Annotated in this window: 54 protein-coding genes and 1 tRNA gene (1 of these 55 only partly in view); 32 read left to right on the top strand and 23 right to left on the bottom strand. The window is 69.3% G+C overall.

Annotated features, from left to right (window positions below; all coding sequences use genetic code 11):
• From N1028_RS15090 to N1028_RS15060, 6 genes are all read left to right on the top strand, one after another.
• Nucleotides 1-998, top strand: the 3' portion of a protein-coding gene (locus tag N1028_RS15090; RefSeq protein WP_259530199.1) for a molybdopterin molybdotransferase MoeA. It extends 226 nt beyond the left edge of the window; only the last 998 of its 1,224 coding nucleotides appear in the window; its start codon lies beyond the left edge, outside the window; the stop codon is at nucleotides 996-998.
• Between the two features lie 135 nt (nucleotides 999-1,133).
• Nucleotides 1,134-2,483, top strand: a complete 1,350-nt coding sequence (locus N1028_RS15085; RefSeq protein ID WP_259530198.1) for a GAF domain-containing protein — start codon at nucleotides 1,134-1,136, stop codon at nucleotides 2,481-2,483.
• 102 nt (nucleotides 2,484-2,585) lie between these two features.
• Nucleotides 2,586-4,160: an acetaldehyde dehydrogenase ExaC gene (exaC, locus tag N1028_RS15080; RefSeq protein ID WP_259530197.1), complete on the top strand. Its 1,575-nt coding sequence runs from the start codon at nucleotides 2,586-2,588 to the stop codon at nucleotides 4,158-4,160.
• Nucleotides 4,160-4,582, top strand: a complete 423-nt coding sequence (locus N1028_RS15075) for a DUF779 domain-containing protein (protein WP_259530196.1) — start codon at nucleotides 4,160-4,162, stop codon at nucleotides 4,580-4,582. Before exaC ends, N1028_RS15075 begins: the two co-directional genes overlap by 1 nt.
• A 28-nt stretch (nucleotides 4,583-4,610) precedes the next feature.
• A complete protein-coding gene (locus N1028_RS19765; RefSeq protein ID WP_310795601.1) occupies nucleotides 4,611-5,309 on the top strand; it encodes a hypothetical protein in 699 nt (232 codons plus the stop codon).
• Between the two features lie 56 nt (nucleotides 5,310-5,365).
• Nucleotides 5,366-6,913, top strand: a complete 1,548-nt coding sequence (locus N1028_RS15060; RefSeq protein WP_259530194.1) for a carboxylesterase/lipase family protein — start codon at nucleotides 5,366-5,368, stop codon at nucleotides 6,911-6,913.
• 147 nt (nucleotides 6,914-7,060) lie between these two features.
• Here the strand turns inward: N1028_RS15060 and radA are convergent, their stop codons facing one another.
• Both radA and N1028_RS15050 read right to left on the bottom strand, forming a co-directional pair.
• Nucleotides 7,061-8,383 (bottom strand): DNA repair protein RadA, encoded by a 1,323-nt coding sequence (gene radA / locus N1028_RS15055; protein ID WP_259530193.1) that lies wholly within the window; start codon nucleotides 8,381-8,383, stop codon nucleotides 7,061-7,063.
• A gap of 55 nt (nucleotides 8,384-8,438) precedes the next feature.
• A complete protein-coding gene (locus tag N1028_RS15050; RefSeq protein WP_259530192.1) occupies nucleotides 8,439-9,221 on the bottom strand; it encodes a hypothetical protein in 783 nt (260 codons plus the stop codon).
• A 223-nt stretch (nucleotides 9,222-9,444) separates the two neighbouring features.
• Here N1028_RS15050 and N1028_RS15045 point away from each other — a divergent pair, with 223 nt between their 5' ends.
• Nucleotides 9,445-11,019 carry a stealth family protein gene (locus N1028_RS15045; RefSeq protein WP_259530303.1) on the top strand — a complete coding sequence of 525 codons (1,575 nt, stop codon included), beginning with the start codon at nucleotides 9,445-9,447 and terminating at the stop codon, nucleotides 11,017-11,019.
• On the opposite strand, the gene N1028_RS15040 is transcribed toward N1028_RS15045, so the two are convergent.
• On the bottom strand, nucleotides 10,976-11,992 hold the full coding sequence (locus N1028_RS15040) for a phosphodiesterase (protein ID WP_259530191.1): 1,017 nt from the start codon (nucleotides 11,990-11,992) through the stop codon (nucleotides 10,976-10,978). The two genes, N1028_RS15045 and N1028_RS15040, sit on opposite strands and share 44 nt — an antisense overlap.
• A 131-nt stretch (nucleotides 11,993-12,123) precedes the next feature.
• Nucleotides 12,124-12,768: a potassium channel family protein gene (locus N1028_RS15035; protein ID WP_259530190.1), complete on the bottom strand. Its 645-nt coding sequence runs from the start codon at nucleotides 12,766-12,768 to the stop codon at nucleotides 12,124-12,126.
• Nucleotides 12,769-12,858: 90 nt separating this feature from the next.
• Between N1028_RS15035 and N1028_RS15030 the strand changes: the two genes are divergently transcribed.
• Nucleotides 12,859-12,948: transfer RNA gene (locus N1028_RS15030), tRNA-Ser, on the top strand.
• Nucleotides 12,949-13,014: 66 nt separating this feature from the next.
• Here the strand turns inward: N1028_RS15030 and N1028_RS15025 are convergent.
• On the bottom strand, nucleotides 13,015-13,365 hold the full coding sequence (locus N1028_RS15025; RefSeq protein ID WP_259530189.1) for an ArsR/SmtB family transcription factor: 351 nt from the start codon (nucleotides 13,363-13,365) through the stop codon (nucleotides 13,015-13,017).
• A gap of 121 nt (nucleotides 13,366-13,486) precedes the next feature.
• Between N1028_RS15025 and N1028_RS15020 the strand changes: the two genes are divergently transcribed.
• Nucleotides 13,487-14,443 carry an NmrA/HSCARG family protein gene (locus N1028_RS15020; protein ID WP_259530187.1) on the top strand — a complete coding sequence of 319 codons (957 nt, stop codon included), beginning with the start codon at nucleotides 13,487-13,489 and terminating at the stop codon, nucleotides 14,441-14,443.
• Nucleotides 14,444-14,454: 11 nt separating this feature from the next.
• Here the strand turns inward: N1028_RS15020 and N1028_RS15015 are convergent, their stop codons facing one another.
• Nucleotides 14,455-14,868 (bottom strand): winged helix-turn-helix transcriptional regulator, encoded by a 414-nt coding sequence (locus N1028_RS15015; protein ID WP_259530184.1) that lies wholly within the window; start codon nucleotides 14,866-14,868, stop codon nucleotides 14,455-14,457.
• Between the two features lie 80 nt (nucleotides 14,869-14,948).
• Between N1028_RS15015 and N1028_RS15010 the strand changes: the two genes are divergently transcribed.
• The 3 genes from N1028_RS15010 to N1028_RS15000 all read left to right on the top strand — a co-directional run bounded on the left by N1028_RS15010 (nucleotide 14,949) and on the right by N1028_RS15000 (nucleotide 16,685).
• Complete coding sequence (locus N1028_RS15010; protein WP_259530183.1) at nucleotides 14,949-15,779, top strand: NAD(P)H-binding protein; 831 nt, start codon at nucleotides 14,949-14,951, stop codon at nucleotides 15,777-15,779.
• 74 nt (nucleotides 15,780-15,853) lie between these two features.
• Nucleotides 15,854-16,096, top strand: coding sequence for a hypothetical protein (locus N1028_RS15005; RefSeq protein ID WP_259530182.1), 243 nt, complete (start codon nucleotides 15,854-15,856; stop codon nucleotides 16,094-16,096).
• A 46-nt stretch (nucleotides 16,097-16,142) separates the two neighbouring features.
• Complete coding sequence (locus N1028_RS15000; protein ID WP_259530180.1) at nucleotides 16,143-16,685, top strand: YbhB/YbcL family Raf kinase inhibitor-like protein; 543 nt, start codon at nucleotides 16,143-16,145, stop codon at nucleotides 16,683-16,685.
• Between the two features lies 1 nt (nucleotide 16,686).
• On the opposite strand, the gene N1028_RS14995 is transcribed toward N1028_RS15000, so the two are convergent.
• The 3 genes from N1028_RS14995 to N1028_RS14985 all read right to left on the bottom strand — a co-directional run bounded on the left by N1028_RS14995 (nucleotide 16,687) and on the right by N1028_RS14985 (nucleotide 18,423).
• Entirely contained in the window at nucleotides 16,687-17,025 is a 339-nt protein-coding gene (locus tag N1028_RS14995) for a protein-L-isoaspartate carboxylmethyltransferase (protein ID WP_259530179.1), read from the bottom strand.
• A 17-nt stretch (nucleotides 17,026-17,042) separates the two neighbouring features.
• Nucleotides 17,043-17,951, bottom strand: coding sequence for an HpcH/HpaI aldolase/citrate lyase family protein (locus N1028_RS14990; RefSeq protein ID WP_259530178.1), 909 nt, complete (start codon nucleotides 17,949-17,951; stop codon nucleotides 17,043-17,045).
• 121 nt (nucleotides 17,952-18,072) lie between these two features.
• Nucleotides 18,073-18,423: a nuclear transport factor 2 family protein gene (locus N1028_RS14985; RefSeq protein WP_259530177.1), complete on the bottom strand. Its 351-nt coding sequence runs from the start codon at nucleotides 18,421-18,423 to the stop codon at nucleotides 18,073-18,075.
• A 113-nt stretch (nucleotides 18,424-18,536) separates the two neighbouring features.
• Between N1028_RS14985 and msrB the strand changes: the two genes are divergently transcribed.
• From msrB to N1028_RS14970, 3 genes are all read left to right on the top strand, one after another.
• Nucleotides 18,537-19,028, top strand: a complete 492-nt coding sequence (gene msrB, locus N1028_RS14980; protein WP_259530176.1) for a peptide-methionine (R)-S-oxide reductase MsrB — start codon at nucleotides 18,537-18,539, stop codon at nucleotides 19,026-19,028.
• Entirely contained in the window at nucleotides 19,025-19,540 is a 516-nt protein-coding gene (msrA, locus tag N1028_RS14975; protein ID WP_259530175.1) for a peptide-methionine (S)-S-oxide reductase MsrA, read from the top strand. The genes msrB and msrA overlap by 4 nt, the downstream gene beginning before the upstream one ends.
• Before the next feature lie 114 nt (nucleotides 19,541-19,654).
• A complete protein-coding gene (locus N1028_RS14970; RefSeq protein ID WP_259530174.1) occupies nucleotides 19,655-19,948 on the top strand; it encodes a hypothetical protein in 294 nt (97 codons plus the stop codon).
• Here the strand turns inward: N1028_RS14970 and N1028_RS14965 are convergent.
• Nucleotides 19,939-20,493 (bottom strand): dihydrofolate reductase, encoded by a 555-nt coding sequence (locus tag N1028_RS14965; RefSeq protein ID WP_259530173.1) that lies wholly within the window; start codon nucleotides 20,491-20,493, stop codon nucleotides 19,939-19,941. The genes N1028_RS14970 and N1028_RS14965 overlap by 10 nt on opposite strands.
• Before the next feature lie 46 nt (nucleotides 20,494-20,539).
• Nucleotides 20,540-21,343 carry a thymidylate synthase gene (locus N1028_RS14960; RefSeq protein WP_259530172.1) on the bottom strand — a complete coding sequence of 268 codons (804 nt, stop codon included), beginning with the start codon at nucleotides 21,341-21,343 and terminating at the stop codon, nucleotides 20,540-20,542.
• Nucleotides 21,344-21,429: 86 nt separating this feature from the next.
• On the opposite strand from N1028_RS14960, the gene N1028_RS14955 reads away from it, so the two are divergent.
• The 3 genes from N1028_RS14955 (at nucleotide 21,430) to N1028_RS14945 (ending at nucleotide 23,427) form a co-directional block, all read left to right on the top strand.
• On the top strand, nucleotides 21,430-21,642 hold the full coding sequence (locus tag N1028_RS14955; protein WP_259530171.1) for a hypothetical protein: 213 nt from the start codon (nucleotides 21,430-21,432) through the stop codon (nucleotides 21,640-21,642).
• A gap of 32 nt (nucleotides 21,643-21,674) precedes the next feature.
• Nucleotides 21,675-22,442, top strand: coding sequence for a YqjF family protein (locus tag N1028_RS14950; protein ID WP_259530170.1), 768 nt, complete (start codon nucleotides 21,675-21,677; stop codon nucleotides 22,440-22,442).
• A gap of 88 nt (nucleotides 22,443-22,530) precedes the next feature.
• A complete protein-coding gene (locus tag N1028_RS14945) occupies nucleotides 22,531-23,427 on the top strand; it encodes a hypothetical protein (RefSeq protein ID WP_259530169.1) in 897 nt (298 codons plus the stop codon).
• Here N1028_RS14945 and ybaK read toward each other — a convergent pair.
• From ybaK to N1028_RS14925, 4 genes are all read right to left on the bottom strand, one after another.
• Entirely contained in the window at nucleotides 23,413-23,922 is a 510-nt protein-coding gene (gene ybaK / locus N1028_RS14940; protein WP_259530168.1) for a Cys-tRNA(Pro) deacylase, read from the bottom strand. The two genes, N1028_RS14945 and ybaK, sit on opposite strands and share 15 nt — an antisense overlap.
• Nucleotides 23,922-24,635 (bottom strand): alpha/beta hydrolase, encoded by a 714-nt coding sequence (locus tag N1028_RS14935; protein ID WP_259530167.1) that lies wholly within the window; start codon nucleotides 24,633-24,635, stop codon nucleotides 23,922-23,924. The genes ybaK and N1028_RS14935 overlap by 1 nt, the downstream gene beginning before the upstream one ends.
• 77 nt (nucleotides 24,636-24,712) lie before the next feature.
• On the bottom strand, nucleotides 24,713-25,492 hold the full coding sequence (locus N1028_RS14930) for a DNA-formamidopyrimidine glycosylase family protein (RefSeq protein WP_259530166.1): 780 nt from the start codon (nucleotides 25,490-25,492) through the stop codon (nucleotides 24,713-24,715).
• Nucleotides 25,485-30,263: an ATP-dependent helicase gene (locus N1028_RS14925; protein WP_259530165.1), complete on the bottom strand. Its 4,779-nt coding sequence runs from the start codon at nucleotides 30,261-30,263 to the stop codon at nucleotides 25,485-25,487. The genes N1028_RS14930 and N1028_RS14925 overlap by 8 nt, the downstream gene beginning before the upstream one ends.
• A 137-nt stretch (nucleotides 30,264-30,400) precedes the next feature.
• Between N1028_RS14925 and N1028_RS14920 the strand changes: the two genes are divergently transcribed.
• Together N1028_RS14920 and N1028_RS14915 are read left to right on the top strand one after the other, a co-directional pair.
• Nucleotides 30,401-30,940: an NUDIX hydrolase family protein gene (locus N1028_RS14920; protein ID WP_259530164.1), complete on the top strand. Its 540-nt coding sequence runs from the start codon at nucleotides 30,401-30,403 to the stop codon at nucleotides 30,938-30,940.
• A gap of 7 nt (nucleotides 30,941-30,947) precedes the next feature.
• Nucleotides 30,948-31,520 (top strand): YdeI/OmpD-associated family protein, encoded by a 573-nt coding sequence (locus N1028_RS14915; RefSeq protein WP_259530163.1) that lies wholly within the window; start codon nucleotides 30,948-30,950, stop codon nucleotides 31,518-31,520.
• A 164-nt stretch (nucleotides 31,521-31,684) separates the two neighbouring features.
• On the opposite strand, the gene N1028_RS14910 is transcribed toward N1028_RS14915, so the two are convergent.
• The 3 genes from N1028_RS14910 to N1028_RS14900 form a co-directional block, all read right to left on the bottom strand.
• Complete coding sequence (locus N1028_RS14910; RefSeq protein ID WP_259530162.1) at nucleotides 31,685-33,331, bottom strand: DEAD/DEAH box helicase; 1,647 nt, start codon at nucleotides 33,329-33,331, stop codon at nucleotides 31,685-31,687.
• A 201-nt stretch (nucleotides 33,332-33,532) separates the two neighbouring features.
• Nucleotides 33,533-34,210 carry a DUF1684 domain-containing protein gene (locus tag N1028_RS14905; RefSeq protein ID WP_259530161.1) on the bottom strand — a complete coding sequence of 226 codons (678 nt, stop codon included), beginning with the start codon at nucleotides 34,208-34,210 and terminating at the stop codon, nucleotides 33,533-33,535.
• Nucleotides 34,207-34,734 carry a hypothetical protein gene (locus tag N1028_RS14900; protein ID WP_259530160.1) on the bottom strand — a complete coding sequence of 176 codons (528 nt, stop codon included), beginning with the start codon at nucleotides 34,732-34,734 and terminating at the stop codon, nucleotides 34,207-34,209. The genes N1028_RS14905 and N1028_RS14900 overlap by 4 nt, the downstream gene beginning before the upstream one ends.
• 28 nt (nucleotides 34,735-34,762) lie before the next feature.
• Between N1028_RS14900 and N1028_RS14895 the strand changes: the two genes are divergently transcribed.
• Genes N1028_RS14895 through N1028_RS14885 form a run of 3 tightly spaced genes read left to right on the top strand, consistent with a single transcriptional unit; the run spans nucleotide 34,763 to nucleotide 36,664 of the window.
• Nucleotides 34,763-35,281, top strand: coding sequence for a 2-phosphosulfolactate phosphatase (locus tag N1028_RS14895; protein ID WP_259530159.1), 519 nt, complete (start codon nucleotides 34,763-34,765; stop codon nucleotides 35,279-35,281).
• 50 nt (nucleotides 35,282-35,331) lie between these two features.
• The gene (locus N1028_RS14890; RefSeq protein ID WP_259530158.1) at nucleotides 35,332-36,327 is read left to right on the top strand and encodes a Vgb family protein; all 996 of its coding nucleotides are present in this window, start codon (nucleotides 35,332-35,334) and stop codon (nucleotides 36,325-36,327) included.
• 34 nt (nucleotides 36,328-36,361) lie between these two features.
• Nucleotides 36,362-36,664 (top strand): DUF427 domain-containing protein, encoded by a 303-nt coding sequence (locus N1028_RS14885; protein WP_259530157.1) that lies wholly within the window; start codon nucleotides 36,362-36,364, stop codon nucleotides 36,662-36,664.
• Between the two features lie 117 nt (nucleotides 36,665-36,781).
• Here the strand turns inward: N1028_RS14885 and N1028_RS14880 are convergent, their stop codons facing one another.
• The 5 genes from N1028_RS14880 to N1028_RS14860 all read right to left on the bottom strand — a co-directional run bounded on the left by N1028_RS14880 (nucleotide 36,782) and on the right by N1028_RS14860 (nucleotide 40,897).
• Entirely contained in the window at nucleotides 36,782-37,273 is a 492-nt protein-coding gene (locus N1028_RS14880) for a SprT-like domain-containing protein (protein ID WP_259530156.1), read from the bottom strand.
• Nucleotides 37,274-37,286: 13 nt separating this feature from the next.
• Nucleotides 37,287-37,775 (bottom strand): hypothetical protein, encoded by a 489-nt coding sequence (locus N1028_RS14875; protein WP_259530155.1) that lies wholly within the window; start codon nucleotides 37,773-37,775, stop codon nucleotides 37,287-37,289.
• A 148-nt stretch (nucleotides 37,776-37,923) separates the two neighbouring features.
• A complete protein-coding gene (locus N1028_RS14870; protein WP_259530154.1) occupies nucleotides 37,924-39,114 on the bottom strand; it encodes a PQQ-dependent sugar dehydrogenase in 1,191 nt (396 codons plus the stop codon).
• A gap of 19 nt (nucleotides 39,115-39,133) precedes the next feature.
• On the bottom strand, nucleotides 39,134-40,030 hold the full coding sequence (locus N1028_RS14865; protein WP_259530153.1) for a spermidine synthase: 897 nt from the start codon (nucleotides 40,028-40,030) through the stop codon (nucleotides 39,134-39,136).
• 9 nt (nucleotides 40,031-40,039) lie between these two features.
• On the bottom strand, nucleotides 40,040-40,897 hold the full coding sequence (locus N1028_RS14860; RefSeq protein ID WP_259530152.1) for a DUF817 domain-containing protein: 858 nt from the start codon (nucleotides 40,895-40,897) through the stop codon (nucleotides 40,040-40,042).
• Between the two features lie 248 nt (nucleotides 40,898-41,145).
• On the opposite strand from N1028_RS14860, the gene rpoB reads away from it, so the two are divergent.
• From rpoB to tyrS, 9 genes are all read left to right on the top strand, one after another.
• Entirely contained in the window at nucleotides 41,146-44,634 is a 3,489-nt protein-coding gene (rpoB, locus tag N1028_RS14855; protein ID WP_259530151.1) for a DNA-directed RNA polymerase subunit beta, read from the top strand.
• Nucleotides 44,635-44,676: 42 nt separating this feature from the next.
• Complete coding sequence (locus N1028_RS14850; protein ID WP_259530150.1) at nucleotides 44,677-48,555, top strand: DNA-directed RNA polymerase subunit beta'; 3,879 nt, start codon at nucleotides 44,677-44,679, stop codon at nucleotides 48,553-48,555.
• Between the two features lie 107 nt (nucleotides 48,556-48,662).
• Nucleotides 48,663-49,775, top strand: a complete 1,113-nt coding sequence (locus N1028_RS14845; protein ID WP_259530149.1) for a Na+/H+ antiporter NhaC family protein — start codon at nucleotides 48,663-48,665, stop codon at nucleotides 49,773-49,775.
• A gap of 340 nt (nucleotides 49,776-50,115) precedes the next feature.
• A complete protein-coding gene (rpsL, locus tag N1028_RS14840) occupies nucleotides 50,116-50,490 on the top strand; it encodes a 30S ribosomal protein S12 (protein WP_022882694.1) in 375 nt (124 codons plus the stop codon).
• Complete coding sequence (gene rpsG / locus N1028_RS14835; RefSeq protein WP_259530148.1) at nucleotides 50,490-50,960, top strand: 30S ribosomal protein S7; 471 nt, start codon at nucleotides 50,490-50,492, stop codon at nucleotides 50,958-50,960. Before rpsL ends, rpsG begins: the two co-directional genes overlap by 1 nt.
• A gap of 45 nt (nucleotides 50,961-51,005) precedes the next feature.
• Complete coding sequence (gene fusA, locus N1028_RS14830) at nucleotides 51,006-53,120, top strand: elongation factor G (RefSeq protein WP_291044901.1); 2,115 nt, start codon at nucleotides 51,006-51,008, stop codon at nucleotides 53,118-53,120.
• 115 nt (nucleotides 53,121-53,235) lie between these two features.
• On the top strand, nucleotides 53,236-54,429 hold the full coding sequence (tuf, locus tag N1028_RS14825; protein ID WP_259530147.1) for an elongation factor Tu: 1,194 nt from the start codon (nucleotides 53,236-53,238) through the stop codon (nucleotides 54,427-54,429).
• A gap of 77 nt (nucleotides 54,430-54,506) precedes the next feature.
• Nucleotides 54,507-54,716 carry an Rv0909 family putative TA system antitoxin gene (locus tag N1028_RS14820; protein ID WP_259530146.1) on the top strand — a complete coding sequence of 70 codons (210 nt, stop codon included), beginning with the start codon at nucleotides 54,507-54,509 and terminating at the stop codon, nucleotides 54,714-54,716.
• 51 nt (nucleotides 54,717-54,767) lie between these two features.
• Nucleotides 54,768-56,078: a tyrosine--tRNA ligase gene (gene tyrS / locus N1028_RS14815; protein WP_310795600.1), complete on the top strand. Its 1,311-nt coding sequence runs from the start codon at nucleotides 54,768-54,770 to the stop codon at nucleotides 56,076-56,078.
• Nucleotides 56,079-56,364: the final 286 nt, after the last annotated feature.

Here is a 56,364-nt window from a genome sequence, read left to right as displayed (position 1 = left end):
GCGAGCTCCGCGCGGTGCGCGGATCGACCGAGACCCCCGCGCTCCGGCACGGCGAGGCCTCGCCCATCCTCACCGGCGGTGTGCCGCCCGCCGGCGCCGACGCCGTGCTCCGCAGCGAACTGGGCGTGCTGTCCCTCGGTGCCGACGGGCGTACGAAGCTCGACACCGCGCCCCACGCCCCGGCGGGCGAGCCCGCACCCGGCCGTCACCTCCGCCCGGCGGCCACCGAGGCCGCCCGCGGCGAGACCGTGCTGCCCGCGGGCTGCACCCTCGGCCCCCTCCACCTCGCACTCGCGGCGGCCTGCGGTCTCGACACCGTCGACGTCGTCGTGCGGCCCACCGCGGCCCTCGTGCGCACGGGAGACGAGGTCGTCGACAGCGGCATCCCGCGCCCGGGCCAGGTGCGCGACAGCTTCACCCTCACCCTCCCGCCCCTCCTCGCCGCCCTCGGAGCCCGGGTCGGGAACAACGAGAAGGCTCCCGACGACCTCGCCGCCACCCTCGCAGCCCTCCGCGCCGCCGCGGGCCGGGCCTCGCTGGTGGTCACCACGGGCGGCACCGGGCGTTCGGGTGCCGACCACGTGCGGGCGGCGCTCACCGCGCTGCGAGCAGAGGTCCTCGTCGACGGTGTGGCCGTGCGGCCCGGCGCGCCCACCCTGCTCGCCCGGCTGCCGGGTGGCGCGCTCGTTGTCGCCCTCCCCGGCAACCCGCTCGCCGCGCTGCTGAGCCTGCACACCCTTGCGCATCCGCTGCTCGCCGGCATGCAGGGCCTGCCGCTGCCCACCCTCGGCCGCGTCACGGTGGCCGAGCCCATCGCTCCGCCCGGGGCGCCGCTCTCCCTCCGCCCCTACCGCCTCGGCCCCTTGGGAGCCCTGCCCACCGCCTGGCACGGCTCCGCAATGCTCCGCGGTCTCGCCGAGGCCGACGGCGTGCTGCTCGTGCCCGCCGATGGCGCCGCATCCGGAACCCAGCTGGACACGCTCCCGGCCTTCCGCTGACGCTCGAGGCGCCCGAGACCTGCGACTCACCGAGCGGAGCCGCCCGGCCCGCCCTGGCGTCCGGCAGGCCGGAGAGCGATACTGGGGGCACCGCGCGCCTCGCGCACCCCTCGATCGACGACGATTGGCGGACCCATGAGCAGCCCCTGGCTCGCCCTCCCCGATGCCGTGACGCGCGCAGCGCCCCGCCGTGTCGTCAGCGAGTCCTGGGAGCGCGCCAAGCGCCACGAGCTCGACCCGGAGCACCTGCTGCCGGATCTCGAGGTGGGGGAGGACGTGCTCGCCGAGTTCCGTCGCGCGCATCCGCTCGCTCCCGTGCTCCCGGTCATCCGCAAGCTGCTGGTGCGCGACGCGGAGGGCTCGGGCCTGCTCGTGGCGGTCGGCGACGAGATGGGCCGGCTGCTCTGGGTGGAGGGCGACCGCGCCTCGAAGAGAGCTGCCGAGCAGATGCGGTTCGTCGAGGGGGCGGGCTGGGCCGAGCGTCAGGTCGGCACCTCGGCGCCCGGCACCGCCCTGGAGCTCGACCACGGCATCCAGATCCACGACTCCGAGCACTTCAACCGGCTCGTGCACGGCTGGAGCTGCACCGCCGTGCCCGTGCACGACCCCGAGACCCGGCGCATCCTCGGCGTCATCGACATCACGGGCGACGCCCGAGCCGTCGACCCGCACACCCTCCCGCTCATCGAGGCCACCGCGGCCGCCGCCGAGGCGGAGCTCATGGTGCTCCGGCTGCGCGCCCTCCGCGACCGCCCCGCGCACGACGAGCGGATCGCGGTGGCCGGCTTCGCCCCGGCCCGTCGCGCCGCCGCCGGCCTCAGCCCCGCCCCGGCCCGTCGCCCCGCCCCGCATCGCCCCACTCCGGGTGAGCGGATGCGCCCGCGCGCGTTCTCGATGCACGTGCTCGGCCGAGATGCGGGCGAGCTGGCACCCCCGACGGCCGAGGCCGGTCCGCCCCTCGCGCTCAGCCTCCGCCACTCCGAGATCGTCACCCTGCTGGCCTGGCACCGCGAGGGACTCTCGGCCGCCCGCCTCGCCGACCTCGTCTACGGCGACGCCGCCGCGACGGTGACCCTCCGCGCCGAGATCGTGCGCCTGCGCCGCATCCTCGACCGGGTCGACGACGGTGTCGGCGTCGACTCCCGCCCCTATCGCCTCACCGCCCCGGTGGAGCTCGACGCCCACCACGTGACCTCGCTGCTGGATCGCGGCGCCCACCGGGTGGCGCTCGCCGCCTACCGCGGGCCCCTGCTCCCGGGGTCGGATGCGCCCGGCATCGAGCAGATCCGCGTCGAGCTGCGGGCCCGCCTCCGCGAGGCGATGCTCGGCGACGCGGCCCTCGACGTGCTGCTCGACTACGCGGCCACCGAAGACGGCCGGGGCGACGCCGAGGTGTGGATCGCGGCCCTCCGTCTCCTCCCGCAGCGCTCGCCGAAGCGCGCCGGCATCGTGCTGCACCTCGAACGCCTGACCGCAGAAGCCTGACGCCCGACGGCAGCGGCTCACGCGACGCCCCGCAACCCCATGCAACCTCACTGCGCGTAGCGTTCTGCGCATCCGACACCGTCGTCGCAGAAGGAGCAGTCCATGACCATCACCGATCGTCCCGACGCCGAGGCCGCCCCGGCCGCGGAATCCCCCAACGTCTACGCCAACCCGGGCACCCCCGGCAGCGTCGTCACCTTCAAGCCGCGCTACGACAATTACATCGGCGGCCGCTACACGCCGCCGGCGAGCGGCCAGTACTTCCAGAACCCGACGCCCATCACGGGCCAGATCTTCACCGAGGTCGCCCGCGGCACGGCAGCCGACGTCGATGCCGCCGTCGAGGCGGGCTGGAAGGCCTTTCCCGAGTGGAGCACCACGAGCGTCGCCGAGCGCGCCGTCATCCTCAACCGGATCGCCGACCGCATGGAGCAGAACCTCGAGCTGCTCGCCGTGGCCGAGACCTGGGAGAACGGCAAGCCCGTGCGCGAGACGCTCGCCGCCGACATCCCGCTCGCCATCGATCATTTCCGCTACTTCGCCGGCTGCATCCGCGCCCAGGAGGGCGGCATCTCGGAGATCGATCACGACACGATCGCGTACCACTTCCACGAGCCGCTCGGCGTGGTCGGCCAGATCATCCCGTGGAACTTCCCGATCCTGATGGCGGTCTGGAAGCTCGCCCCCGCGCTCGCCGCCGGCAACTGCGTCGTGCTGAAGCCCGCCGAGCAGACGCCCGCGTCGATCCACGTGCTGCTCGAGCTGATCGAGGATCTGCTGCCGGCGGGCGTGCTCAACATCGTCAACGGCTTCGGCATCGAGGCCGGGGCTCCCCTGGCGAGCCACAGCAACATCCGCAAGATCGCGTTCACGGGTGAGACCACCACGGGCCGGCTCATCATGCAGTACGCGAGCGAGAACCTCATCCCGGTCACCCTCGAGCTCGGCGGCAAGAGCCCCAACGTGTTCTTCGCCGACGTCGCCGACCAGAAGGACTCCTTCTACGACAAGGCGCTCGAGGGCTTCACCTTCTTCGCGCTCAACCAGGGCGAGGTCTGCACCTGCCCGAGCCGCGCGCTCGTGCAGCGCTCCATCTACGACGGCTTCGTGGCCGACGGCCTCGACCGCGTCGCGAAGGTCAAGCAGGGCAACCCGCTCGACGTGTCGACCATGATCGGTGCGCAGGCCTCGAACGACCAGCTCGAGAAGATCCTCAGCTACATGGACATCGGCAAGCAGGGCGGCGCGAAGCTGCTCACCGGTGGTGAGCGGGCCGACCTCGGCGGCGAGCTCTCGGGCGGCTTCTACGTGCAGCCCACGATCTTCGAGGGCACGAACGACATGCGCATCTTCCAGGAGGAGATCTTCGGGCCGGTGCTCGCGCTCACGAGCTTCGACGACTACGACGACGCCATCTCGATCGCCAACGACACCCTCTACGGCCTCGGCGCGGGCGTCTGGTCGCGCTCCGGATCACAGCTCTACCGTGCCGGCCGGGCGATTCAGGCCGGTCGTGTCTGGTCGAACACCTATCACCAGTACCCGGCTCACGCTGCCTTCGGCGGCTACAAGCAGTCCGGTATCGGGCGGGAGAACCACCGCATGATGCTCGACCACTACCAGCAGACCAAGAACCTCCTGGTCTCGTACGCCGACGGGCCCATGGGATTCTTCTGATGCCCGACACCCCCGAGGCCACGGGCACGGCGTCGCGGGTCGATGTGACGGATGCCGCAGCAGACATGCTGCGGCATCTCGCCACGACCCACGGGCAGCTGATGTTCCACCAGTCAGGTGGCTGCTGCGACGGCTCGTCGCCGATGTGCTACCCGGTCGGCATGTTCCGGGTGGGCGCGAGCGACATCCGGATCGGCACGCTGCAGGTCGAAGGGATCTACCCCGTCGACGTCTACATGTCGCGCTCGCAGTTCGAGTACTGGAAGTACACGCACCTCACGATCGACCTCGTCGACGGCCGCGGCAGCGGATTCTCGATCGAGGCCCCCGAGGGCAAGCGCTTCCTGATCCGCTCCCGGATGCTCGACGAGGCCGAACTCGAGGCGTTCGGCCTCGCGACTCACGGCGGTGCGGCGGGGTAGAGGCGCGCGGGCTGGTTACCCTGTGTTCATGTCGACTCTGAGGCATCCGGTGGGGCCGCATTCGAAGAAGGTCTACTGGCGCCGACGCGCCCTCGTGCTCGCGGTGCTGGCAGCGCTCGTGGCAATCGTCGTGCTGATCGTCGTGCGGCCAGGAGCCGGTGCCGAGGCCGAGGGCGGGGGCGGTCTGCCCGCCGCCTCGACGGGTGCCACCACCGCGCCGGCCGACGGCACTGCGCCCGCCGACGGCACCGGAGTCGCCGGCGCGACCGACGGCTCGGCTCCGGGTGCCGTCGACGCCCCTGCCGACGCGAGCGGTGCCGCGCCCGCCTGCGCCGCCGGCAACATCGCCCTCGCCGCCGTGACCGACGCCGACACCTACGCGGCCGGGGCGAACCCGCAGCTCTCCTTCACCATCCAGAACACGGGCGCCGAGGCCTGCACCATCAACGCCGGCACCTCGCAGCAGCTCTACACGATCACGAGCGGCGACGAGACCTACTGGGTCTCCGCCGACTGCCAGACCGATCCGAGCGACACCCCCGCTCTGCTCGAGCCGGGCGTCGTGGTCTCCTCCACGCCCTTCGGCTGGGACCGCACGCGCTCCTCGCCCGAGACCTGCGCGGCCACCGACCGGCCGCAGGTCCCTGCCGCCGGAGCCTCGTACCACCTCAATGTGCAGGTGGCCGGCATCACGGCTCCCGACTCGAAGCAGTTCATCCTGCAGTAGCCGATCGTGCAGCCGTGGCCCGCTCCGGCCCCGGCCGTTCAGCCGGCGGGGCTACGATGCCGAGCGTGAGCGGCGACGGACTCGAGGTGGGGGTGACCGGAGGCGTCGTCCGTGGGGCGGCCCGTCGCGGCTTCCGCTGGTGGCGCGGGATCCCGTTCGCAGCCCCTCCGGTGGGTTCGCTGCGGTTCCGCGCTCCGGCTCCGGTGCAGCCGTGGCGAGGAGTCCGCGAGGCGACAGCGTTCGGCCCGGTCGCCATGCAGTCGCGCAACGGCAACTTCATCGGCACCTCGCGCTCCACCCCGATGTCCGAGGACTGCCTCACCGTCAACGTGCTGCGGGCCGACGCGCCGGGGGAGAAGCTCCCGGTCATGGTCTTCATCCACGGCGGCGCCTACAGTGTCGGCTCCTCGGCCGAGCATCCGCGGAACGGCGAGGCGCTCGTGCGCGAAGGCGGGGTGGTGTTCGTGAGCTTCAACTACCGGCTCGGCGCCCTCGGCTACCTCGACCTCACGCGCTACTCCACGCCGGAGCGCCCGATCGAGTCGAACCTGGGGCTCCGCGACCAGGTGGCCGCGCTCGAGTGGGTGCACGACAACATCGCGTCGTTCGGAGGGGATCCCGGCAACGTGACCCTCTTCGGCGAGTCGGCCGGGGGCAACGCCGTCACGACGCTCATGGCGACCCCGAGCGCGCACGGCCTCTTCGCCCGCGCGATCGCCCAGAGCTCACCGGCGAACGCCATCTACCTGCCCGAGATGGCGGCGGTCTGGGCCGAGGAGTTCGCCGAGCTGCTGATGGAGTCGATCGACACCGACGGCGTCGAGTCGACCTCGGACGACTCCGCCGGCCGTCTCCTCGTCGACGCCTCGGCGGGCGAGCTCGTCGATGCGGCGGTCACGCTCACCCTCGCGACCCCGGATGCGCATCCCGGCACGATCGTGCTCTCCCCGGTCATCGACGGCGACGTGCTGCCCGAACGCCCTCTCGACGCGTTCAAGGAGGGCCGGGCTGCGCGGGTGCCTCTCATCATCGGCACCAACGACCGCGAGGGCTCGCTCTTCACCGGCAGGCTCGACATCCTCGCCACCACGCCCAAACGCATCCGGGCCATCTTCGCGCGCACGAAGAAGAAGTCCCGCAAGGCCATCAAGGCCGAGTACCCTGGCCTCCCCGCCCAGCGGGCCGCCGCTGACTTCGGCGGCGACTACGCATTCTGGTACCCGACCGTGAAGGTGGCCGAGCGGCACTCGCGGTTCGCGCCAGTGCACTTCTACCGCTTCGACATCGCTCCGCGGCTGGTGCGCCTCGCGGGCTTCGACGCCACGCACGGCCTCGACCTGTTCGCGATCTTCGACCGCCTCGACGGGCCCTTCGGCCGCCTCATGACGATCCTCGGCGGCCGGCGGGCCTTCAAGGGGGCGGCCAGGCGGATGCGGGCCCACTGGCTCTCGTTCGCCCGCGACGGCCGCGTCGACGCCACCGCGTGGCCGGCCTACGACGAGACCGAGCGCCTCACCCTCATCATCGCGCCCATCGACCGCGTCGAGGCCGACCCCCGAGGCTCCCGCCGCCTCGCCTGGCAGGCCTTCGTCCCCCACGTCTGAGCCGGGCGTCCCACCCGCCAGGCGCGGACTTCGCCACGGCTCGCCGCCAGCGCGCCGATCTGCGCGTCGGTCACCGTCAGGCTTGGCGAAGTCCGCCGGCATCCGACCCGAGGGCCTGACAGCCCGACAGCCCGGCCGCCACCCCCGCTAGCGGAACGCGCGTCCCAGCGCGCGGACGAGCTGGCCCGCCTCGTCGTCGATGATCGTGGTGAAGCCGAGCCGCCGTGCCTCCGCCGCGCGGATGCGGCTCGACGACACCGGCCGCACCTCGCCCGCGAGACTGATCTCGCCGAAGGCCGCGAGGTCGTGGGCGAGCGGCTTGTCGTTCGAGGCCGAGGCGAGGGCGAGGGCGATCGCGAGGTCGGCGCCCGGCTCGGTGAGCTTCACGCCGCCCACCGTCGACACGTACACGTCTTTGTCGCTCAGCGGGATCCGCGCCCGACGCTCGAGCACCGCGAGGATCATGGCCACGCGCGACGAGTCGACCCCGTTCGTGACCCGTCGCGGGTTGGGCGAGGGCGTCGACACCACGAGCGCCTGCACCTCGACCGGCAGGGCGCGCCGGCCCTCGAGCGCCACGGTCACGCAGGTGCCCGACACCGCGTCCGACCCGCGCGAGAGGAACAACCCGCTCGGGTCGGGCACCTCGGCGATGCCGTCGGACGTCATCTCGAAGCAGCCCACCTCATCCGTCGGCCCGAACCGGTTCTTCAGCGCCCGCACGAACCGCAGCGCCGTCTGCCGGTCGCCCTCGAACTGGCACACCACATCCACCAGGTGCTCGAGCACGCGCGGCCCCGCGATGGAACCGTCTTTCGTGACGTGCCCCACGAGCAGCACGGGCAGCGAGCGGTCCTTGGCCACGCGGATGAGCGCAGACGCCACCTCCCGCACCTGGGTGGGGCTGCCCGCGGCGCTCTCGAGCGACGACGACGACACGGTCTGCACCGAGTCGACGATGAGCAGGTGCGGCTCGACGGCGTCGATCTGGCCGAGGATCGTGGCGAGATCGGTCTCGGCCGCGAGCATGAGAGTGGGGGAGAGGGAGTGGGTGCGCTCGGCCCGCAGCTTCACCTGCGACACCGACTCCTCGGCCGAGACGTAGAGCACGCGCAGATGCTCCTCGGCGGCCTTTGCCGCCACCTCGAGCAGCAGCGTCGACTTGCCGACGCCGGGCTCGCCCGAGAGCAGGATGGCCGCGCCGGGCACGAGGCCGCCGCCGAGCACCCGGTCGAACTCGCCGATGCCGGTGGCCCAGTGCGCCGCCACGTCGGAGCTGATCTCGGTGATCGGGCGGGCGATCCGGGCCGCGTCGAGCACCGTGGCCCGCACGGCGCGCGCGATCCCCTCGTTCTCGGCGGCCGACACCACGGTGCCCCACGACTGGCACTCGCCGCAACGCCCCACCCACTTCGCAGTCTGCCACCCGCACTCGGTGCAGCGGTACGCGGTCGTGGATCTCGTGGCCATGCCCACACCCTAGACGCGCCCACCGACACCGGGCGAGAGCCCGTCGGAGAAGGGCTCAGTCGTCGCTGTCGTCGGGCTCGATCGCGGCGCCCGGACGGCTTCTGGCCGAGATGGTGGCGGCGCGCTCGGCGAGCCGTCGGCGCACGTCGGCCTGGGCGCTCTCGACGAAGGCGGGGTCCAGCGGCGCGCTCGGGGAGTGCGGGTCGCCGTGGTGGCGCTCGATGTAGGCGTCGAGCTCGGGGCCCGACTCCCACGAGGTGATGAGGCAGTAGCGGGGCTCGGGGCCCTTCTGCCACACCGCGTGCCAGAACCGCTGCGTGTCGACGATCACCTGGGCGCCCGCGGGCAGCGGGATGCGCACCTCGGTCTCGGGGTCGAAGCGGTCCTCGCGGAGGATCAGGTAGGACTCCGGGTCGTCGGAGAGGTTGAAGAAGCCGCGTACGATCCAGCCCGTGCCGTCCGGGTTGAGCCGGTTGTTGTCGTCCTGGTGCAGGTTGTAGAGCGCGTTGGCGTAGTCGTTGGGCTGCAGCTCGATCACGCGGCAACGGCCGATGTTCGCGCCGGGCTCCTCAGCGCGCGCCTTCAGCACGGGGGCCTTCTCCACATTCGCCGCAACCCACACGCCGTCCTTGTCGGTGCGGGCGGGCGAGTGGTTCCAGAATCCGTCGCACTCCATCTCGCCGAACGCGCTCGCGAGCGGGGCGAAGCGGGTCTGCCCCGAGGACTTCCAGTCGACGTACTCCAGGTCGAGCCACTCCTTCGGGTCTGCGGCCTGGTCGTGACGGTCGAGGACGACGTAGCCGGTCTCCTCGAAGGCGGTGGAGCGGATGTAGCTCATCGCGAAATGAACCTTTCAGTCGGAGGGCGTGCACGTGTCGACCCGCCCTACTTAGGCAAGGCTAACACGCAGCATGCCCGCCGTTCCGGTGATCTCGAAGCCCTGGCGGAGGCGTAGAATGAAGGGTCTGGCACCAATGACAGGAGACCCGACGAAACCTGGATTCCGACCTGAGGAGGCGACTGTGATCGATGGCGTGTCTGCGACTCCGCATCTCGAATCCGTGCTCCGGGCTGCGACCACGCACCCCATCTCGCTCGACCGGGACGACATCGTCCTCCGCAAGGGGCAGCTCACGTTGCTGAACGGTCACTCGACCCCGCGCGAGTCGATGATCGAAGACCTCTTCTTCATCGCCGACACCCTCGAGGGTTCACGCGTGCCGTTCCTCCTCGTGCGCGGCAACGACGAGCGGCCCGTGCTGGCGGTCGACTGGAAGCACCGCAAGCGCGCCAAGACGGCACTCATCGACGCCATGGCCGGGGAGCCCTTCTACGCGAAGGCGCCGCGATCGCCCGCCGTGCTCGTAGCCGATGGCAAGCTCGCGCGCGACCCGAAGGCGCGCGTCGTGCGCCTCTACCGCCCCCGCATCGAACCCATCGGCCGTCTCCGCTACGGCGTCGAGTCGGCCGTGCAGCTGGAGTTCTGGCAGCGCGACGGCGAGTTCATCGAGGCCCCCGCCGAGAACTCGCTGACCCGGCGCACGATCCCCGCCCAGGAACTCGTCGAGACCACGGTCGACCTCTACGGCCGCACCTGGGCGACCATCGAGGGCATGTTCAGCGCGCTCGCGAGCGACGTCCCGTTCGAGATCGACATGGTCTTCTCCTGGGTCGACGGCACCGCGATCGAGTTCCAGCGAGCACGGGCCAAGCGCATGGCGGCGTATGTCGTGGGGGAGGGTGACGACTCCGAGGCGCGCTACCGCCAGATCGACGAGCTCAAGTACGCCCTGCGGAGCGTCTACATGTTCGCCCCGTGGGTGCGCCGCATCTTCATCGCGACGGATTCGCCGAAGCCCGCCTGGCTCGCCGACGACCCCCGGGTCACCATCATGCCGAGCGAGCAGTTCTTCAGGAACCCGTCGGACCTGCCCACGCACAACTCGCACGCCGTCGAGGCGCAGCTGCACCGCATCCCCGGCATCGCCGAGCACTTCCTCTACTCCAACGACGACATGTTCTTCGGTCGCCCGGTCACGCCCGATCTCTTCTTCTCACCCGGCGGCATCACGAAGTTCGTCGAGGCCGACACCCGCATCGGCCTCGGCCAGAACGCTCTGCACCGCAGCGGATTCGAGAACGCCGCGCGCGTCAACCGCGAGCTGCTGCAGAACCGCTTCGGCCGGGTCACCACCCGCCACCTCGAGCACTGCGCGGCGCCGCTCCGCAAGAGCGTGCTGTTCGAGATGGAGAACGAGTTCGAGGCGGAGTTCGCGCGCACGGCGGCGAGCCCCTTCCGCTCGGCCACCGACATCTCGGTGACCAACTCGTTCTACCACTACTACGCGCTCATGACGGGCCGGGCCGTGGTGCAGACCGAGGCGAAGGTGCGCTACATCGAGACCACCCTCAAGGTCGCGCTCAAGGAGATGGACACGCTGCTGAAGAAGCGGTCGATGGACATGTTCTGCCTCAACGACGGCTCCAAGCCCGAGATCGGTGTCGAGGAGCGCACGACCGCGGTCATCTCGTTCCTCGAGCGCTACTTCCCGTTCCCCGCCCCGTGGGAGGTGCCCACGAGCGAGGCCCCCGTCACGCGTCCGTCGGAACCAGCTCAGGTTCAGGCGCCGGCGTAGCGGCCAGGGCCGCCGCAGTGGCGGTCGCGGCCAGCGAGAGCGGCAGCGGCATCGAGAGCGTGAGCGGCGGCTCGGGCGAGACCTGCGGGCTCACCGCATCCGCGATCATCACGCCCTTGGCCTCGAGCCGTCGGCGGGTCTCCTCGGCCGAGATGTGGTCGAGGGCCGGGTGGCTCCCGAGCGGCACCACGGAGTGCAGCACGGTGTGCTCGTAGACGTGCACGAGGTTGAACGCCTGCGCGCCCGCACGGCCCTTCGTGCCGCCGACTTCGACGTTGAGGTCCTGCGTGTAGCAGGTGGCGGATGCGACGGAGACGGGGATGCCCGCGAAGGTCGCGGTGGTGGAGTAGTGCAGGTGGCCGGCGATGATGGAGCGCACGTCGGAGCCCTCGAGCACCTCGGCGAGGCCCCGCTGGTCGCGCAGTTCCACGGCCACGGCGAGGTCGAGCACGCTCGGCACGGGCGGGTGGTGCAGGGCGAGGATGCTGCCGTGGGGCGCGGGGGAGGCGAGCTCCTCGGCGAGCCAGTCGAGCTGGTCGCTCGAGATCTCGCCGTGGTGGTGCCCCGGCACGGTCGAGTCGAGCGTGATGACGCGCAGCCCGTTCACGTCGTAGACGCGGTCGACACTGCGGTCGGTCGGCACCTCGCCGAGCAGGCCCTCGCGGAACGAGGCGCGGTCGTCGTGGTTCCCCATCACCCAGATCACCTGGGCGCCGAGCCGTGCGGCGGCCGGCTCCACGATCGCGCGCAGCCGGCTGTAGGCATCCGCTTCGCCCTTGTCGGCGAGGTCGCCGGTGAAGACGATGGCCTCGGGTCGGCCTCCGGATGCCTCGACCTCGTCGAAGAGGGAGCGCAGCAGCTCCTCGCTGTCCACGACGCCGTAGAGCTTGCCGCCTCCGGCGAGCAGGTGGGTGTCGCTGAGGTGCAGGAGGAAGTGGTTCGGCCTCGGGTACTCGGCCGTTCTGATACTCACAGGAGTTCCATTCGGGTGAGGTGCGGGCCTCAGGGGTTGCGACCCGTCCGTGGTGCTGTGAGAACGACTCAAGCACGCGAATCTGAACGGGAAGCGAACATCCGCCCGCGAGTCGTTGTGAAGCGGGTGGCTCATTCCCCGCGGCGCTGGTGCCCGATCCGCTCGTTCAGGTACGACACGATCGTGGCGGTGGCGACGCCCACGATCGCGATGCCACCGAACATGAGGACGACGGCGAGAACCCGGCCGAGCCCCGTCACGGGGTAGACGTCGCCGTAGCCGACGGTGGCGATGGTCACGCACGCCCACCAGATGGCGTCGCCGAAGTTCTCGATGTTGGCACCGGATGCGCCGCGCTCGGCGGCCAGCACGGCGAGGGAGATCGAGTAGACGAACAGCACCACGAAGAGGGCGGCGTGGATGACGAGCCGGAGGCGCACCGACGATCCGCTGTGCCGGCGGAAGTACGGGATGTCCTTCAGCCGGCTGAGCAGCAGGAACGGGCGGAACACCGGCACGAGCACCGAGAGCAGGTCGAGCAGGGTCGTGCGGAAGTACAGGCCCTTGTCGGCGGCGAGGGCGAGCCGCACGAGGTAGTCGGCGGCGAACACCGCCCAGATCGCGGCGATCACCACGTTGAGGGTCACCTCGGCGCCGCGCGGCAGGCCGACCGCGATCACCCGCACCGAGTAGGCGGCGATGAACACGAGCGAGAGCGTGACGAGCGGAATGGAGGTCGTGCTCTCCCAGTGCCGCCTGCGATCGTCCGCCACCACGTCGACCCCCTCCGGCCCTCCGATCGCTTCAGAATGGCACGTCGACACCTCGATTGGCGACACGCGCGCGCCTCGCGTACACTCTTCCTCGGTACCGTGTCCGAGCGGCCGAAGGTGCAACTCTCGAAAAGTTGTGTGGGGGAGACTCCACCGTGGGTTCAAATCCCACCGGTACCGCCATTGAAAGCCCCCTGAACCCTTGCTCCGCAAGGCGTTGAGGGGGCTTTTTCGCGCCGCGCCCCTGTCTCAGGAGGGCGTGTGGAGCACCCCCGCCAACCGCGACATCGCGTGCTCGTCCCGGCGGTAGTGGATCCACTTGCCGATCCGCGTCGACCGCACGAGGCCCGCGCGCTCGAGGGTCGTCATGTACGAGGAGACCGTCGACTGCGCGAGACCCGACTTGGCTTGCAAGTGGCTGACGCAGACGCCGACCTCGTCGCGATCGGCGATGGGTTCCCACTCCGCGAACTCGGTGTGCGGATCCCGCAGCCACTCCATGATCTGCAGGCGCGCCGGGTTCGCGAGCGCTTTCAGGGCCTCGACCGCCTCGAGCGGAGCGTGCTGCCCGGCCTCTGAGCGCGGACTGTTCTCCGGCATCACGGGATCATCTCCTCTCCTCGATTCGCACCATCATATTTCGATATCGCGATCCGAGGGCCGCCCGGCATTTAATATTGTCATATCGCGATGTCACGATATGAAAAGGAGAGAAACGCAGATGCCAGACAACAGCACACCCTTGATCGTCGTCACCGGTGCCACCAGCAAGCAGGGCCGGAGCGTCACGACGTCCCTGCTCGAGAGCGGCAGGTTCCGGGTGCGTGCCCTGACCCGGACCGCCGATTCCGCCCAGGCTCGCAGCTTGGCTGAGATGGGAGCGGAGATCGCCGAGGTTCCTCTGGCGCCGGGCCACGAGCGCCGGCTCGTGGAGGCGTTCGGATCAGCCCAGGGAGCCTTCCTGATGACCCCGCCCATCGCTCCGCCTTCCACGGAGGAGTTCTCCTTCGGCTGCCAGCTGGCGGATGCCGCGGTGGAGGCAGGGGTGGACCACGTCGTGTTCAGCACACTCGAGAACGTCGACGAGCGTTCGTCGGGAGGTCGGTACGCTCCGCACTTCACCGACAAAGCTCGGGTCGCCGACCACATCCGGGGTCTGCCGATCGGGCACACCTTCGTCATGCTCTCGTTCTTCTACACCAACGCGCTGGAGTACTACGCGCCGCAGATCGACGGGCAGACCGTGCAGATGCCCTTCTACCTGCCCGAGGACTTCCGGGCCCCGTTCGTGGATCCGCTCACCGCAACCGGCCCGGCCGTCCTCGAGGTGTTCTCCGACCCGGACGCCTACGGGGGCGCTTCGCTGCCGATCGTCGGCGACGTCATCTCCCCGGCCGAGATGGTCGAGACGTTCTCCCGCGTCACGGGACTCCCGGCCGAGTACGGAGACGCCACGACGCGCACGGGCCTCCTGGAGCACGTCCCCTCCCTGCGCGAGAATCCTCAGGAGGTCGAGGAGATCCTCGGTATGGCCCGGTACGCAGTGGATCTCGGGTACTTCCGGGAGGATCGCGACCTCGCGTGGAGCCGGACCGTCGATCCCACATCGCTCACGTGGGAGGGGTTTCTCCGCAGGACGGGTTGGCGGGGCGAACCCGTCACCTTCGGTCGCCGGTAGGGCCATCCCGCTCAGCGGATGGAGTGGCCCGGGTGCGCGTCATCGTAGCTCTGACGAGCCCCGGCGATGGCAGGGCGCTGCTCGATGGACCAGTCCGCGAGAGCGCGGATCAGATGCGTGAGGCTGCTCCCGGAATCGGTCAGCGCGTAGGTCACCTGCGGTGGGATGGTGGGAGAGACGGTCCGCTCGACGAGACCGTCGCGCTCGAGCCGCCGGAGCGTCAGGGTCAGCATGCGCTGCGAGATCCCGTCGATCGCGCGCTGCAGCTCCCCGAACCGCCGCGCTCCGGAGGACAGCTCGACGACGACGAGCACCGACCATGTGTCGCCCACCCGATCGAGCACATCCCGGATGCCGCAGTCCGGGTGCTCCCGCTTGCCGCACGGCTCGAGCTCTGCGGTTACTTCGGTGTGCGTCAGTGACATGAGAGTGCCTTCTTGTGAGGATCCGCGGAGCCGGAACAGAATCAGCCTAGTTACCGCACAGGACCACGAAAGGCGATCTGTTGATCCTCGTCACCGGCGCATCGGGCAAGCTCGGCCGCGCAATCCTCTCCACCCTCTCGCAGCGCGACGTCGTCGCCACGGGCACCAGCCGCGCCGCACGCGGAGATCTGCGCACGCTCGACTTCGACGACCCGGAGAGCATCTCATTGCGTGGTGTCGACACACTCGTCCTGGTCTCAGCCGGGGAGGCCGAGGACGACGTCGTGGTCGCACGCCACGACGCGGTGATCACGGCAGCGGAGCGTGACGGGGTCGCTCATGTCGTGTACACGAGCCTCACCTCCGCCGGAGACCACCTCGGCTTCGCTTTGGCGCATCGATGGACGGAGCGGCGGCTCCAGCAGAGCACCCTGAGTTGGACGATCCTGCGGAACGGCCTCTACGCCGACCTGTTCGGCTCGCTCCTCGGCTGGTCGGGGAACCGGCTGACCTCCGCCTTCGGTGACGGCGCGCTGGCCGCCGTCAGCCGAGAGGACCTCGCGGAGGCCGCGGCCGTCGTCGCTGAGGCCCCTCACCGGCACGAGGGGCGGACCTATGACCTCGTCGGCACTCCCGTGACCGCCGCCGACGTCGCTGAGCATCTCGGAGTCCCGCTCGTCGACGTGTCGCTCGACCACCGCCGCCAGGAGCTCGATCGGGCGGGGTTGAAGCCGTTCCAGCCGGCGATGCTGATGTCGATCCACACGAACGTCCGGCACGGTTTCCTCGGCAGCCCCGGCCCTGACCTCGGGCACCTTCTGGGCCGCGAGCCCGGCGACACGCTCGCGGACGTCGCGGCCGCGACGGGCGCGCCCCGCGCCTCGACGCCGTCCGATGCCACCGCCCGCTAGGGAGCACCCCGCGCCACGCCGACAGACATCTCCTATACAGGTGTTGTTCGACTTCATCCGGCAGACTGCCCGGCATGGGGCACGTGCGGGGGCTGCGGATGCTGGGGAGACGGCGCGAGACGACGCGCCCTGTCGAGGGCGAGGATCCCTACGCCGACTACCTCGTCTGGCTCGCCGACGGGCGCCCGGCGCTCGCCGCGGCCGACTTCCTCATCGGTTCGGCCCTGCCGATGCCCGCCGCCGACGACGCGCCCGAGGATCCGCCGACGCAGCCCTCCCGTCGGGGTCGGCATACCGGTGCGCAGCCGATCGGGTGAGACTGGTGAGGACGGCCTCAGAAGGTGCCCGGGCAAGGAGAACCCCATGACCACGCCATCCCCCACCCCCTACGATGCCATCGCCGAGGTGCCGGGCTTCGAGCTCACGAGCACCGACGTCACCGACGGCGCCCCGCTCGAAGCCCCGCAGGTGAGCGGCATCTTCGGCGCCGGCGGGCAGGACGTCAGCCCTCAGCTCTCGTGGAGCGGTTTCCCGCCCGAGACGAAGAGCTTCGCCGTCACGGTCTTCGATCCGGATGCCCCCACCACGAGCGGATTCTGGCACTGGGCCGTCGGGGGCATCCCCGTCGCGACGACCTCGCTCGAGAGCGGTGCCGGCGACGACGGCGGATCGGGCCTGCCCGCGGGGGCGGTGCAGCTGAAGAACGACGGCGGCCTCGCCCGCTACCTCGGTGCCGCGCCGCCCGCCGGCCACGGCCCGCACCGGTACTTCATCGCGGTGCACGCGCTCGACGTGGAGTCGCTGGAGGTCGGAGCGGATGCGACGCCCGCGTTCCTCGGGTTCAGCATGTTCGGCCACACCCTGGCTCGCGCGGTGATCTCGGGCACCTTCGAGGTCGAAGGCTAGGTCACTGCCGAGCGAGGTGCTCCCGCGACTTGCGCTCGAGGAACGTGCAGAGGGCGGCGGCCAGAGCGAGGTCATCCGCGAGGGCCTGAACCCCCTGCGCTCGCAGCGTCAAGTCGCTGTCCCGTGCACCGAAGACCACCTCGTACTCCGGTTCGCCGGGAGCGACGGGCTGGAGGTAGACCTCCGTGGTGGCATTCCTCAGCCTCACGATCACGAGTCCGGTGTCGTCGCCCGCCTCCCCGTCGTGGCGCAGCACATCGATCACTCCGGGCAGAGGCGGACCCTCCTCGAGGAACTCCTGCACCCAGCGCTCCAGCGTCTCCTGACTGCGGAACGGCATGTCCTACCTCCGTGTTCTCAGTAGCCGACGCCGGGCTGCGGTCCCTGCGGAGAAGGCAGGGGCTGCACGCCGAAGGCGCGGGCCAGCTTGTCGATCTTCTCGGCGCGGCCGAGGCGGGGAAGGTCGCTGCCGTCGCGGATGACGCGGCCACGGGCCTCGAAGTCGTCGAGGAAGTCGCGCGCCCAGGTCACGTCGGACTGCGTGGGGCTGATGGCCTCGTTGATGACGGGCAGCTGCTCGATGTCGAGGCAGAGCTTGCCCGTGAGGCCGAGCGTCACGGCCACCGCCGACTGCTCGCGCAGGATCGGGTGGCTCGACGAGACGGTGGGGCCGTCGATCGGGCCTGGCAGCTTGCCCACCCTGCTGGCGATGACCAGGCGCGAGCGCGGATACGCCATCGCGATGTCCTCGGCGCTCGTGCCGGTGTCGCGGCGGTAGTCGCCGCTGCCGAACGCGAGGCGGAAGGCGCCGCGGGCACGGGCGATCGACACCGACTCCTCGATGCCGAGCGCCGACTCTACGAGAGCGAGCACGGGCGTCTTGCCACCCAGGCGGTCGAACGTCTCGGTGACGTCGGCGGCCGACTCGGTCTTCGCGAGCATGACTCCGCGGAGACCGGGCGCCCCCTTCAGCTCGTCGACGTCGTCGCCCCAGAAGTCGGAGCCGCGGTCGTTGATGCGCACCCAGCCGGTGCCGTCCTCGGTGTGCAGCCATTCGACCACGTCGGTGCGCGCGGTCTTCTTGTGCGAGGGGTCGACGCCGTCCTCGATGTCGAGCACGACCTGATCGGCTCGGGAGTTGCGCGCCACCGGGAACAGGTCGGTCCGGGTCGCCGACACGAGCAGCCACGAACGGGCGATCTCGCCGGGGACGGTCTGACGGCCCCAGGTGCGCTTCGGTTCGGAGGTCGTGGGATTCGAAGTCATCGGGCTTCTCTGCTCGTCTCTGCTCGCTGTGGGTCCGGGCTCGCTGTGGGTCCGGGCCCGCTGTTCGTCCGGCGTTCGCCGGAGATTCCGCCGTAGGCAGATTATCAGCCCCGCTCGGGCGTCAGCCGCGCTCGATCCACCAGTCCGTGAAGGCCGAGGCCCGCCCGTCGGTATCGCGACGGATGACCCACAGGTTGTCGTAGACCCTGCCCGACGCATAGGTGCTGACGCCCTGCACGAACGAGAGCGCCGGGTCATCGGAGAGCACCTCCCACTCGAACCGGGCCTCGCCGGGTTCGTCTCGTTGGGCGAGCCAGCGCTCGACGATCTGCTCCCGTCCGATCCACGGTGCGCTGTGCGGTCCATCGCGGTACTCGGCGTCCTCCGTGAAGAGTGCTCCGATGTCGGCGGCATCATTGGACTCCCAGGCCCGACGGTAGCCCTCGATCCAGGATGCGATGGGCTCGGTCATGGGAACAGTGTCGGCCGTTCAGCGGGGTCAGGGCAAGTGGGAACTATTTGTGCAGAACGACTGTTCTACCTGTAGACCGCCGCAGCCAGCGGTGCGATTTCCGAGGAGACACCGTGACCACCGAGTACCGCAAGACCCCGGAGGCGCTCGCCCGCCTCTCCCGCCGGCAGTACGCCGTCACCCAGGAGGACTCGACCGAGCCCGCCTTCCGCAACCAGTTCTGGGACAACCACGAGGCGGGCATCTACGTCGATGTCGTCTCGGGCGAGCCCCTGTTCTCCTCCGTCGACAAGTTCGACAGCGGATCGGGTTGGCCGAGCTTCACGAGGCCGATCGACCGTTCGCACGTGGTCGAGAAGACCGATCGCAGCTGGGGGATGACCCGCACCGAGGTGCGGAGCATCTACGGAGACAGCCACCTCGGCCACCTGTTCCCGGACGGGCCGCGCGAGGCCGGCGGACTCCGCTACTGCATCAACTCGGCATCGCTGCGCTTCGTGCCGCTGGCCGAGCTCGAGGCGGAGGGCTACGGCGAGTACGCCTCGCTGTTCGGCGCCGCCGCCACGACCAGCACCATCCCCACCACCGAGGAGGACGCACGATGACCACCAAGACCGCGATTCTGGCCGGAGGCTGCTTCTGGGGCATGGAGGATCTGATCCGCCGGCGCCCCGGGGTGCGAGACACCCGCGTGGGCTACACGGGAGGCGACGTGCCGAACGCCACCTACCGCAACCACGGCACGCACGCCGAGGCCATCGAGATCACGTACGACCCCGCGCTGACGAGCTACCGGTCGCTCCTGGAGTTCTTCTTCCAGATCCATGACCCGTCGACGAAGAACCGTCAGGGCAACGACCTCGGCACGAGCTATCGCTCGGGGATCTACTACCTCGACGACGAGCAGCGCCACGTGGCCGAGGACACGATCGCCGACGTCGACGCCTCGGGCCTGTGGCCCGGACCGGTGGTCACCGAGCTGGCGCCCGCGGGCGACTTTTGGGAGGCCGAGCCCGAGCATCAGGACTACCTGGAGCGCTACCCGAGCGGCTACACCTGCCACTACGTCCGCCCCGGCTGGGTGCTCCCACGGCGCGCCGCCGACGTGCCGGCTTAGGCTCGCCGACCGCTGTCAAGCGGTCCGGTCTCCTCGCGCCGCCGGTCTTGGCGTGTCGCACCCCTCTCGGTGATACTCGAACTCGAACACATCTTCGAATGTCTGGAGGCCACCATGAGCACCCTTGATCTCACGGATGTCGCCACCCTGTGGTTCGGCCAGGGTGAGGCGGTGCCCGGCACCACCTCGGTGGGCACGCCGGCTCCGGTGCGCATGCTGTGGCGCGGGGAACGCTGGCGCGTCACCGACCGGCCCACCGAGCCCGAGGGCCTGTACTGGACCACGCATCCGCCGGAGTTCGCGGCCTGGCGCTTCCAGGCCACCGATCCTCAGGGCCGCAGTCGCGTCTTCGACCTCGTGCGGCACCACGGCGACCACCATTGGCTTGTCGTGCACGTCTACGACTGAGCGGGCTCTCGGAGGGTGCGGGCCCGTGTCAGCGACACGAAGCGGTAGCGGATGCCCGTGCGGGACTCCAGCCAGCCCTCCGCGGGAGTCACTTCCCGAACCCACCCCGGTCCCGCATCCGGTGCCCGCGTGTCGCCGCCGGCCTCGAGGTCGACCTCGGTGATCTCGAGCCGGTCGGCGAATTCCAGGGCCTGGCGGTAGATCTCGCCACCGCCGATCACCCAGACCGGCTGCCCGCCGTCGCCGCTGCCGTCACGTCGCGTGTTGCCGGGAGCCCCCGAACCCAGCGCCTGCTCGAGCGAGCCGGCGGTCTCCGCGCCCTCCGCAGTCCAGCCCTCCTGCCGGGTCACCACCACGTTCCGCCGCGCGGGGAGCGGCCGGAACCGCTCCGGCAGCGAGTCCCAGGTCTTCCGCCCCATGACGACGGTCGAGCCGCCGGTGAGCTCGCGGAAGTGCGCGAGATCCTCCGGCAGATGCCACGGGATGCCCCCGCCCTCTCCGATCACGCCATCGCGGGCCTGGGCCCACACGAGCGCGACGCTCATGGGCTCACGCCCACGAGGTCACCGCCCAGACCCACGACCTCACGGCTCATACGGCGACGGCGGCGCGGATGGCCGGGTGGTGCACGTAGTCCACGACCTCGATGTCGTCGTACTCGTAGTCGAACACGCTCGGTCGCTCGCGCGTGATGCGGAGGGTGGGCGCGGGGTAGGGGTCGCGCTCGAGCTGGAGTTCGACCTGCTCCACGTGATTGTCGTAGATGTGGCAGTCTCCACCGGTCCAGACGAAGTCGCCCACCTCGAGTCCGGTCTGCGCTGCGATGAGGTGGGTCAGCAGCGCGTAGCTCGCGATGTTGAACGGCACCCCGAGGAACAGGTCGGCGCTGCGCTGGTAGAGCTGGCACGACAGCTTGCCATCGGCCACGTAGAACTGGAACAGCGTGTGGCAGGGAGCGAGCGCCATCTCCGGGATCTCGGCGACGTTCCAGGCGGAGACGATCATGCGCCGTGAGTCGGGATCGGTGCGGATGGTCTCGATGACCTGCGAGATCTGATCGATCGGTTCGCCGCTCGGCGACGGCCACGACCGCCACTGCACGCCGTAGACCGGACCGAGCTCGCCTTCCGCGCTCGCCCACTCGTCCCAGATCGAGACGCCGTTCTCCTGCAGCCACCGCACGTTGCTCTCGCCGCGGAGGAACCAGAGCAGCTCGTAGGCCACCGACTTGAAGTGCACGCGCTTCGTGGTGATGAGTGGGAACCCCTCCGAGAGGTCGAAGCGCAGCTGTCGGCCGAAGACGCTGCGGGTTCCCGTGCCCGTGCGGTCGGATTTCGCCACACCGTTCCGGAGCGTGTCGCGCAGGAGGTCTTCGTAGGGTGTCGCGATAGCCATGCACCCGAGCGTAGAGCCAATCGACACACGTTGCGAGCTTGCGGGCGCGTTGTCCCCTACCCTGATCCGAAGAGGGGATTCGGACCATGAAGCGCATCAACATCCTGTACGGCGGCAAGCAGTACTCCATCTCCGGTCGCGACGTCGACGAGGTCAAGGAGGAGATCCGCTCCGCCGTCGGCGCGGGGGAGCCGTATTGGCTCGAGCTGAACGTGGGAGAGGGCAAGTTCAAGCGCGCGAGCATCCTCCTCAGCCCCGGTGTCGACATCGCCGTGGTCGGCATCGACCCGGACGAGTGAGCGTGGCCAGCGGGCCGGGCCGCGCGACTCCCGTGAGTGGGGTTACGACTGAGCCCCTCTCCCGCGCCGCGCCCCCACTCGGCCGGATCGCCGAGCACGAGCAGGACTGGCAGTCGCTCACCTTCCTGCACTGGCGCGTCGCTCCTGAGCTCGTCGCCCCCCACCTGCCGCCCGGCACCCGGCCCGACGTCTTCGACGGCTCCGCCTGGGTCGGCCTCATCCCGTTCCGGCTCGCGAACGCCACCGCACCCGGTGCACGCGCCCTCGGCCCGATCCCGTTCGCGGGCACGTTCCCTGAGATCAACGTGCGCCTCTACTCGGTCGACGCCACCGGTCGTCGCGGGGTCGTCTTCGCCTCCCTCGAGTCGTCGAGCCTCTCCGCGGTGCTCGCCGCGCAGGCGCTCTTCGGTCTGCCCTACCGCTGGGCACGCATGTCGATCTCGACGAGCCGCGACGGCGCCATCACCTACCGCTCCGAGCGCCGAGGCGCAGCGGGCCTCGGCGGCCGCACCGGCCCGCACAGCGTCGTCGAAGCGCGCCCCGGAACCCGCGATCTCTCGCACGACGAGCTCGCCGTCTTCCTCACCGCGCGCTGGGGGCTGCACATCGCTCGAGGCGGACGCACCCGGTTCATCCCCAACGAGCATCCGCCGTGGAGCATCGTCGACGCCGAACTCCTGCACCTCGACGACGAGCTGCTCGCGCACGCGGGCTTCACCGACCTCGCGGGCCGGGCCCCCGACTCGGTGCTCTTCTCGCCCGGAGTGCACACGGGTTTCGGCCGCCCTCGCCCGCTCTGACCGCGGCAGCCACTCGCTCGTCCTCACGCCCGTCGTCACCGCCCCCGTGCCGACCGGGCCGCTCTCCCGCCGCGACCATAATGGATGGGTGACCTCACCCTCCCCTGATCTCGGCCTCCTCCTCGACGTCGACGGGCCGATCGCGAGTCCCGTCACCCGCTCCATCGCCATCCCCTCCATCGCCTCCGACCTCGTGGCCCTCGCGAACGCCGGGGTGCCGCTCGTCTTCAACACCGGTCGTTCGGACGAGTTCCTGCGCGGCGAGGTGGTCGACCCGCTCGTCGCGGGCGGCCTCCAGCCCGAGGCCCGTGTCTTCGGTGTCTGTGAGAAGGGAGCCGTGTGGTTCCGGATCACGCCCGACGGCGTCGGCGATCTCTCCATCGATGAGTCCCTTCTCGTTCCCTCCGAGCTCCGCCGAGGCGTGGAGCAGCTGGTCGAGGAGCATTTCGCGGAGTCGATGTTCTTCGACCGCACCAAACGCACCATGATCTCCGTCGAGCAGCGCACCGACGTCGACAGTGCCGACTACCTCGCGATCCAGCCCCGGTTCGACCGCGCGGTCCTCGATCTGTGCAGAACTCTCGATCTCGGGGCGGTGTGGAGGAGTGAGCGGCAGCCGGCCTCCGACGGCAGTGTCCCGTTCCGGCTCGATCCGTCCATCATCTCGACCGACATCGAGTCGGTGCGCGTCGGCAAGGATCTGGGCGCCGAGCGCGCCGTCGAGCTCGTCGCGGCGTTGGGCGCCGTGCCGCGTCGCTGGCGGACCGTCGGCGACTCCCGCAGCGACTACGCGATGGCTGACTGGATGCACGAGCAGCGCTACGACGTCGCGCACGTCGACGTGCGCCCCGCCGAGGGCGTGCCCGAGAAGCCCTACGCCGTGCTCGTGGCCGCTCCCGAGCAGATCAACGACGCCGCCGGAGCCGTGTTCCTCCGCCGCTGGGCGGCCGAGGTGATCGACGGCGTCGTCTCAGTCGTCGCCTGAGTTCCGCCGGATGCGTGCGATCCGCCCGCCCACCGCGGTGAGCAGGTCGGCGGGTGCGATCTCGATGTCGAAGCCGCGCCGCCCGCCCGAGACGAAGATCGTCGGGAACTGCGTGGCCGCGTCGTCGACGACGGTGTCTAGCCGTGTCCGCTGCCCGACCGGGCTGATGCCGCCCACCACATAACCGCTCTTCCGCTCGGCCACCGCACGGTCGGCCATGGCTGCCTTCTTGGAACCGAGCTCACCCGCGAGGGCCTTCAGGTCGAGCTGATCGCGCACCGAGACGATGCCGATTCCAAGGCCCGCATCCGTCTCGACCATGAGCGTCTTGAACACCCGGGCCGGTTCGATGCCGAGCTCGCGGGCCGCTTCGGCGCCGAAGTCGGTCGCCGCGGCATCGTGCCGGTAGGCGTGCGGAACGAACCGGATCCCGGCGGCCCGCAGGGCCCGCGTCGCGGCCGTCGTCGGCCCCGCCGTGTCGTTCTTCTTCGCCATCAGCTCCCGCTCGGGCCGTCAGAGAGAGAAGGCCCGAGCGTCGAGCGCAGGAACGCGGCCACATCGCCCGCCTCCTCGGAGGAGATCGAGTGCGCGATGCCCGGGTACTCGCGAGCGGTCACCGTGAAGTGTCCGGGCACGAACGTGGCGGTGCGCTCGATGCCGCTCGCGGCGATGATCGGATCCTCGACGTCGCGCCCCCAGAACAACGGAGGCCGCGTCTCGCCCAGCCGGCCGTCTCCCTCCGCCGTGCCGCGAGCCACGAATCCCGAGAGGTTGACGGCCGCCGTGAACCGCTCCGGAGCCGATCGCAGCAGCTCGATCGACATCACGCCGCCTTGGGAGAACCCCATCGCCGCCACGGCAGGGGCCCGCCCGAATCGCGCCTCCACGCGGTCGAGCCACGCCAGCACGGCGGAGACCGATCCCTCCACGGACGGCACCGGGGGAGCGGCGGGCTCGCCAGGGGTGAACCAGGTCCAGCCACCGAGCCCGTACGGCTGCCCCGACAAGGGCGCTCGGAGGGAGGCGTAGACGAACTCGGCGGGCAGCAGCGGGAACAGCCCCGCCAGATCGTTCTCGTGCGAGCCGCGGCCGTGCATCACGACCACGAGAGGCTGGGATGCGAACCGCTCAGCTCGTTCGGCGGGGGGAACCGACCACACCACGGCGTCGTCGTCGAGCGTGAAGGGGGTCGAGTCGTCGAGAGTCACCCGGCGAATCTAACAGAGCCGCCGTCGGTGGGAGAAGGCACCCCACCGCCGACGGCCGGCCCTCCCGCGAGCCCCCATCACCGCTGGCAGTGGGGGCACCAGTACGTCACGCGCTGCGTGAGCTCGGTCGCCCCGAGCGACCCCGAACGGATGCGCGTGCCGCAACGAAGGCACGGCTTGCCCCCGCGGCCGTAGACCCAGGTGCGCTTGCCCGGGCGGGTGTCGCCGGTGGTCGTGCGCTCGGAGCGGTCGCGGTTGGCGGTGATCAGCCGGTGCGCGAGGTCGACGACGGCGCCGAGGTCCGGCACCTCGGAGACCGGTCGTTCGGGGTGCACGCCTCGCAGAAAGCACAGTTCGTTCGCGAAGACGTTCCCGAGTCCTGCGAGGTTGCGCTGGTCGAGCAATGCCACGTCGATCTCACGTTCCGGGTCGGCGCCGAGCCGACGCACGGCCTCGGCGGCATCCCAGTCGTCACCGAGCAGATCAGGGCCGAGGTGGCCCACCGCCTCGTCCTCGTCTGCCCGTGGCAGCACCTCCACGGTGCCGAGGTCGAATCCCACGGTCACCCAGTCGGCGTTCTCGAGCACGATCCGCGCCTGGTAGGCCGGTCGCCTCCACTTCGTGCCGTGCCGGTAGATGTGCCAGGCGCCCTCCATCTTGAGGTGGGTGTGGATGCTCGTGTCGCCCACCCGCGTGAGGAGATGCTTCCCCCGGGCCACCACCTCGTCGACCACCTGACCGCGCAGGTCGACGGATGCGTACTTCGGCACCCGCACGTCGCAGACCGTGAGGGGGCGCCCGGCCAGCGCCTCGTGGAGGTGCACGGCGGTGCGGTAGACGGTGTCGCCCTCAGGCACGGAGCCTCAGCCCCCGTGGTGTGCCCGTGAAGCCGGCCGCCTCGAGCGCCGTGCCCACAGGGGTGCCCAGTACGAAGTCGCCGTTCACGCGCTCGACCGCGAGCCGGTCGACGCGACCGCCGGTCACGGCGGCTGCCACCGAGCGGGCTGCCGCGGCGATCCGCTCCTCGTCGTCGCTGAACACCAACGCCGACTTGCCGCCGCGTTCGAGGTAGAGCACGAGGGCGCCGTCGACCAGGCACACGAGCGCCCCGGCCTTCCGGCCGGGCTTGTGCCCGGTGCCCTCCGCGAGGTCGGGCCAGCCTAGGGCGGCGCCGTAGGGATTCGCGGGGTCGGTGGCGGCGAGTGTCACGGCCTCGAGCGGTCGTTCGCGCCCCTCCCGGCCGACGGCATCCGGGGCGAACCCGCGCAACCGGTCGACGGTGCCGCCGGTCGCGAACTGCGCCGCTCCGAGGGTCTCGACGAAGTAGCCCCGGCGGCAGCGCGCGCTCTCCTCGAACTGGCTGAGCACGCGGTAGACGAGCGCGAAGCCGCCCGGCACACGCTCGCTCATGACCGAGCCGCGCGTCACGACGCCGTAGCGGTCGAGCAGCATCTCGGCGGTCGCGTGGGCGCGGAGAGTCGGATCGGCGACCGGTTCGGGAAGCATCGACCAGCGGCCACCCGCCGTCGGCGGGCCCACCCGGGTCTGCATGGTGGCCCGCGCGACCGTGCGGCCCCGGTACATCCGCGAGCGGGGTGCCTGCCGCTTGGTGCTGTGCGCCGACTTGCCCGAGCCTGTGAGGGTGCGGAGGGGCGCGACGGTGTCGTTCGTCACGAGCCCGGCCCACACCAGGTCCCAGATGGCCTCCACGATGGCCGCATCCTCGGGCACCCGCTCGGGCAGGCGCGCGGCGACCGCGTCGGCCAGCGAGCGGAAGAAGAAGCCGCCGCCGTGCCCGAGCGCCTCGCGCAGGGCGGTGTGCAGCTCGGTCCCGTCGAGATCCTCGGGAAGCGGCGCGGTGGCCGAGACGGGCAGGGTGTCGAGGGTGTGCAACGCCACCCAGCCGTCGCTGCCGGGTAGGCGTCCACGGCCCGACCACACCACCTCGCCCGAGGCGGTGAGCTCGTCGAGCATCGCGGGGCTGTAGTCGCGCACGCGCGCCGGCAGCACGAGGTTCTCCCAGGCCGAGGCGGGCACGGGCACTCCGGCGAGCTGCTCGATCACGGTGAGCACGCCGTCGACTCCTCTGAGCGACCCGCCCACGTGCTGCCAGGCGGGCAGGAACCGGGCGAGCGTCTCGGTCGCCACCGGCTCCACCTCGTGGCGGAGGGCGGCGAGCGAACGACTGCGCAGCCGCCGCAGCACCTCGGCGTCGCACCACTCGGTCGACCCGATGCGGCCCCGCAGCAGCGCCGACGGCTCTTCGGAGGCCGCCGGAGATCCGTCACCCGAGAGAGTCTGGGTGGTGTGCGACGCACCGCCGGCTGTCGGCAGCGCGAGCCCACTGGGCCTGAACTCGCCCTCGATCACGCGCCGATCGGCGGCGAGCCGGCGCAGAGCATCCGTGACCACGGCCACACCGAGCCCGAACCGCTCGGCGACCTCCTGGGCGAGGAACGGCCCGTGGGTGCGCGCGTACCGGCTCACGAGGTCGTGCACCGGCTGCTCCACGGGCGCGATGAACGCATCCGGGACCCCGAAGGGGATGGGCACGCCGAGCGCATCCCTCAACCGCCCCGCATCTTCGATCGGGGCCCACCACTCCCGCCCCGCAAAGCTCACCCTCAGCGCGCGCCTTGCCGAGACGAGGCCGTCCAGTGCCGCGGGCACGTCGAATTCGAGCGAGCGCGCCACGACCTCCTCGGTCGTGAGCGGGCCGAGCAGCCGCAGCAGGTCGGCGACGCCCTCGAGGTCGCGCGCCCGCCGGTCGGGAGCGAGCCGCTGCAGCTCGCGCTCGGTGTCCTGGATGACTCCCGGGTCGAGCAGCTCCCGCAGCTCCGCGCGCCCGAGCAGCTCCGAGAGCAGGCTCGGGTCGAGCGAGAGCGCGGCGGCCCGGCGCTCGGCGAGGGGGCTGTCGCCCTCGTAGACGAAGGAGGCGACGTAGCCGAACAGCAGCGAGCGGGCGAACGGTGACGCTTCACCGGACTCCGTCTCGACCACCCGGATGCGCCGCGACTCCAGGTCGCGCGCGATCGTGAGCAGCGAGGGCAGGTCGTAGACGTCCTGCAGGCACTCCCGCACGGTCTCGAGGATGATCGGGAACGTCGGGTACTTGCGCGCCACCTCGAGCAGCTGCGCCGATCGCTGCCGCTGCTGCCAGAGCGGAGAGCGTTTGCCCGGGTTCTGCCGGGGGAGGAGCAGCGCTCGAGCTGCGTTCTCCCGGAACCTCGATGCGAACAGCGCCGACCCGCCCACCTCGTCGGTCACGATCTGCTCGAGCTCGGCGGGTTCGAACAGGAACAGCTCGGCCGAGGGCGGCTCGCTCTCGGTGTCGGGCAGTCGCAGCACGATCCCGTCGTCGCTCGCCACGGCGCTCGCATCGAGCCCGAAGCGCTCCCGGATGCGCCCGTTGACCGCCAGCGCCCAGGGCGAGTGCACCTGCATGCCGAAGGGGGAGTGCAGCACCACGCGCCAGTCGCCGAGCTCGTCGCGGAATCGCTCGAGCACGAGCGTGCGGTCGCTCGGCACGTGCCCGGTGGCCTCGCGCTGCTCGGTGATGAACGTCACGAGGTTCGACGCGGCCCAGGCGTCGAGTCCGGCGCTCTCGGCCATCGCGAGGGCCTCCTCGGGGGAGGCGGCGGCGACCCGGCGCGTGAACGCCCCGATCGCCTCACCCAGCTCGGCCGGTCGCCCGATGCCCTCGCCGCGCCAGAACGGCAGCCGGCCCGGCTGGCCGAATGCCGGAGTCACGAGCACGCGGTCGTGCGTGATCTCCTGGATCCGCCAGCTCGTCGCGCCGAGCGCGAAGACGTCGCCCACGCGGGACTCGTAGACCATCTCCTCGTCTAGCTCGCCCACCCGGCGACCGGGAGCGGACCGGGTGCTGCCGCCCGAGGAAGCCGTCGGATCCGACTCCGTGGGCTCGCCGCCCACCATGAACACGCCGAAGAGACCTCGGTCGGGGATCGTGCCGCCGCTCGTGACCGCCAGCCGCTGTGCTCCGGGGCGGCCCGTGAGGGTGCCCGCGTCACGGTCCCAGACGAGCCGCGGCCGCAGCTCGGCGAACTCGTCGGAGGGGTAGAGGCCGGAGAGCAGGTCGAGGGTCGCCTCGTAAGCCGACCGCGGCAGGTTCGAGAACGAGGCGCTCCTGCGCATCACGTCGAACCACTCCTCCACGTCGATCGGCTCGAGGGCGCAGGCCGCCACCGTCTGCTGCGCGAGGATGTCGAGCGGGTTCGCCGGGATCGACAGCGTCTCGATGAGCCCCTCGGTCATCCGGATCGAGACGACGGCGGAGTGGATCAGGTCGGCCCGGTGCTTCGGGTAGAGCAGCCCCTTCGAGATCTCGCCCACCTGGTGGCCTGCACGGCCCACCCGCTGCAGCCCGCTCGCGACCGATGGCGGCGCCTCGACCTGGATGACGAGGTCGACGGCCCCCATGTCGATGCCGAGCTCGAGGCTCGAGGTCGCCACCACGCAGCGCAGCCGACCCGTCTTGAGGTCGTCTTCGATCAGGGCCCGCTGCTCCTTGCTCACCGAGCCGTGGTGGGCTCGGGCGAGGAGCGTCTCGGCACCCGCGGTCTGCCCTGCCTGGCCCATCAGCTCGGCCGGTGCGCGGGTCGACCGGGGCTCAGCCCTCTCGTCGGCCTTCTCGACCTCGTCGACCTCGGCTCCCGGTCCCATCCGCTCGGCGAAGATCTCGTTGAGCCGGGCCGTCAGCCGCTCGGCGAGCCGCCGTGAGTTCGCGAACACGATCGACGAGCGGTGCTCGAGGATGCGATCGACGATGTCCTCCTCGACGTGCGGCCAGATCGAGCCCTGTTCCGGCGCGTTCGCGGAAGACGCGGCACCCTCCAGCGACGGCGACTCCGCGGGCGGGATGGCCGTCATGTCCTCGACCGGCACGACCACCTTGAGGTCGAACTTCTTGGTCGAGGGTGGTGCGACCACCACCACGGGCCGGCCTCCGGCCAGGAAGCGCGCCACCTCCTCGCGGGGCCGCACGGTGGCGGAGAGCCCGATCCGCTGCGCCGGGCGCGCCAGCAGGGTGTCGAGCCGGTCGAGGCTCACCGCGAGGTGCGCGCCGCGCTTCGTGGCGGCCACGGCGTGCACCTCGTCGACGATCACGGTGGTCACCTCGCTGAGGGCCTCACGCGCCGCCGACGTGAGCATGAGGAAGAGCGATTCCGGCGTCGTGATGAGGATGTCCGGCGGCGTCTTCGCGAGCGAGCGCCGCTCGTTGGCCGGGGTGTCGCCCGAGCGCACGCCGACGGTGATCACGGGGGGTGCCGCGCCCAGTCGCTTGGCCGTCTGGGTGATGCCCACGAGCGGCGAGCGGAGGTTCCGTTCCACGTCGACCGCGAGCGCCTTGAGCGGTGAGACGTACAGCACCGAGGTCTTCCGCGGGACCTCGCCTGAAGGCTGAGCCGGGGCAGCGGCGAGCCGGTCGATCGCCCAGAGGAACGACGCGAGCGTCTTGCCCGATCCCGTGGGCGCGACGACGAGCGCGTGGTCGCCCCCCGACACGGCCTCCCAGGCCCCCGATTGCGCGGTGGTAGGGCCCGAGGGGAAGGCGCCGAGGAACCACTCGCGGGTCGCGGGGGAGAACCTGTCGAGCACATCGCTCATCCGTCCATCATCGTCGGTACCACCGACAACGGCATCCGGACGGGTCAACCACGTCGCCGCCCGCAGACACCGACCGGGCGCGCCGTCTCCCGCGAGGCGCGGACGAGGCGGCCCCCGCCGGTGGGTAAGAATGGACTATGAGCGTGCGCACCCCTGACCCCAACTCCGGCTGGCTGAGCGACAACGAGCTCGCGGAGGTCAGGCAGCGCCTCCCGCTGCTCTACGTCGAGGCGGTCCCGGTGCGTGTCGACGGGCTCGGTCAGGTCGTCGAGGTCGGAGTGCTCCTCCGGGTCGGCTCGAGCGGCACCATCGCGCGCACTCTCGTCTCCGGCCGGGTCATGTACGGCGAGACGCTCCGCGATGCGCTCTTCCGCCACCTCGAGAAGGATCTCGGGCCGATGGCGTTCCCGCAGCTGCCGGCGAGCCCCATCCCCTTCCAGGTGGCGGAGTACTTCCCACTGCCCGGCGTCTCGGCCTTCTACGACGAGCGTCAGCACGCGGTCGCGCTCGCCTACGTGGTCCCCGTCACGGGGACGTGCGACCCGAGGCAGGACGCCCTCGAGCTCACCTGGATGACGCCGGAGGAGGCCGCCTCGCCGACAGTGTCGGAGGAGATGGAGGGCGGCCGCGGTGCCCTCCTGCGGGCCGCGCTGGCCTCGGTCGGCAAGCTGGTCTGAGCCCGTCGTGGCCGAGGAGTACGAGCACCTCCAGTTCGCCGACGACGCCGGCTGGGAGGCCTGGCTCGAGGCGAACGGGGAGTCCTCGCCGGGGGTCCGGCTCCGCATCGCCAAGAAGAGCAGCGCCCACTCCACGCCCGACTACAAGCAGGCGCTCGACGTCGCGCTCTGCTTCGGCTGGATAGACGGCCGCCGCAATGCTCTCGACGACGACTTCTTCCTGCAGACCTTCACGCCGCGGCGCGCCAAGAGCATCTGGTCCACCGTGAACCAGGAGAAGGTCGCCGTGCTGATCGAGGCCGGCCGGATGCGGGAGGGCGGTTTCCGCGAGATCGAACGTGCCAAGGCCGACGGCCGCTGGGCGGCGGCCTACGCGCCCGCGACCACCATCGAGATCCCGCCCGAGTTCGCCGCGGCCCTCGCGGAGAACCCGGACGCGGCAGCGTTCTTCGCCACCCTCACGGGTTCCGCCCGCTACGCCTTCCTCTTCCGCCTGCACCACCTCAAGCGCGCCGACACCCGCACTCGCCGCATCGCGGAGTACATCGCCCTCCTCGCCCGCCACGAGACCCTCCCCTAGCCCTTCTCGTTCCCGTTCCGCTCCTGCCGAGACGTCGCTTTCCACGCCGAACCGAGGCGGGACGTGTGAGAAGTGACGTCTCGACAGACCCGGGTGGGACACGACGAACGGCCCGCCTCACGAGGAGACGGGCCGTTCGACGAGTGCGAGGAGCGGATGCGTGACTAGCGCGAGCGACGACGCCCGGCACCAGAGCCGGCCGAGAACGCAGCCGCCGACTGACGGGGACGACCGCTCCCGGCCGCGGCACCCGAGCCGGAGCCCGCTCCGCCGCGACGGCCGCCGCCCTCGCCCGAACCCGATCCGCCCGCGGAACCACCGGAACCGCCGCGGCCCTGACCGCCACCGCTCGCGCCGTCCGAGGAGGTGCTGTAGAACGAACGGCTTCCGCCGCCGACGCTGCCGCCACGGCCGCCACCGGCGCCCGCGCCGCCACGACGCGCGCCTCCGCCACCCTGGCCACCGCGGCCGGAGCCCGCACCGGCGCCGACACCCTCGCCATCGCGGCGAGCGCGCTTGCGCTGGGCATTGGCCCCCTGCGAGCCTGCGCTGCGGGTTCCGTCGTTGCCGGTGCGCCGCTGGCCGGAGGCCGGCAGCTGGTTCGTGGTGCGGGGGGCGGGCTTCACGTACGCCGCCACGTCGCCGGTGAGCGCGTTGACCGACGCGGAGTCGGCCGTCACGACCTCGGGCGACACGGTGATCGCGGCCTTCCGAAGGAGATCCTTCACGTCCTTGCGCTGCGCGGGCAGCATGATCGTGACGACGTCACCGGCGGATCCGGCGCGCGCGGTGCGGCCCGAACGGTGCAGGTACGCCTTGTGCTCGGCCGGCGGGTCGACGTGGATGACGAGCTCGATGTCGTCGACGTGCACGCCGCGCGCCGCGACGTCGGTCGCCACGAGCACCTTGACGTCGCCGGCGCTGAACGCCGCGAGGTTGCGGTCGCGGGCCACCTGCGAGAGGTTGCCGTGCAGGTCGACCGAGGGGATGCCCGCGTCGGTGAGCTGCTTCGCGAGCTTCTTGGCGTGGTGCTTGGTGCGCATGAAGAGGATGCGTCGTCCGCTGCCCGAGGCGAGCTTCTCCACGAGCACGCGCTTGGACTCGACCGACTCGGTCTCGAACACGTGGTGGGTCATGGCCGCCACGGGGGAGTTGGCCTCGTCGACCGAGTGCAGCACCTCGTTGTGGAGGAACTTCCGCACGAGCTTGTCCACGCCGTTGTCGAGCGTGGCCGAGAACAGCAGTCGCTGACCGGTCGAGGGGGTCTTGTCGAGGATGCGCGTGACGACGGGCAGGAAGCCGAGGTCGGCCATGTGGTCGGCCTCATCGAGCACGGTGATCTCCACGGCGTCGAGGCTCACGAAGCCCTGCTTCATGAGGTCCTCGAGGCGGCCGGGGCAGGCCACCACGATGTCGACGCCGGCCTTGAGCGCGGTCACCTGACGGCCCTGCGAGACGCCGCCGAAGATGGTGGTCGTCGTCATGCCGTAGGCCTTGGCGAGAGGAGCGATGACGGCATCGATCTGGGTCGCGAGCTCGCGGGTCGGGGCGAGGATGAGGCCGACGGGGCGGCCGGGGCGGCGCTTGCCGCCGGAGAGGGCGCCGGCGAGGCGGGCGACCATCGGGATGGAGAAGGCCAGGGTCTTGCCCGAGCCGGTCTTTCCGCGGCCGAGCACGTCGCGGCCGTTCAGGGTGTCGGGCAGGGTGTCGACCTGGATGGGGAAGGGCTCCGTGATGCCGGCCGCCGTGAGGGCGGTCACAAGGGGAGCGGGCACGCCGAGCGCGCCGAAGGAGGAAGGAGTGTTGGACAAGCGATGTGCCTTTCAGGCATCTGTCCGATGGGCACGTCTCACGCGAAGCCCACTCGGAATGTCAGCGAACGCACCGACGGTGCATCCGTTCGCCGCAAGAAGTATCTGCAAATGGAGTGGCAACCGGTGCCGCATCCACGAGAAGAGGGAGCGTTCTTTCGACGCACGGGGCTCGCATTCGAGCCCTCGAGTACGACCAGTCTAGTGCACGATGCCGGAGTAGGCCTCGCCGACGGGGATTTCCCCCGCCACACGGTTGCCCGGCTGGGCGAGAGGGCAGGCCCAGGCGGGGTCGTAGGCGCACGACGGGTTGTAGGCGAAATTGAAGTCGAGCACGAGGTGGGCGCCCGAAGCGCTGCCTCCGTGGGCGTCGAGCGTGTCGTTGAGGTGGGCGCCTTTGATCGTGTCCACCAGGTAGCGCCCGCCGCCGTAGGTGCCGCCGGGCTTCCCCGCTCTGCCGTCCTTCACGGGAACGAAGAGGCCGCCGCCGTAGGAGGTCAGGCGCCATACGTCGAGGGCGCCGACTCCATCGATCCGCGCCTCACCCAGCAGCTCGAACGGCACGACGCCGTCGGTGCCGGTCTCGAAGTCGAACCGGCGGGGTCGCGGGTCGTCGTCGGCCACGGGCTCGATCGACACCTCGAACCGCCAGGCCGCGTCGTACTCGGCCACGGGGAGGCCGGCGAAGGCCGCGCGGTCGTCGGGGAGGAGGGGAGAGGCGGCGTGGCCGGCGAAGAGCCGGTCGCGCTCGAGCCGCCAGTGCTCGTGCGCGGCGGCGACGTCGCCGGTGGCGCTGCGTCGGCGCACCTCCTCGTAGATCTCGAACACGCGCAGCCGCCAGTCGGCGGTCTCGAGCGCGGTGATGGCCGATGTGCTCACGCCGCGGCCTCCGTCTCGCCGGCATCGGTGGCGGTCGCGGGCAGGTCGTACGCCCAGGTCGGTGCCAGCTTCTGCAGCTTGTGCCCCCGGAACTGCCAGAACGACCACAGGCTGTACCAGGCGAACGGGGTCAGGAGCCCCGCACCCACCACGAGCTGATCGCGGTAGAGCGTCTTGCCCGTCCCGGCCGGATCGGGGGCGACCGCCATCTTGTGGTCCCAGAGCCTGATGGTGCTCACGGCACCGGTCACGCCCTGCCCGGAGTCGTGCACGATGCGCACCTCGCCCCGCTGCCGTGTCTCGAAGTCGAGCCGGATGATCTGCTTGCCCATCGGGATGACACCGCCGCCGCGCATCGACACCGGATGCTGGCCAGGCTCCCACACGCTCGGGAACCCGTCGGCGGCGAGCGACTCGATCTCCACGAGCGGACTCGACACCTCCCGGAACACCGCTGGGCTCCGGATCGCCCGCCAGGCCGCATCGGGGTCGCAGTCGAGAATGAGCTTCAGCAGCACGCGCATCCCCCCAGTGTGCTCGTAAAATCGACGGATGCCCACCGAGCCGGACGCCGCAGCCGCCGCCCAGTCGTCCTACCAGGTGCGTCTGCACGTGGGCATGCCGGCCGCCGCCCTCGAGCAGCTGGTGGCCGTCGCCGAGTGCGTGGTCCTCGTCGACGCCCTCCCCGACGACACCGAATCCGGCCCGCTTCCGAGCGAGCGGATGCTCCGGGCCGGCTTCACGAACCGTTCCGCCACCGCGCACGCCGTGCTCGACGCCCAGGCGCGGAAGGGCGACCGCCTCCCGGTCGACATCGTCACCCCCGCGGCGCCGGACGGCCGTTTCGCCGTCGAGGACTTCCTCGCCGCGGGCGCCGTCGTCGACGCCCTGGCCGAGCTCGGGCTCGACTTCTCCTCGCCGGAGGCTGCCTCCGCCTGCGCCGCCTTCACCGGCCTCCGCGGTGCCCTGGCCCACCTGGTGTCGGCCTCACCCGCGGGCCGCGCCTGGACCGCATCCGGCCGCACCACGGCCCTCCGAGCCGCCACCCGCCTCGACCCCACCGCCCCCTGAGCACCAACTACTCATCACCCCCACCCGAGGCTTCGTGATGTGCTGTCGCGATGCGCCTCAGAACCCTCGTCACCGTCTCGGCCCTCCTGCCCGTCCTGACAGCCACAGCCGTCCTCGGCCTCCCTTCGACCGCTGGAGCCCTCGAGCTCTCCCCGCCCGGCGCACCCTCTCTCTGGCATGACCTGTCCCTCGCCACGGCGACCGGCATGGCAGAAGTGCTGGCCACTGATGGCACCGGTGACCTCTGGTATCACGACAGCAAGACTCAGGACCTGGTTCGGGTGGACGCGGTGACGCATTCGCAGACGGAGTTCCCGATCCCGTCGACCAGCTGGGTGCTCGGTGTCGTCAGCACGCCCGACGGCGCGATCTGGTTCTCGGATCTCCGCAGCCACACCATCAACCGCCTCGATCCCGCTTCCGGAACGGTCACCTCGCATCCGCTCACCGGCGTCGCCTACACCCCTTCGTCCCTGGCAGTCGGCACCGATGGCGCTATCTGGTTCGGCGATCCCTTCGACACGAAGCTCGTGCGGGTCGACGGCGCCGGTCACCTCCTGTTCTTGCCCGAACCGCACGACGAGCGCATCCTGTCGGTCGCCACCGCTCCGGATGGCCGCCTCTTCTACACGCGCACCGGATCCGATCGGCTCGGCGCGTACGACATCGGCACCGGCACGTTCTCCGACCTGGGGGTCGGATCGACTGCGGGTGAGCACCTCACCGCGGGGACGAGCGGCTCGATGTGGATCGACGGGGTGAGCGAGTTCACCGAGATCGCCCCTGACGGCACGGTGACGGTCCACGCCCTCACCACCGGAGGTCCCATCCCCGTCCGCCCGATCGACCTCGTCGGCGGCGATCTCGCGGGCGACGGTGAGGTCGAGCTGTCCTTCATCGACCCGGAGTACGGGTTCGGCACCCTCGACGCGGCGGGTGCCGTCCACTTCAGCCGCCTGGACGGGTCCCGCACCTCCATCGCACTCGACGGTGAGGGCCATGTCTGGGTGAATGACCTGTGGGGCGCCTCCCTCCAATGGCAGTGAGGCGTAGCGTGGTCTCGACACAGGAGGTCACCACATGAAGGCAGTTCTGAACGGCACCGTCATCGCCGAAGCACCCAAGGAAGACCTGATCGCCATCGAGGGCAACTGGTACTTCCCGCCGTCGAGCGTGAAGTCGGAGTTCCTCGAGAAGAGCCCCACTCCCTACACCTGCCCGTGGAAGGGCGAGTGCCAGTACTTCGACGTGAAGGACGGCGACGAGTCCCTGAAGGACCGCGCCTGGAGCTACCCCACCCCCTACCCCACGGCGTTCGACCGCGTGGGCAAGGACTTCAGCGACTACGTCGCCTTCTGGAAAGAGGTCCAGGTCACCGACTGACCTGCCGCCCGCCCCGCCGATTTGACACAAGATGTGCCAAGTCGGTGTTCTAAGGCGCGACTTCTGTCAAGTCGAGACCCATGGAGCCCGCGAGCGACCGCCGAGGCCCAAGACGGCTCAGCGCGACTGCGCGAGCACGTCCCGACGCACTCCCGACACGTCCCGCCGCGCCCATTCGATCAGATGCGCTGAGCTGAACCCGCGCGCACAGAGGCTGCACGACAGCCGCGACTTCGGCTGCCGGTGCCGGTAGAATTCGTGCCCAGCGGGGCACCGCCCGATCCACGGCGCGAGCTCGTCGGCCCGCGTCCCGTCGTGCAGCCGCGAACCCTCGTAGCCGATCTCGCGAGCGATGGCCACCCACCGCGGCCCGTGCCCCGCCGCCGGTCCTGCGAGGGCATGCGCCACCTCGTGCAGCAGGATCTGGTGGATCTCGTCGTCGTCGTACCGCGCCGCGAGATACCGCGACACCGTGATCCGGTGCGCCGTGTAGTTGCACTGCCCGGCCCGGGTCTTGGCGTTGTCGAAGCCGAAGCTCCACACCGACGGGTCGAGGTGCAGCGCGATGAGCGCATCCGCCCATCGCGTCACCCGCGCGAGATCAGCCATGCGACAGCGGACCTCAGGCCGACATGAGCGACTCGGTCACGGCGACGGCCACGAGCGAGCTCTCGAGCTGGTCGAGCGAGGCGCCCTGCTTCTCCATCAGGAACACGGCGGCCTTGAAGTCGACGAGGGCGGCCTCGTAGTCGGTCATCTCGAACTGCACCTTGCCGCGCGCGAGCGTGGCGATCGCCTCGAGGGCACCCCACTCGTGCGTCTGCGCCTCCTCGACGCAGAGCCCGAGCTCCTGCAGGGCGGCCGGGTACTTGCCCTGGTACTGCTGCACCTGGGCACGGCGGATGCGCGCACCGAGCGCGAGCTCGCGATCGCCCGAGAAGCGAGCCTGCCGCACCGCCTCGTTCGCGATCGTGAAGGCTTCGTCGAGCCGCTCGAGCAGGCGCAGCAGCACGACCTTCTCGTTGAGTGCCGAGAGGCTGCGGAGCTTCCCGAGCTCGTCGAGTCGCTCGCTCGCCGCGCGCGCATCGACCTTCTCGCGAAGGGTGGTCATGTCATAGCCCGTGATGATGCTCAGTTCGTGCTCCAGGTGCGTGGTTTCCCGTGCCCTCACGATACCCAGAGCGCTCCGGATGCGCGCGGCCGGCGGCGGCAGGTCGCAAGATCAGCGGCCCACGACGACCTGTGGAGGAGCAGACGCCTCACCCCGCCGCAACCAGCCCCACCTGGTAGAGCACGTCGTCGCCGTCCCGCGGCGTCCCGCGCCCGTCGGTGTTGTTCGTGAGCAGGTACACCGACGAGCCCGGCCCGCGCACGACGTCCCGCACCCGCCCGAGCTGCCCGCCCTGGTACCACTCCTGCGCGGCGCCGTCGAAGGCGATCGTCCACAGCCGCTCTCCGCCGAGCCCGGCCATGAACACCGTGTCGCCCACCACGGCGATGCCCGACGGCGAGGCGTCATCGGTGTTCCACTGCTGCACCGGGTCGGCGAAGGCCGGATCGGATCCGATGCCCTCCACCACGGGCCAGCCGTAGTTGGCGCCGGGGGTGATGACGTTGATCTCGTCCCAGGTGTCCTGGCCGAACTCCGCGGCCCACATCGTGCCGTCGGCCGCCCAGGCGATGCCCTGCGGGTTCCGGTGCCCGACCGACCAGATGGGTGAGCCCGGGAACGGGTTGTCGGCCGGCACCGACCCGTCTGGCGCGACCCGCAGGATCTTGCCGCCCAACGAGTCGAGCGACTGCGCATCCGTCGGCACGCTCGCGTCGCCCGCCGTGATGTAGAGCATGCCGTCGGGCCCGAACGCGATCCGGCCGCCGTTGTGGTTCGAGGCGCGGGGCAGTCCCGTCAGCACGGGCTCGACCGCACCCACGGTGCGGGCCCCGGCGGTGCCGGAGAGCGGCAGCCGCACCACCCGGTTGTCGCCGGCGGTGGTGTGCTGCGCGTAGAGGTAGGTTCCGGTGGGCGTCTCGAGGGCGGCGATTCCCATCAGCCCGCCCTCACCCGAGGCCGCCACGTCGGGCACCGTCGCGATCGGCGTCGCGGTTCCGCCGCTCACCTCGAGGATGCGTGCCGTGTCCCGCTCGCTCACGAACACCGAGCCGTCGGCGAGCTGCGCGATCGACCACGGCGCCTGCAGCCCGCCCACCACGGCGACCGGGTCGCCGGAGGGCACGAGCGGCCCGAGATCCTCGGCGGCCGGAGTCGGCGCGTCAGGAGCAGGAGCAGAAGCGGAAGCAGACGGAGAAGAAGAAGGAGGAGACGAAGAAGAAGGAGGCGTCATGGCCGGAGCCGTCACCACCCCGCTGCACGCCCCCAGCACGAGAGCGGTGACGGATGCCCCCACCAGCGCCCCGAGACCCCGTCGTGCGCGTGCGCTCGTCCTGGTCATCCGGGCCTCCGATGCTCGACTACTCGTCCAGTCTCTTCCGGTCTACCTGGAAAATGCTCCGAGCGGGTGCGGGCGACGGCGTGGAGGTCTGGTCGGTCGAGACCGGGGCGCCGGCGATGAAGTTCACGAGCTCCCGCCCGGCCACGACCTTCGCAGCCACGGGATCGCCCGCCAGCAGCCGGGGCAGGGTGTCGAACGGCAGGGGCGATGCCGAGGCGAAGGCCACGACGTTGCCGAACCGGCGCGCCTTGAGCATCTGCGGGTCGACAGCGAGCGCGACGTCGGCGAAGACGTGAGAGAGCGTCGCCGCCTGGCTCCGCGCGAACGCGAGGCCGGCGCCGTCGGCCACGTTCACGGCCACGATCCCCGTGGGTCCGAGCAGCGCGGCCACCTCCTGGTAGAACTCCGCGCTCGTGACGTGCGCCGGCGTCCGAGCCCCGGCGAACACGTCCACCACCACGACGTCGACGGCCCCCTGCATCCCGGGCGGGAACTTCGAGAGCGCCTCCCGAGCGTCGCCGTGCCGAACCCGGATGCTCCCGCGCGGCAGCGGCAGGTGCGTCCGCACGAACGACACGAGCGAGCTGTCGATCTCCACCACCTGCTGCCGCGATCCCGGCCGGGTGGCCTCCACGTAGCGGGGGAGTGTGAACGCGCCACCGCCGAGGTGCACCGCGGTGATCGGCGAGCCGGGTGTGCCCACGAGATCGATCCCGTGCCCGATCCGCCGCACGTACTCGAACGACAGATAGGTCGGGTCCTCGAGGTCCACGTGCGACTGCGGTGTGCCGTCGACGATCAGCACCTGCGATCCCGGCCGGAACCGGTCCTCCTCGATGGTCGCGAGCAGTCCGTCCTCGAGCCGGGTCGACGGATGCTCGACCGGGTCCCCGCGCCTGTCCCGTCCTCGTGCCATCCGTCGACCCTACCCGGGCCGCGTGGCGGAATCCGGTCGCCGGGGCGGGTACACCCACGTCACGAGCACCACCGAGATGATCATGAGCAGGAACCACGATCCGAGCTTCGCGATCGACACGAGCTGCCACCCCTCCATCTGGTCGGGGTAGCTCCAGGCCTGGGAGAACGTCGCGATGTTCTCGGCGAACCAGATGAACAGCGCGACCAGCAGGAACGCCAGGAGCACCGGCATCCTGAGCGTGCGGCGGAAGACGCGGAAGTGCATCCAGGTGCGCGCGAAGAGCACGACCACGGCCGCGAGCAGCACCCACCGCAGGTCCCAGATGAAGTGATGGGTGAAGAAGTTCGCGTAGATGACGGCGGCGAGGATCGCGGTCGCCCACACGGGCGGATACCGCGTGAACCGCAGGTCGAACAACCGGTACACGCGCACGAGGTAGGACCCGACGGCGGCGTACATGAACCCGCTGAACAAGGGAACGCCCGCGATCCGGAGGAGGCCCTCGCCCTCGTACATCCACGACCCCACGTCGGTCTTGAAGATCTCCATCACCGTCCCCACGATGTGGAAGAGCACGATCACCCGAAGCTCTCGAAAGGTCTCGAGCCGGGTCGCGATCATCACGATCTGGATGCCGACGGCCGCCAGGGTGAGGAAGTCGTTGCGGGCGAGCGCCGCGTCGTCCGGGTACCAGAGCCGGGCGGCGAAGATCACGGCGAGGAGCGCCCCGCCGAAGACGCACGCCCACGCCTGCTTGAGCCCGAAGGCGAGGAACTCCACGAGCCAGGAGACGGGCCCGCGGGTGGGAGTGGCGGCCAGGATCCGCCGCCACCGCGACTCGAGGCCCCGCTCGACATCGCTCATTCCGCGGTTATACCCGAGAAAGGGAGACCGGTCAAGGATCCGACTGGACAGGCGTGTCGGATAGGCCTATAGTTGTTCTTTGCGCTCCCAGAACAACCATGCCTTCATATTGTGGTCGGCAGCTGTGCGTTCCACGCCAGCAACACTCTAGAACCATATTGCGGGTTCAGACCAAATCTGCGGAGTTCTCGACACCACATCGACCGTAAGTAACACAAGGCCCGACGGGGCCCACGGAGGTTATTTCCTTGGCTGCTGCGCGCAACGCAACCACCACTTCACCCAAGAACGGTCGGGCCGCATCGCGGCTCTCGTTCGCCAAGATCACCGACACCCTGACCGTTCCGGATCTGCTCGCTCTGCAGACCGAGAGCTTCGACTGGCTGGTCGGAAACGACGTGTGGAAGGCACGCGTCGCGGAAGCGAAGAAGGCCGGTCGTCAGGACCTGCCCAACAACTCGGGTCTCGATGAGATCTTCGAGGAGATCTCTCCCATCGAAGACCTCGGCGAGACCATGCAGCTCAGCTTCACGAGCCCGTTCCTCGAGCCCGAGAAGTACACCATCGACGAGTGCAAGGAGCGCGGCAAGACCTACGCGGCTCCCCTCTACGTCGAGGCCGAGTTCATGAACCACCAGACCGGTGAGATCAAGACCCAGACGGTCTTCATGGGCGACTTCCCGCTCATGACCGAGCGCGGAACGTTCATCATCAACGGCACCGAGCGCGTCGTCGTCTCGCAGCTCGTCCGGAGCCCTGGCGTCTACTTCGACCGCACCCCCGAGAAGACCTCCGACAAGGACATCTACTCCGCTCGCATCATCCCGAGCCGCGGTGCCTGGCTCGAGTTCGAGATCGACAAGCGCGACCAGGTCGGCGTGCGCATCGACCGCAAGCGCAAGCAGTCGGTCACCGTGTTCCTCAAGGCCCTCGGCCTCACCAGCGAAGAGATCCTCGAGGAGTTCAAGGGCTACGCGTCGATCGAGGCCACCCTGGAGAAGGACTCGATCCTCACCAAGGAAGAGGCCCTGAAGGACATCTACCGCAAGCTCCGCCCGGGCGAGCAGGTCGCCGCCGAGGCAGCCCGCGCTCTGCTGGACAACTTCTACTTCAACTCCAAGCGCTACGACCTGGCGAAGGTGGGTCGTTACAAGATCAACCGCAAGCTCGGCATGGACGCGCCGCTGTCCGACTCGGTGCTCACCAACCAGGACATCATCGCCACGATCAAGTACCTGGTGGCCCTGCACGACAACCAGACCGTGCTCCCCGGAGTGCGCGACGGCAAGAAGGTCGAGATCCGTCTCGACGTCGATGACATCGACCACTTCGGCAACCGCCGCATCCGTGCGGTCGGCGAGCTCATCCAGAACCAGGTCCGCACCGGTCTGTCCCGCATGGAGCGCGTCGTTCGCGAGCGCATGACCACGCAGGACATCGAGGCGATCACCCCGCAGACCCTGATCAACGTGCGCCCCGTCGTCGCCGCGATCAAGGAGTTCTTCGGAACGAGCCAGCTGTCGCAGTTCATGGACCAGAACAACCCCCTCGCGGGCCTGACGCACAAGCGTCGACTCTCCGCGCTGGGCCCGGGTGGTCTGTCCCGTGAGCGCGCCGGCGTCGAGGTGCGGGACGTGCACCCGAGCCACTACGGCCGCATGTGCCCGATCGAGACCCCGGAAGGCCCGAACATCGGCCTCATCGGTTCGCTCGCATCGTTCGCGCGGATCAACTCGTTCGGCTTCATCGAGACCCCGTACCGTCGCGTCGTCGACGGCGTGGTCACGGAGAACATCGACTACCTCACCGCGTCGGAGGAGGACGAGTACATCGTCGCCCAGGCCAACGCGCCGCTGACGGCCGATGCCACCTTCGCCGAGGCCCGCGTGCTCGCCCGCAAGAAGGGCGGTGAGGTCGACCTCTTCCCGAAGGAGGACATCGGGTACATGGATGTCTCGCCGCGCCAGATGGTGTCGGTCGCGACCTCCCTCATCCCGTTCCTCGAGCACGACGATGCGAACCGCGCGCTCATGGGCGCCAACATGCAGCGTCAGGCCGTGCCGCTTCTCCGCTCGGAGTCGCCGCTGGTCGGAACCGGCATGGAGGGCTTCGCGGCCATCGACGCCGGTGACGTGGTCACCGCGAACGGGGCCGGTGTCGTGCAGGAGGTCTCGGCCGATTCGGTCACCGTCCTCCTCGACGACGCCGGAACCGAGACCTACTACCTGCGCAAGTTCGACCGCTCCAACCAGGGCACGTCCTACAACAACCGCGTCATCGTCTCCGAGGGCGAGCGGATCGAGGTCGGTCAGGTCATCGCGGATGGCCCGGCCACCGAGAACGGCGAGCTCGCACTCGGCAAGAACCTCCTCGTGGCGTTCATGCCATGGGAGGGTCACAACTTCGAGGACGCGATCATCCTCAGCCAGAACCTGGTGAAGGACGACGTGCTCTCCTCGATCCACATCGAGGAGTACGAGGTCGACGCCCGCGACACCAAGCTCGGCAAGGAGGAGATCACCCGTGACCTCCCCAACGTGAGCCCGGAACTGCTGGCCGACCTCGACGAGCGCGGCATCATCCGCATCGGAGCCGAGGTCCGCCCCGGCGACATCCTGGTCGGAAAGGTCACGCCGAAGGGCGAGACCGAGCTCTCCGCCGAGGAGCGCCTGCTGCGCGCGATCTTCAACGAGAAGTCCCGCGAGGTCCGTGACACGAGCCTCAAGGTGCCTCACGGTGAAGAGGGCACGATCATCGCCGTCAAGGAGTTCTCCGCCGAGAACGACGACGAGCTCGGCTCGGGCGTCAACCAGCGCGTGGTCGTCTACATCGCCCAGAAGCGCAAGATCACCGCGGGTGACAAGCTCGCCGGTCGTCACGGCAACAAGGGCGTCATCTCGAAGATCCTCCCGGTCGAGGACATGCCGTTCCTCGCCGACGGAACTCCGGTCGACATCGTCCTCAACCCGATGGGCATCCCGGGCCGCATGAACTTCGGTCAGGTGCTCGAGACCCACCTCGGGTGGATCGCGAAGCAGGGCTGGGAGGTCGACGGCAAGCCGAAGTGGGCCGCGAACCTGCCCGAGCAGGCGCGTTCCGCTGCTCCAGGCACCAAGGTCGCGACCCCGGTGTTCGACGGCGCGTCCGAGGAGGAGATCGCGGGTCTGCTCGACTCCACCACGCTCACGCGTGACGGCGAGCGCCTGATCGGCTCCTCGGGCAAGACGCAGCTCTTCGACGGCCGCTCCGGCGAGCCGTACCCGGAGCCCGTCTCGGTCGGCTACATGTACATCCTGAAGCTGCACCACCTCGTCGACGACAAGATCCACGCCCGCTCCACGGGCCCGTACTCGATGATCACGCAGCAGCCGCTGGGTGGTAAGGCGCAGTTCGGTGGACAGCGATTCGGTGAGATGGAGGTGTGGGCGCTCGAGGCATACGGTGCCGCCTACGCCCTGCAGGAGCTCCTGACCATCAAGTCCGACGACATCCTCGGCCGCGTCAAGGTGTACGAGGCCATCGTCAAGGGCGAGAACATCCAGGAGCCCGGCATCCCCGAGAGCTTCAAGGTGCTCATCAAGGAGATGCAGTCGCTCTGCCTGAACGTCGAGGTGCTCTCGGCCGATGGCACCGCGGTCAGCCTCCGCGACACGGACGACGAGGTCTTCCGTGCCGCCGAAGAGCTCGGCATCAACATCTCCAGCCGCTTCGAGTCGTCGTCCATCGACGACATCTGAGCCGGCAACCACTAGAAGACTTTTTCCAGGAGAGAAGGAAAATTGCTCGACGTAACAACTTTTGATGAGCTGCGGATCGGCCTCGCTACGGCCGACGACATCCGCAAGTGGTCGCACGGTGAGGTCAAGAAGCCCGAGACCATCAACTACCGCACGCTGAAGCCCGAGAAGGACGGCCTCTTCGGAGAGCAGATCTTCGGGCCGAGCCGTGACTGGGAGTGTTCCTGCGGCAAGTACAAGCGGGTGCGCTTCAAGGGCATCGTCTGCGAGCGCTGCGGTGTCGAGGTCACGAAGTCGTCGGTGCGCCGCGAGCGCATGGGCCACATCGAGCTCGCCGCCCCGGTCACGCACATCTGGTACTTCAAGGGTGTGCCCAGCCGCCTCGGCTACCTGCTCGACATGGCGCCGAAGGACCTCGAGAAGGTCATCTACTTCGCCGCGTACATGATCATCTCGGTCGACGAGGACGGCCGTCACGAGGACATGCCCGGGCTGGAGAACGAGCTGCGGCTCGAGATCAAGACCCTCGCCGACCAGCGTGACGCCCGCATCGCCGACCGCCTGTCGCGCCTCGAGACCGATCTCGCCGAGCTCGAGAACGAGGGTGCGAAGGCCGACCAGAAGCGACGCACGAAGGACGGCGCCGAGAAGGAGATGTCGCAGACCCGCAAGGCCTACGACGACCAGATCTCCCAGCTCGAGCGCGTCTGGGAGGACTTCCGCAACCTCAAGGTGGGCGAGCTCAAGCCCGAGGACGCGATCTTCCACGAGCTCCAGGATCGCTACGGGATGTACTTCGAGGCCTACATGGGCGCCGAGGCCATCAAGAAGCGCCTCGAGGCCTTCGACCTGGAGACCGAGGGCGAGAACCTGCGCCTCCAGATCTCCGAGGGCAAGGGCCAGAAGAAGATCCGCGCCATCAAGCGCCTCCGGGTCGTGAGCTCCTTCCTCGCCACCGGCAACTCGCCGGCCGCGATGGTGCTCGACGTGGTGCCGGTCATCCCGCCGGAGCTCCGCCCGATGGTGCAGCTCGACGGTGGCCGTTTCGCGACCTCCGACCTCAACGACCTCTACCGTCGTGTGATCAACCGCAACAACCGTCTCCGTCGACTGCTCGACCTCGGTGCCCCCGAGATCATCGTCAACAACGAGAAGCGGATGCTGCAGGAGGCCGTCGACGCTCTGTTCGACAACGGCCGCCGTGGTCGCCCCGTCACGGGTACCGGCAACCGCGCCCTGAAGTCCCTGAGCGACATGCTCAAGGGAAAGCAGGGTCGTTTCCGCCAGAACCTGCTCGGAAAGCGCGTCGACTACTCGGGCCGTTCGGTCATCATCGTCGGCCCGCAGCTGAAGCTGCACCAGTGCGGTCTGCCCAAGCAGATGGCGCTGGAGCTCTTCAAGCCGTTCGTGATCAAGCGGCTCATCGACCTGAGCCACGCTCAGAACATCAAGGCCGCGAAGCGCATGGTCGAGCGCAGCCGTCCGCAGGTGTGGGACGTGCTCGAGGAGATCATCCGCGAGCGCCCCGTGCTGCTGAACCGTGCGCCTACGCTGCACCGTCTCGGCATCCAGGCCTTCGAGCCCCAGCTCGTGGAGGGCAAGGCGATCCAGCTGCACCCGCTCGTCTGCGCCGCGTTCAACGCGGACTTCGACGGCGACCAGATGGCCGTCCACCTCCCGCTGTCGGTCGAGGCCCAGGCCGAGGCGCGCATCCTGATGCTCGCCTCGAACAACATCCTGAAGCCCTCCGACGGCCGTCCGGTCACCCTGCCCACACAGGACATGATCATCGGTCTGCACCACCTCACGACCATCAAGGAGGGTGCGATCGGCGAAGGCCGTGCGTTCTCCTCGGTCTCCGAGGCGATCCTCGCCAAGGATCAGGGCTCGCTCGACCTCAACGCCGTCGTGAAGATCCGCATGTCGGATGTCCACTTCGCCGAGGGCACGGCACCCGAGGGCTACGAGGGCGGTCCCGTCATCATCGAGACCACCCTCGGTCGCGCGCTCTTCAACGAAGCGCTGCCGGCGGACTACCCGTACATGCAGCAGGTCGCCGACAAGGGCGCCATCTCCGCGATCGTCAACGACCTCGCGGAGCGATACCCCAAGGTGGAGGTCGCCGCATCGCTCGACCGCATCAAGGACGCGGGCTTCTACTGGGCCACGCGCTCCGGTGTGACCGTGGCTCTCTCCGACATCCTGACCCCGCCGAACAAGCGGGAGATCGTTCAGGGCTACGAGAAGCAGGCCGCCAAGGTGCAGGGTCAGTTCGAGAAGGGTCTGACGACCGACCTCGAGCGTCGTCAGGAGCTCATCCAGATCTGGACGAAGGCCACCGACGAGGTCGCCGCAGCCATGCGCGCGAACTTCCCGGTCGACAACACGATCAACCGCATGGTCACCTCGGGTGCACGTGGTAACTGGCTGCAGGTGCGCAACATCGCCGGTATGCGAGGCCTCGTGAACAACCCGAAGGGTGAGATCATCCCTCGCCCGATCATCTCCTCGTACCGTGAGGGACTGTCGGTGGCGGAGTACTTCATCGCCACCCACGGTGCTCGAAAGGGTCTGGCCGACACGGCTCTGCGTACGGCCGACTCGGGCTACCTCACGCGTCGTCTCGTGGACGTCTCGCAGGATGTCATCATCCGCGAGCCCGACTGCGGCACCTCGCGCGGTCTCGACCTGCCGATCGCGAACGAGGGCGCCGACGGCGTCTGGACTCGCGACGACAACGTCGAGAACTCGGTCTACGCCCGCTCGCTGGCCGCCGACGCGGTCAACGAGAAGGGCGAGGTCGTGGCCGAGGCCGGAGACGACGTCGGAGACGTGCTGATCGACAAGCTCGTCGCTGCGGGCGTGCGCACCATCAAGGTGCGCTCGGTCCTCACCTGCGAGTCCGCTGTCGGTGTCTGCGCGACCTGCTACGGCCGGTCGCTGGCCACGGGCAACCTGGTCGACATCGGAGAGGCCGTCGGCATCATCGCGGCCCAGTCGATCGGCGAGCCCGGCACGCAGCTCACGATGCGCACCTTCCACACCGGTGGATCGGCTTCGGCCGACGACATCACGCAGGGTCTTCCCCGCGTGCAGGAGCTCTTCGAGGCCCGCACCCCCAAGGGTGCGTCGCCCATCGTCGAGGCCGCCGGTCGCGTCACCATCGAAGACACCGACCGCAGCCGCAAGGTGATCCTCACGCCCGACAACGGCGACGAGCCGATCGCCTACCCGGTGCTGAAGCGTGCGACCCTCCTCATCGAGGACGGGCAGCACGTGGAGCTCGGTCAGCAGCTCATCGTCGGCGCCGTCGACCCGAAGGAGGTCCTTCGCGTCAAGGGCGTGCGCGAGGTGCAGAAGCACCTCGTGGGCGGTGTGCAGGGCGTCTACCGTTCGCAGGGCGTGCCGATCCACGACAAGCACATCGAGGTCATCGTGCGCCAGATGCTGCGCAAGGTCACCGTCGTGGAGCACAGCGACACCGACCTGCTGCCGGGTGAGCTCGTCGACCGGTCGCGCTACACCGAGGTGAACCGCGCTGCGGTCGCCGAGGGCAAGCGCCCCGCATCGGCTCGCCAGGAGGTCATGGGAATCACCAAGGCCTCGCTCGCGACCGAGTCGTGGCTGTCGGCCGCGTCGTTCCAGGAGACCACGCGTGTTCTCACGCAGGCCGCCATGGAGGGCAAGTCCGACCCGCTGGTGGGACTGAAGGAGAACGTGATCATCGGAAAGCTGATCCCGGCCGGAACCGGTCTCCAGAAGTACCGCAACGTCACCGTCGAGGCGACCGAAGAGGCCAAGGCCGAGCGCTACCCGAACCGCATCTTCACAGATGACTCGGTGTTCTCGGAGGCCGACCTCTCGTTCGTCGACTTCGACAGCTTCTCGAGCGACGACTACACGCCGGGCACCTACAACTAGCAGGCACCCGCGTGACCCCGGAAGGCCCTCCACCACCAAGTGGGGGGCCTTCCGCCGTCTCGGCGCGCATCCCTTCGTTGCGGCCCCGCCGTTGCTAAGGTTTCGCCATGAGCACCGAGGATCGACGCGACGAGCAGCCGGAATTCCCCCAGGATGACGCCGCAACGGCTTCATCGGCGTCCGTCCCGCCCCCCATGCCCGAGATCCCGGCCTGGCAGGCTCCCGCCGCCGCCACCCCGGCGTCGCCGATCCCCATCCCCGATCCGATCCAGATGCCCACGGCTGCGGCCACCCCGGCCGCCGACCCGTCGGCCGACGACCGCGCGTCACAGCGCGATCCCGATCAGGCACCCGCTCCGGATGCCGACACGGCCGTCCGCACGCCCCTCGGCGGACCGTACGTGGTCACGGAGACGGGAGCGCCCGTCGCGGAGCAGGCGACGGCGGCCTACGAGCGGGAGCCCCTGGGTGGTCCCTACGTCACGTCGTCCGAGCCCGCCGTGGAACCCCGGTCGGCCGACGCGCGCACCCCGTACCCCGCGGCGGCCTTCGCCCCCGCTCCTGCCGCCGTCGCTGCTCCCGCGGTGGCCGGGGATGCTGCCGAGTCGCAGCAGGGCTATGCCCCCTACCAGCCGGCGCCGCAGCCCCTCGCGCCGCAGCCGCCGCGCCCCCGCGGCAATCGCGGCGTCGGTTCGCTCATCGCCCTGGCCGGCACCGCCGTCTTCGGAGTCGTCTACGCCGGCGTCGCCTTCCTCATCATCGCCGCGAACCTCGAGGGCGCGGCCGCCGTCTCGGCCTTCACCTCGTTCCTCCTGAGTGCCGCCTTCATCGTGCCGGTCGTCGTCTTCGCGATCGCGCTCGTGCTCATCGTCCTGATCGTCAACCGGGCCGGCTGGTGGGCCTACGTGCTCGGCGGCTTCCTCGTGGCCGTGCTGGTGTACGTCGCCGGCATCGCCGGAGCGCTCATCCACGTCAACGCGTGGAACTGGCAGCCCCAGGAGCAGTACGACTTCGTGCGCTCGCTCACGATGGATCCGCTGACCCTCGCCGGCGCGATCATCGCGCGCGAGGCTGCGATCTGGACCGGTGCCTGGATCGCGTTCCGAGGTCGCCGTCTGAAGGCGAGGAACGCCGCCGAGCGCGACGAGTTCGAGCGCACCCGCGCCGATGCCGCAGCGGATCCCCAGCGCGAGGGAGCAGCGCCCAGCACGACCTGGTAAGATCCTCTAGTCCCGACTGCCGCCGAGCAAACAGCACAGTGTTCACTGCACAGAGCTCACAGGCGACTGGGATGGGCACCCGCATTTGACCCTTCTGGGTCTACCAGCTATTCTTTTCCGGGTGTGTGCGAATTCGCATGCCCAATTTTAGAGCGAAGCAGAACGAAAGTTCCCACTGCTCCACCAGCCAGCGATACCAGAGCCATTTTGTACCGCCGGTGGGTCCAGACGAACTCGACACGCCAGAGATGGTGGTGCGAGAGCGTGAACGAACGGATGCGCGCCGAGCGCAGCCGGCAGAGATTTCAACACCGAGCGTTACGAATACAAGGAGTAAGTAGTGCCAACCATTCAGCAGTTGGTCCGCAAGGGTCGCACCCCGAAGGTCGTCAAGACCAAGGCGCCCGCCCTCAAGGCCAACCCCCAGCAGCGCGGCGTGTGCACCCGTGTGTACACCACCACCCCCAAGAAGCCGAACTCCGCGCTTCGCAAGGTCGCCCGCGTCAAGCTGTCGAACGGCACCGAGGTCACCGCTTACATCCCCGGTGAGGGCCACAACCTGCAGGAGCACTCGATGGTGCTCGTGCGCGGCGGTCGTGTGAAGGACCTCCCCGGCGTTCGCTACAAGATCATCCGCGGCGCGCTCGACACGCAGGCCGTGAAGAACCGCAAGCAGGCTCGCAGCCGGTACGGCGCGAAGATGGAGAAGAAGTAATGCCTCGCAAGGGTCCCGCCCCGAAGCGTCCCGTTGTCGCCGACCCGGTCTACGGTGCGCAGATCGTCAGCCAGCTCGTCAACAAGATCCTCCTCGATGGCAAGAAGGCCACCGCTGAGCGCATCGTGTACGACGCTCTCGAAGGCGTCTCCGCCAAGAACAGCCAGGACGCCGTCGTCACCCTGAAGAAGGCTCTCGACAACGTGCGCCCGACCCTCGAGGTCCGCAGCCGCCGCGTCGGAGGCTCGACCTACCAGGTGCCGATCGAGGTCAAGCCTCACCGCGCCAACACCCTCGCACTCCGCTGGCTCACCACCTACGCGAAGGCCCGCCGCGAGAAGACGATGACCGAGCGTCTCACCAACGAGATCCTCGACGCGTCGAACGGTCTGGGCGCCGCTGTCAAGCGTCGCGAAGATACCCACAAGATGGCCGAGTCGAACAAGGCATTCGCGCACTACCGCTGGTAGTCGTTCGACCCCCTCTTTCCCACCCTTACCTTTCGGAGGAAATCCGTGGCACAGGACGTGCTCACCGACCTGAACAAGGTCCGCAACATCGGCATCATGGCCCACATCGATGCCGGCAAGACCACCACGACCGAGCGCATCCTGTTCTACACGGGAATCACGCACAAGATCGGTGAGGTCCACGACGGCGCTGCCACGATGGACTGGATGGCGCAGGAGCAGGAGCGTGGCATCACGATCACCTCCGCTGCGACGACCTGTTTCTGGAACAAGAACCAGATCAACATCATCGACACCCCCGGTCACGTCGACTTCACCGTGGAGGTGGAGCGTTCGCTCCGCGTGCTCGACGGCGCGGTCGCCGTGTTCGACGGCAAGGAGGGCGTTGAGCCCCAGTCCGAGACCGTGTGGCGTCAGGCCGACAAGTACAACGTGCCGCGCATCTGCTTCGTCAACAAGATGGACAAGCTGGGCGCCGACTTCTACTTCACGGTCGACACCATCATCAACCGCCTCGGCGCCAAGCCGCTGGTCCTCCAGCTCCCGATCGGTGCGGAGTCCTCGTTCGAGGGCGTCGTCGACCTGGTCGAGATGCGTGCCCTCACCTGGCGCGGAGACTCCAAGGGTGACGTGCAGATGGGTGCCAAGTACGAGATCGAGGAGATCCCGGCCGACCTCAAGGAGAAGGCCGACGAGTACCGTCAGCTCCTCCTCGAGACCGTCGCCGAGACCGACGACACCCTGCTCGAGAAGTTCTTCGGTGGTGAGGAGCTCACGATCCCCGAGATCAAGGGCGCCATCCGCAAGCTCACCGTCAACAGCGAGATCTACCCCGTGCTGTGCGGCTCCGCGTTCAAGAACCGCGGCGTCCAGCCGATGCTCGACGCGGTCGTCGACTACCTCCCCTCCCCGCTGGATGTGCCCGCGACCGAAGGTCACGACATCCGCGACGAGGAGAAGGTCGTCGAACGCCACCCGGACCCGAAGGACCCGTTCGCGGCCCTCGCGTTCAAGGTCGCCGTGCACCCGTTCTTCGGTCGTCTGACCTACATCCGCGTGTACTCGGGTCACCTCGACTCCGGCGGACAGGTCATGAACTCGACCAAGGGCAAGAAGGAGCGCATCGGCAAGATCTTCCAGATGCACTCCAACAAGGAGAACCCGGTCGACTCGGTCACCGCTGGCCACATCTACGCGGTCATCGGCCTGAAGGACACCACCACCGGTGACACCCTGTCGGACCCGTCGAACCAGATCGTCCTCGAGTCGATGACGTTCCCGGAGCCCGTGATCGAGGTCGCGATCGAGCCGAAGACGAAGGCCGACCAGGAGAAGCTGGGTGTCGCCATCCAGAAGCTCGCTGAGGAGGACCCGACCTTCCGCACGGAGCAGAACCAGGAGACCGGTCAGACGGTCATCAAGGGAATGGGCGAGCTCCACCTCGACATCCTGGTCGACCGCATGAAGCGCGAGTTCAACGTCGAGGCCAACGTGGGCAAGCCCCAGGTCGCCTACCGCGAGACGATCCGCAAGACCGTCGAGCGCCACGACTACACGCACAAGAAGCAGACCGGTGGATCCGGCCAGTTCGCGAAGATCCAGATCGCCATCGCGCCCCTCGAGGTCACCGCGGAGACGGTCTACGAGTTCGAGAACAAGGTCACCGGTGGCCGCGTGCCCCGTGAGTACATCCCTTCGGTCGACGCCGGAATCCAGGATGCGCTGCAGGTCGGCGTGCTCGCCGGCTACCCGATGGTGGGCGTCAAGGCGACCCTCCTCGACGGCGCATCGCACGACGTGGACTCCTCGGAGATGGCGTTCAAGATCGCCGGATCCATGGCGTTCAAGGAGGCTGCTCGCAAGGCCAGCCCCGTGCTGCTCGAGCCGCTCATGGCCGTCGAGGTCCGTACTCCTGAGGAGTACATGGGCGACGTCATCGGCGATCTGAACTCCCGTCGTGGTCAGATCCAGTCGATGGAGGATGCCCAGGGCGTCAAGGTCGTCCGCGCCAACGTTCCGCTGTCGGAGATGTTCGGCTACATCGGTGACCTCCGGTCGAAGACCTCCGGTCGTGCGGTGTACTCGATGACGTTCGAGAGCTACGCCGAGGTCCCGAAGGCTGTGGCCGACGAGATCATCCAGAAGAACAAGGGCGAATAACTCCCGAGTTCTGCGGGCCATGTAGGTTCGCGTAAAATATCAACAAACCCCCGCCGCGGTCCCGGATGCAATCCAGCATCCGAGTCTCCGGCATGAGAGTCCTGAGGAGGACCTAGTGGCTAAGGCCAAGTTCGAGCGGACCAAGCCGCACGTCAACATCGGAACGATCGGTCACGTTGACCACGGTAAGACCACTCTTACCGCTGCCATCTCGAAGGTCCTGGCGGACAAGTACCCGTCGGCGACCAACGTTCAGCGCGACTTCGCGTCGATCGACTCCGCTCCTGAGGAGCGCCAGCGCGGCATCACGATCAACATCTCGCACGTCGAGTACGAGACGCCCAAGCGTCACTACGCTCACGTCGACGCCCCCGGCCACGCCGACTACATCAAGAACATGATCACCGGTGCTGCTCAGATGGACGGCGCGATCCTCGTGGTCGCCGCGACCGACGGCCCGATGGCTCAGACCCGTGAGCACGTGCTGCTCGCCAAGCAGGTCGGCGTGCCGTACCTCATGGTGGCTCTGAACAAGTCGGACATGGTCGACGACGAGGAGATCCTGGAGCTCGTCGAGCTCGAGGTCCGTGAGCTGCTCTCCAGCCAGAACTTCGACGGCGACAACGCCCCCGTCATCCGCGTCTCGGGCCTCAAGGCCCTCGAGGGCGACGAGAAGTGGGTCGAGTCGATCGTCGAGCTGATGGACGCCGTGGACGAGTCGATCCCCGACCCGATCCGCGACAAGGACAAGCCGTTCCTCATGCCCGTCGAGGACGTCTTCACGATCACCGGTCGTGGAACCGTCGTCACCGGCCGTGCCGAGCGCGGAACCCTCGCCATCAACTCCGAGGTCGAGATCGTCGGCATCCGCCCGACGCAGAAGACCACGGTCACCGGTATCGAGATGTTCCACAAGCAGCTCGATGAGGCCTGGGCCGGCGAGAACTGTGGACTGCTCCTCCGCGGCACCAAGCGCGAGGACGTGGAGCGCGGTCAGGTCGTCGTCAAGCCGGGTTCGGTCACGCCGCACACCGACTTCGAGGGCACCGCGTACATCCTGTCGAAGGACGAGGGTGGGCGTCACAACCCCTTCTACACGAACTACCGCCCGCAGTTCTACTTCCGCACCACCGACGTCACCGGCGTCATCACGCTGCCCGAGGGCACCGAGATGGTCATGCCCGGCGACACCACCGACATCTCGGTCGCGCTGATCCAGCCGATCGCGATGGAAGAGGGCCTCGGCTTCGCGATCCGTGAGGGTGGCCGCACCGTCGGTGCCGGTACCGTCACCAAGATCAACAAGTAACAAGAGTCACCTAGCAAAGGGCCGTGCCTTCGGGCGCGGCCCTTTCGCGTGCCCGGGGGAGAGGCCACGATGGACTCATGGCTATCGACGACATCACCAAGAAGGCTCAGGCATTCCTTAAGGACAACAAGGTCCAGGATGCACTGAAGAGCGAGAAGGCCGAGGAGATCAGCGACAAGCTCCTCGACAGCGTGGCGAACGCCGCCAAGAAGGTCTCGGGCGGCAAGCACGACGCGAAGATCGACGAGGCGAAGGCGAAGGCCGACAAGCACATCGGCAACGAGTAGTCCCCTCGGCGAGGGATCGCCCTGCGGCGCGGGTTGGTAGGCTCGATTCTCGTGTCAGAGACCCCGAAGAGCGCCGTGGCGCCAGAGCAGAACGATCCCACCTTCGACGACGTGTGGGACGAACTGGACTACCGCGGTCTCGTGCACGTCTCCACTGATGCCGACGCGCTGAAGGCCCTTCTCGCGGGTCCTCCGATCACGTTCTACTGCGGGTTCGACCCCACCGCGCCGAGTCTCCACCTCGGTAACCTGGTGCAGATCCTCGTGATGCGCCGGCTGCAGCTGGCGGGCCACCGGCCGCTCGGGCTGGTGGGCGGATCGACCGGTCTGATCGGCGATCCACGGCCCACCGCGGAGCGCACACTGAACACCAGGGAGACCGTGGCCGAATGGGTCGGCTACCTCAGCAGCCAGATCGCGCGCTTCCTCAGCTTCGAGGGTGACAATGCCGCCCGTATGGTGAACAACCTCGACTGGACCGCGCCGCTTTCGGCGATCGACTTCCTGCGCGAGGTGGGCAAGTACTTCCGGGTCGGGACCATGCTGAAGAAGGATGCCGTCTCGGCCCGCCTCAACTCGGATGCCGGCATCAGCTACACGGAGTTCAGCTACCAGATCCTGCAGGGGATGGACTTCCTCGAGCTCTACCGGAGCTACGGCTGTGTGCTGCAGACCGGGGGCAGCGATCAATGGGGCAATCTCACGAGTGGCACCGACCTCATCCATCGTGCGGAGCACGTGAGCGTGCACGCCATCGGCACTCCGCTGATCACGAACTCCGACGGCACGAAGTTCGGCAAGAGCGAGGGCAACGCCGTCTGGCTCGATCCGGACCTCACGAGTCCCTACGCGTTCTACCAGTTCTGGCTCAACACGGACGACGCCGACGTGATCGACCGCTTGAAGATCTTCACCTTCCTGGGCAGGGGCGAGATCGAGCGCCTCGAGCGCACTGTGGCCGAAGAGCCCTTCCGCCGAGAGGCGCAGCGCACGCTGGCCTTCGAGGTCACGGCCCTGGTGCACGGGGAGAAGGCGGCCGAAGCGGCCATCGCCGCTGCGGCGGCGCTGTTCGGACAGGGGGCGCTCGACTCCCTCGACGAGTCGACGCTGGCTGCTGCCATCTCCGAGCTCCCGACCCTGGAGGTGTCGGGGGAGACCACGGTTCTCGAGGCCCTTGTCGGCTCCGGTCTCGTGGGCAGCTCGAGCGAGGCGCGGCGAGCGATCTCCCAGGGTGGCGTGTACCTCAACAACGTCAAGGTGGAGAGCGATGATGCGGTCGTGGGAGAGGCCCTTCTCGGTGGCCGGCATGCCGTTCTGCGCCGGGGAAAGAAGACCCTCGCCGGACTCGTCGCATCGTCGTGATCCCGGGCGACACGCCCGGGCGTCAGCACGAGTTGCACGGCCACCGGGGCCCGCGTAATGTAATCCCTCGTCACCCCACAGGTGCGGAAAAGCGGAAGAGCTTACCGGCCTCAAGCGGAGACCAAAACCCCTACTGAATCTCACTTCGCGGTGAACTTCGGTTTGACTTCCAAGTCGAGAATGGTAGGGTTGTGAAGTTGCCCGGAGGGCTGCCGACTGTGGTTGGTGGGGCCGGTGCGTCCGATCCTTGAGAACTCAACAGCGTGCACAATGTCAAATGCCAAAA

The organism is Herbiconiux oxytropis, assembly GCF_024979315.1.
In the GTDB taxonomy this organism is placed as follows: Bacteria; Actinomycetota; Actinomycetes; order Actinomycetales; family Microbacteriaceae; genus Herbiconiux; species Herbiconiux oxytropis.
Note: the sequence above shows the minus strand (reverse complement) of the source record. Positions and strands in the feature narration are given on the sequence as shown.

Excerpts from the sequence above, each read along its gene's own strand:
- N1028_RS15085 (WP_259530198.1), top strand. The coding sequence starts at position 1,134 with ATGAGCAGCCCCTGGCTCGCCCTCCCCGATGCCGTGACGCGCGCAGCG.
- exaC (WP_259530197.1), top strand. The coding sequence starts at position 2,586 with ATGACCATCACCGATCGTCCCGACGCCGAGGCCGCCCCGGCCGCGGAA.
- N1028_RS15075 (WP_259530196.1), top strand. The coding sequence starts at position 4,160 with ATGCCCGACACCCCCGAGGCCACGGGCACGGCGTCGCGGGTCGATGTG.
- N1028_RS19765 (WP_310795601.1), top strand. The coding sequence starts at position 4,611 with ATGTCGACTCTGAGGCATCCGGTGGGGCCGCATTCGAAGAAGGTCTAC.
- N1028_RS15060 (WP_259530194.1), top strand. The coding sequence starts at position 5,366 with ATGCCGAGCGTGAGCGGCGACGGACTCGAGGTGGGGGTGACCGGAGGC.
- radA (WP_259530193.1), bottom strand. The coding sequence starts at position 8,383 with ATGGCCACGAGATCCACGACCGCGTACCGCTGCACCGAGTGCGGGTGG.
- N1028_RS15050 (WP_259530192.1), bottom strand. The coding sequence starts at position 9,221 with ATGAGCTACATCCGCTCCACCGCCTTCGAGGAGACCGGCTACGTCGTC.
- N1028_RS15025 (WP_259530189.1), bottom strand. The coding sequence starts at position 13,365 with ATGCCGGAGAACAGTCCGCGCTCAGAGGCCGGGCAGCACGCTCCGCTC.
- N1028_RS15020 (WP_259530187.1), top strand. The coding sequence starts at position 13,487 with ATGCCAGACAACAGCACACCCTTGATCGTCGTCACCGGTGCCACCAGC.
- N1028_RS15015 (WP_259530184.1), bottom strand. The coding sequence starts at position 14,868 with ATGTCACTGACGCACACCGAAGTAACCGCAGAGCTCGAGCCGTGCGGC.
- N1028_RS15005 (WP_259530182.1), top strand. The coding sequence starts at position 15,854 with ATGGGGCACGTGCGGGGGCTGCGGATGCTGGGGAGACGGCGCGAGACG.
- N1028_RS15000 (WP_259530180.1), top strand. The coding sequence starts at position 16,143 with ATGACCACGCCATCCCCCACCCCCTACGATGCCATCGCCGAGGTGCCG.
- N1028_RS14995 (WP_259530179.1), bottom strand. The coding sequence starts at position 17,025 with ATGCCGTTCCGCAGTCAGGAGACGCTGGAGCGCTGGGTGCAGGAGTTC.
- N1028_RS14990 (WP_259530178.1), bottom strand. The coding sequence starts at position 17,951 with ATGACTTCGAATCCCACGACCTCCGAACCGAAGCGCACCTGGGGCCGT.
- N1028_RS14985 (WP_259530177.1), bottom strand. The coding sequence starts at position 18,423 with ATGACCGAGCCCATCGCATCCTGGATCGAGGGCTACCGTCGGGCCTGG.
- msrA (WP_259530175.1), top strand. The coding sequence starts at position 19,025 with ATGACCACCAAGACCGCGATTCTGGCCGGAGGCTGCTTCTGGGGCATG.
- N1028_RS14970 (WP_259530174.1), top strand. The coding sequence starts at position 19,655 with ATGAGCACCCTTGATCTCACGGATGTCGCCACCCTGTGGTTCGGCCAG.
- N1028_RS14965 (WP_259530173.1), bottom strand. The coding sequence starts at position 20,493 with ATGAGCGTCGCGCTCGTGTGGGCCCAGGCCCGCGATGGCGTGATCGGA.
- N1028_RS14960 (WP_259530172.1), bottom strand. The coding sequence starts at position 21,343 with ATGGCTATCGCGACACCCTACGAAGACCTCCTGCGCGACACGCTCCGG.
- N1028_RS14955 (WP_259530171.1), top strand. The coding sequence starts at position 21,430 with ATGAAGCGCATCAACATCCTGTACGGCGGCAAGCAGTACTCCATCTCC.
- ybaK (WP_259530168.1), bottom strand. The coding sequence starts at position 23,922 with ATGGCGAAGAAGAACGACACGGCGGGGCCGACGACGGCCGCGACGCGG.
- N1028_RS14925 (WP_259530165.1), bottom strand. The coding sequence starts at position 30,263 with ATGAGCGATGTGCTCGACAGGTTCTCCCCCGCGACCCGCGAGTGGTTC.
- N1028_RS14920 (WP_259530164.1), top strand. The coding sequence starts at position 30,401 with ATGAGCGTGCGCACCCCTGACCCCAACTCCGGCTGGCTGAGCGACAAC.
- N1028_RS14900 (WP_259530160.1), bottom strand. The coding sequence starts at position 34,734 with ATGCGCGTGCTGCTGAAGCTCATTCTCGACTGCGACCCCGATGCGGCC.
- N1028_RS14895 (WP_259530159.1), top strand. The coding sequence starts at position 34,763 with ATGCCCACCGAGCCGGACGCCGCAGCCGCCGCCCAGTCGTCCTACCAG.
- N1028_RS14890 (WP_259530158.1), top strand. The coding sequence starts at position 35,332 with ATGCGCCTCAGAACCCTCGTCACCGTCTCGGCCCTCCTGCCCGTCCTG.
- N1028_RS14885 (WP_259530157.1), top strand. The coding sequence starts at position 36,362 with ATGAAGGCAGTTCTGAACGGCACCGTCATCGCCGAAGCACCCAAGGAA.
- N1028_RS14880 (WP_259530156.1), bottom strand. The coding sequence starts at position 37,273 with ATGGCTGATCTCGCGCGGGTGACGCGATGGGCGGATGCGCTCATCGCG.
- N1028_RS14875 (WP_259530155.1), bottom strand. The coding sequence starts at position 37,775 with ATGACCACCCTTCGCGAGAAGGTCGATGCGCGCGCGGCGAGCGAGCGA.
- N1028_RS14870 (WP_259530154.1), bottom strand. The coding sequence starts at position 39,114 with ATGACCAGGACGAGCGCACGCGCACGACGGGGTCTCGGGGCGCTGGTG.
- N1028_RS14865 (WP_259530153.1), bottom strand. The coding sequence starts at position 40,030 with ATGGCACGAGGACGGGACAGGCGCGGGGACCCGGTCGAGCATCCGTCG.
- N1028_RS14860 (WP_259530152.1), bottom strand. The coding sequence starts at position 40,897 with ATGAGCGATGTCGAGCGGGGCCTCGAGTCGCGGTGGCGGCGGATCCTG.
- N1028_RS14845 (WP_259530149.1), top strand. The coding sequence starts at position 48,663 with ATGAGCACCGAGGATCGACGCGACGAGCAGCCGGAATTCCCCCAGGAT.
- rpsG (WP_259530148.1), top strand. The coding sequence starts at position 50,490 with ATGCCTCGCAAGGGTCCCGCCCCGAAGCGTCCCGTTGTCGCCGACCCG.
- N1028_RS14820 (WP_259530146.1), top strand. The coding sequence starts at position 54,507 with ATGGCTATCGACGACATCACCAAGAAGGCTCAGGCATTCCTTAAGGAC.